This window comes from Paenibacillus sp. DMB20, from assembly GCF_000987955.1.
In the GTDB taxonomy this organism is placed as follows: domain Bacteria; phylum Bacillota; class Bacilli; order Paenibacillales; family Paenibacillaceae; genus Paenibacillus_AQ.
In genome coordinates, this window is record NZ_LAZU01000029.1 from 1 (window position 1) to 57671 (window position 57671).

General features: G+C 45.0%; 46 protein-coding genes, 10 pseudogenes and 1 other annotated feature (1 of these 57 running past the window's edge). Of the genes and pseudogenes, 52 read left to right on the forward strand and 4 right to left on the reverse strand.

Annotated elements, in window-relative coordinates; translation table 11 throughout:
• The 18 genes and pseudogenes from XI25_RS33370 to XI25_RS14345 form a co-directional block, all read left to right on the forward strand.
• Positions 1-537, forward strand: a 537-nt coding sequence (locus XI25_RS33370; RefSeq protein ID WP_046679186.1) for a hypothetical protein, incomplete at its 5' end; no start/stop codon positions are given.
• A 158-nt stretch (positions 538-695) separates the two neighbouring features.
• Positions 696-1220, forward strand: coding sequence for a hypothetical protein (locus XI25_RS14275; RefSeq protein ID WP_046679187.1), 525 nt, complete (start codon positions 696-698; stop codon positions 1218-1220).
• A 27-nt stretch (positions 1221-1247) separates the two neighbouring features.
• Positions 1248-1592, forward strand: a pseudogene (locus XI25_RS34665) (serine hydrolase); the annotation flags it as partial.
• Positions 1593-1926: 334 nt separating this feature from the next.
• Entirely contained in the window at positions 1927-3129 is a 1203-nt protein-coding gene (locus XI25_RS14280) for a pectin acetylesterase-family hydrolase (RefSeq protein WP_046679188.1), read from the forward strand.
• A 147-nt stretch (positions 3130-3276) separates the two neighbouring features.
• Positions 3277-4110, forward strand: a complete 834-nt coding sequence (locus XI25_RS14285) for a hypothetical protein (RefSeq protein ID WP_046679189.1) — start codon at positions 3277-3279, stop codon at positions 4108-4110.
• A gap of 248 nt (positions 4111-4358) precedes the next feature.
• On the forward strand, positions 4359-5411 hold the full coding sequence (locus XI25_RS14290; protein ID WP_046679190.1) for a helix-turn-helix transcriptional regulator: 1053 nt from the start codon (positions 4359-4361) through the stop codon (positions 5409-5411).
• Between the two features lie 187 nt (positions 5412-5598).
• The gene (locus XI25_RS14295; protein WP_046679191.1) at positions 5599-6393 is read left to right on the forward strand and encodes an SDR family NAD(P)-dependent oxidoreductase; all 795 of its coding nucleotides are present in this window, start codon (positions 5599-5601) and stop codon (positions 6391-6393) included.
• 647 nt (positions 6394-7040) lie between these two features.
• Entirely contained in the window at positions 7041-7655 is a 615-nt protein-coding gene (locus tag XI25_RS14300; RefSeq protein ID WP_046679192.1) for a hypothetical protein, read from the forward strand.
• 129 nt (positions 7656-7784) lie between these two features.
• On the forward strand, positions 7785-8372 hold the full coding sequence (locus tag XI25_RS14305; protein ID WP_046679193.1) for a VOC family protein: 588 nt from the start codon (positions 7785-7787) through the stop codon (positions 8370-8372).
• A gap of 282 nt (positions 8373-8654) precedes the next feature.
• Positions 8655-8813 (forward strand): MerR family DNA-binding transcriptional regulator, encoded by a 159-nt coding sequence (locus XI25_RS32175; protein ID WP_082112367.1) that lies wholly within the window; start codon positions 8655-8657, stop codon positions 8811-8813.
• A gap of 98 nt (positions 8814-8911) precedes the next feature.
• Positions 8912-10045, forward strand: coding sequence for a hypothetical protein (locus XI25_RS14310; protein ID WP_046679194.1), 1134 nt, complete (start codon positions 8912-8914; stop codon positions 10043-10045).
• A 161-nt stretch (positions 10046-10206) separates the two neighbouring features.
• Positions 10207-10695, forward strand: coding sequence for an imm68 putative immunity domain-containing protein (locus XI25_RS14315; RefSeq protein ID WP_046679195.1), 489 nt, complete (start codon positions 10207-10209; stop codon positions 10693-10695).
• 266 nt (positions 10696-10961) lie between these two features.
• Positions 10962-11873: an HPr(Ser) kinase/phosphatase gene (hprK, locus tag XI25_RS14320; protein WP_046679196.1), complete on the forward strand. Its 912-nt coding sequence runs from the start codon at positions 10962-10964 to the stop codon at positions 11871-11873.
• A gap of 61 nt (positions 11874-11934) precedes the next feature.
• A complete protein-coding gene (locus XI25_RS14325) occupies positions 11935-13968 on the forward strand; it encodes a discoidin domain-containing protein (protein ID WP_152669135.1) in 2034 nt (677 codons plus the stop codon).
• Between the two features lie 417 nt (positions 13969-14385).
• Positions 14386-14892: a MerR family transcriptional regulator gene (locus tag XI25_RS14330; protein WP_046679198.1), complete on the forward strand. Its 507-nt coding sequence runs from the start codon at positions 14386-14388 to the stop codon at positions 14890-14892.
• Complete coding sequence (locus tag XI25_RS14335) at positions 14889-15338, forward strand: SRPBCC family protein (protein WP_046679199.1); 450 nt, start codon at positions 14889-14891, stop codon at positions 15336-15338. Before XI25_RS14330 ends, XI25_RS14335 begins: the two co-directional genes overlap by 4 nt.
• Positions 15335-15775 carry an SRPBCC family protein gene (locus XI25_RS14340; protein ID WP_046679200.1) on the forward strand — a complete coding sequence of 147 codons (441 nt, stop codon included), beginning with the start codon at positions 15335-15337 and terminating at the stop codon, positions 15773-15775. The genes XI25_RS14335 and XI25_RS14340 overlap by 4 nt, the downstream gene beginning before the upstream one ends.
• Positions 15776-16322: 547 nt before the next feature.
• On the forward strand, positions 16323-16868 hold the full coding sequence (locus XI25_RS14345; protein ID WP_046679201.1) for a 50S ribosomal protein L25: 546 nt from the start codon (positions 16323-16325) through the stop codon (positions 16866-16868).
• A 451-nt stretch (positions 16869-17319) separates the two neighbouring features.
• On the opposite strand, the gene XI25_RS33375 is transcribed toward XI25_RS14345, so the two are convergent.
• On the reverse strand, positions 17320-17490 hold the full coding sequence (locus XI25_RS33375) for a hypothetical protein (RefSeq protein ID WP_160308919.1): 171 nt from the start codon (positions 17488-17490) through the stop codon (positions 17320-17322).
• Positions 17491-17560: 70 nt separating this feature from the next.
• On the reverse strand, positions 17561-18304 hold the full coding sequence (locus XI25_RS14350) for a MerR family transcriptional regulator (protein ID WP_046679202.1): 744 nt from the start codon (positions 18302-18304) through the stop codon (positions 17561-17563).
• A gap of 88 nt (positions 18305-18392) precedes the next feature.
• Between XI25_RS14350 and XI25_RS14355 the strand changes: the two genes are divergently transcribed.
• From XI25_RS14355 to XI25_RS14425, 17 genes and pseudogenes are all read left to right on the forward strand, one after another.
• Positions 18393-19094: a CPBP family intramembrane glutamic endopeptidase gene (locus XI25_RS14355; protein WP_046679203.1), complete on the forward strand. Its 702-nt coding sequence runs from the start codon at positions 18393-18395 to the stop codon at positions 19092-19094.
• Positions 19095-19468: 374 nt separating this feature from the next.
• Positions 19469-19768 (forward strand): antibiotic biosynthesis monooxygenase, encoded by a 300-nt coding sequence (locus XI25_RS14360; RefSeq protein ID WP_235439892.1) that lies wholly within the window; start codon positions 19469-19471, stop codon positions 19766-19768.
• Between the two features lie 766 nt (positions 19769-20534).
• Complete coding sequence (locus tag XI25_RS14365; RefSeq protein ID WP_046679204.1) at positions 20535-21107, forward strand: PadR family transcriptional regulator; 573 nt, start codon at positions 20535-20537, stop codon at positions 21105-21107.
• Positions 21091-22071, forward strand: a complete 981-nt coding sequence (locus tag XI25_RS14370; protein WP_046679205.1) for a BtrH N-terminal domain-containing protein — start codon at positions 21091-21093, stop codon at positions 22069-22071. The genes XI25_RS14365 and XI25_RS14370 overlap by 17 nt, the downstream gene beginning before the upstream one ends.
• A 393-nt stretch (positions 22072-22464) precedes the next feature.
• Positions 22465-22947: a nicotinamide riboside transporter PnuC gene (gene pnuC / locus XI25_RS35810; RefSeq protein WP_268794515.1), complete on the forward strand. Its 483-nt coding sequence runs from the start codon at positions 22465-22467 to the stop codon at positions 22945-22947.
• Complete coding sequence (gene pnuC, locus XI25_RS35815) at positions 22863-23141, forward strand: nicotinamide riboside transporter PnuC (protein WP_268794518.1); 279 nt, start codon at positions 22863-22865, stop codon at positions 23139-23141. The genes pnuC (XI25_RS35810) and pnuC (XI25_RS35815) overlap by 85 nt, the downstream gene beginning before the upstream one ends.
• Positions 23138-24148, forward strand: coding sequence for an AAA family ATPase (locus tag XI25_RS14380; RefSeq protein WP_046679206.1), 1011 nt, complete (start codon positions 23138-23140; stop codon positions 24146-24148). Before pnuC (XI25_RS35815) ends, XI25_RS14380 begins: the two co-directional genes overlap by 4 nt.
• A gap of 55 nt (positions 24149-24203) precedes the next feature.
• Positions 24204-25087 (forward strand): annotated as a pseudogene (locus XI25_RS14385) (NUDIX domain-containing protein).
• Positions 25088-25090: 3 nt separating this feature from the next.
• A complete protein-coding gene (locus tag XI25_RS14390; RefSeq protein ID WP_046679207.1) occupies positions 25091-25642 on the forward strand; it encodes an NADAR family protein in 552 nt (183 codons plus the stop codon).
• A gap of 26 nt (positions 25643-25668) precedes the next feature.
• Positions 25669-26016, forward strand: a pseudogene (locus XI25_RS14395) (carbohydrate ABC transporter permease); the annotation flags it as partial.
• A 277-nt stretch (positions 26017-26293) separates the two neighbouring features.
• Positions 26294-28350: pseudogene (locus XI25_RS14400) on the forward strand (glycoside hydrolase family 95 protein); the annotation flags it as partial.
• Positions 28351-28440: 90 nt separating this feature from the next.
• Entirely contained in the window at positions 28441-28683 is a 243-nt protein-coding gene (locus tag XI25_RS36890; protein ID WP_442950395.1) for a glycoside hydrolase family 95-like protein, read from the forward strand.
• A 372-nt stretch (positions 28684-29055) separates the two neighbouring features.
• A complete protein-coding gene (locus tag XI25_RS14405; RefSeq protein ID WP_046679208.1) occupies positions 29056-29739 on the forward strand; it encodes a response regulator transcription factor in 684 nt (227 codons plus the stop codon).
• Complete coding sequence (locus XI25_RS14410; protein WP_046679209.1) at positions 29740-30741, forward strand: sensor histidine kinase; 1002 nt, start codon at positions 29740-29742, stop codon at positions 30739-30741. It abuts the gene before it with no gap.
• 101 nt (positions 30742-30842) lie between these two features.
• Positions 30843-31781: a VanZ family protein gene (locus XI25_RS14415; protein ID WP_046679210.1), complete on the forward strand. Its 939-nt coding sequence runs from the start codon at positions 30843-30845 to the stop codon at positions 31779-31781.
• A gap of 90 nt (positions 31782-31871) precedes the next feature.
• Positions 31872-32554: pseudogene (locus XI25_RS14420) on the forward strand (ABC transporter ATP-binding protein).
• Positions 32551-35142: an ABC transporter permease gene (locus XI25_RS14425; protein WP_046679211.1), complete on the forward strand. Its 2592-nt coding sequence runs from the start codon at positions 32551-32553 to the stop codon at positions 35140-35142. The pseudogene XI25_RS14420 and the gene XI25_RS14425 overlap by 4 nt, the downstream one beginning before the upstream one ends.
• Before the next feature lie 77 nt (positions 35143-35219).
• On the opposite strand, the gene XI25_RS14430 is transcribed toward XI25_RS14425, so the two are convergent.
• On the reverse strand, positions 35220-35927 hold the full coding sequence (locus XI25_RS14430; RefSeq protein ID WP_235439884.1) for a hypothetical protein: 708 nt from the start codon (positions 35925-35927) through the stop codon (positions 35220-35222).
• Positions 35928-36097: 170 nt separating this feature from the next.
• Between XI25_RS14430 and XI25_RS14435 the strand changes: the two genes are divergently transcribed.
• The 5 genes and pseudogenes from XI25_RS14435 (at position 36098) to XI25_RS14455 (ending at position 40612) form a co-directional block, all read left to right on the forward strand.
• The gene (locus tag XI25_RS14435; protein WP_046679212.1) at positions 36098-36907 is read left to right on the forward strand and encodes a helix-turn-helix domain-containing protein; all 810 of its coding nucleotides are present in this window, start codon (positions 36098-36100) and stop codon (positions 36905-36907) included.
• A gap of 156 nt (positions 36908-37063) precedes the next feature.
• Positions 37064-38077, forward strand: a complete 1014-nt coding sequence (locus tag XI25_RS14440; RefSeq protein ID WP_235439885.1) for a phosphotransferase — start codon at positions 37064-37066, stop codon at positions 38075-38077.
• Between the two features lie 275 nt (positions 38078-38352).
• The gene (locus XI25_RS14445) at positions 38353-39183 is read left to right on the forward strand and encodes an AraC family transcriptional regulator (protein WP_046679214.1); all 831 of its coding nucleotides are present in this window, start codon (positions 38353-38355) and stop codon (positions 39181-39183) included.
• A gap of 86 nt (positions 39184-39269) precedes the next feature.
• Positions 39270-40259 (forward strand): annotated as a pseudogene (locus XI25_RS14450) (ABC transporter substrate-binding protein).
• Positions 40260-40274: 15 nt separating this feature from the next.
• Positions 40275-40612 (forward strand): annotated as a pseudogene (locus XI25_RS14455) (cupin domain-containing protein).
• A gap of 50 nt (positions 40613-40662) precedes the next feature.
• Here the strand turns inward: XI25_RS14455 and XI25_RS14460 are convergent.
• Positions 40663-41700 (reverse strand): helix-turn-helix transcriptional regulator, encoded by a 1038-nt coding sequence (locus XI25_RS14460; RefSeq protein WP_046679216.1) that lies wholly within the window; start codon positions 41698-41700, stop codon positions 40663-40665.
• 272 nt (positions 41701-41972) lie between these two features.
• Here XI25_RS14460 and XI25_RS14465 point away from each other — a divergent pair, with 272 nt between their 5' ends.
• From XI25_RS14465 to XI25_RS14520, 12 genes and pseudogenes are all read left to right on the forward strand, one after another.
• Positions 41973-42557: a sensor domain-containing protein gene (locus XI25_RS14465; protein WP_046679217.1), complete on the forward strand. Its 585-nt coding sequence runs from the start codon at positions 41973-41975 to the stop codon at positions 42555-42557.
• Between the two features lie 102 nt (positions 42558-42659).
• Positions 42660-44119, forward strand: a pseudogene (locus XI25_RS14470) (ATP-binding response regulator); the annotation flags it as partial.
• 720 nt (positions 44120-44839) lie between these two features.
• Entirely contained in the window at positions 44840-45406 is a 567-nt protein-coding gene (locus tag XI25_RS14475) for a hypothetical protein (RefSeq protein WP_046679218.1), read from the forward strand.
• Positions 45407-45477: 71 nt separating this feature from the next.
• Positions 45478-47151, forward strand: a pseudogene (locus XI25_RS14480) (DUF6138 family protein).
• A gap of 131 nt (positions 47152-47282) precedes the next feature.
• Positions 47283-47387, forward strand: a pseudogene (locus XI25_RS34670) (Crp/Fnr family transcriptional regulator); the annotation flags it as partial.
• A gap of 154 nt (positions 47388-47541) precedes the next feature.
• Positions 47542-47727: a hypothetical protein gene (locus XI25_RS36295; RefSeq protein WP_046679295.1), complete on the forward strand. Its 186-nt coding sequence runs from the start codon at positions 47542-47544 to the stop codon at positions 47725-47727.
• Between the two features lie 273 nt (positions 47728-48000).
• A complete protein-coding gene (locus XI25_RS14490; RefSeq protein ID WP_046679296.1) occupies positions 48001-51075 on the forward strand; it encodes a type 2 lanthipeptide synthetase LanM family protein in 3075 nt (1024 codons plus the stop codon).
• A gap of 32 nt (positions 51076-51107) precedes the next feature.
• Entirely contained in the window at positions 51108-53240 is a 2133-nt protein-coding gene (locus XI25_RS14495; RefSeq protein ID WP_046679219.1) for a peptidase domain-containing ABC transporter, read from the forward strand.
• A 61-nt stretch (positions 53241-53301) separates the two neighbouring features.
• Positions 53302-54252 carry an ABC transporter ATP-binding protein gene (locus XI25_RS14500; protein ID WP_046679220.1) on the forward strand — a complete coding sequence of 317 codons (951 nt, stop codon included), beginning with the start codon at positions 53302-53304 and terminating at the stop codon, positions 54250-54252.
• Between the two features lies 1 nt (position 54253).
• Entirely contained in the window at positions 54254-54994 is a 741-nt protein-coding gene (locus XI25_RS14505; protein WP_046679221.1) for an ABC transporter permease, read from the forward strand.
• A gap of 222 nt (positions 54995-55216) precedes the next feature.
• Positions 55217-55482 (forward strand) — a binding site (T-box leader).
• Between the two features lie 78 nt (positions 55483-55560).
• A complete protein-coding gene (leuA, locus tag XI25_RS14515) occupies positions 55561-57237 on the forward strand; it encodes a 2-isopropylmalate synthase (RefSeq protein ID WP_046679223.1) in 1677 nt (558 codons plus the stop codon).
• A gap of 71 nt (positions 57238-57308) precedes the next feature.
• A protein-coding gene (locus tag XI25_RS14520; RefSeq protein WP_046679224.1) for a DUF4304 domain-containing protein crosses the window boundary here: on the forward strand, positions 57309-57671 show its 5' portion. Its footprint extends 249 nt past the window's final position; the window shows 363 of its 612 coding nt (coding positions 1-363); its start codon is at positions 57309-57311; its stop codon lies beyond the right edge, outside the window.

The following is a 57671-nucleotide window of genomic DNA, read 5'->3' on the forward strand; positions in this document are numbered from 1 at the left end:
GCCGGCAACGATCCACTGCTGACGACCGACGGAAATTCGAAAAAGAAAGACCGCTACTTGCCGATTGACGAAATCCATGTTTCGGACGGAAATATCGTCTATCGGATGAGAAAAAAAGATCCCTTTGCGTTATCAGCGGTCAAAAGACAAATTATGTTCATGGACGATGAAGCATGGTACTGCGAACCCAATATGGAATCTTTTTGTGAAAACGTCATGATTACTGCGGCGATCTTTGCCATCAGCCACATGAAGCATTCCGCCAAAGGTCGATTAAAGGGCGAGTTGGTTTCTTCGTTGCAAGCGAGAAAGCTTGCGGAACAACAATTTAGCAGTTCATTCCGGGCATTGGACACGTATTACCATCCGTTTTGCGCTCTTTTCTATAACGAACGGGAACGCAGACTAGGCTGGTTCCGTTCCAACGGCATGATGGCCGATATTTTGATCGGGACGCAAACGGCGAAAGAAATTGAGGATTTTGGGGAAATGCACGGGAATATCAAATTCAAATTTAATGAGGTTTCGCATATCTAATTTTCATCAAGTGAGTTAGATACATATAGATTAATATATATCTGAGGGGCTTTTCTTTGTAGAAAAGCTTCACGTTTTATTTTAAAATCCTTTAATGGGGTTTACCAGCACAGCTGCCGAACAGTGATGACACAAATATTTGAATCAGGGAGGCAAAGATGAGGACGTTGCATTTGGAGCCGCTGAAGGGAATCGACATCACGGGGATTGGTTTCCTCGCATTTGGGCAAAGTACCCACGAGGTCGAGCAATTGCTTGGCGCCCCGCCGCGGACGTATGGGGCGCAATGGTTTTACGACGAACTGGAACTTCGGGTGGATTTCAACGGAGAGGGGAAGGTTGCATTTCTGGAATGTATCTATGGTCCGTTTTGCGAGAAAATAATTCCGATACTCGACGGTTATCGCGTCTTTGAACTACCGGGAGAGGAACTGGTCGCTCTGCTAACGAACAAAAACAACGGTAGTATAGACGATTCCGAGGCGGCGTATGGTTACTCTTTTCTGGACATTAGCGTCGGCATTTACCGTGACGCAACACCGACTGATCTGTCCAAAACCATTGAAGAGATGAAAGCCGCCGGGACCTATGAAGACAACAAAGAATGGCTGGAGGAAGATTGGAAAAAGGCGAACCATTTCTGGACCATTGGGATTGGAGAAAAAGGATATTATGATTTCTAGACGGCAGAATCGTCCCTGAATACCTTCAACTTTTATAAAGAAGGACATACAGAGTATTTAAAAATTGATGGATTCTCCTATATCAATGAAGACGCTATTCCAATCCTTTATGATGGGAAGGATTCATTAAGCATCATCATACCATCGAGTGGTCAGGCGAAATGGTATAAAATTGATGAAAAATTAGCCAATCGAGTCATGAGCGTTAAGACTCCGGCAAGTGGGGGATTTGCCGTTTACGACAAGAATGGAATGGTTGTGAACTTCTCAAAGGTGACTAACAATCATTCGGTAGTACTGCCTGAAGGTGGGATGATCGTCTTTGGTGGGAAGGCGGGTGATGTATTTAAAATTGAATTGAAGAATAAATAGATTTGTAGCATAAAAGTCCGCATAACCAGCGGACTTTTTGATTTAAGGATATAAGTTCTTGTCCAATGCTCGAGAAAAAATATAGCCATGATCAGTAAAAAAAGGCAAGTAGCAAAACAGTAAGCACTTTACGCTCTGATCTGGGGGATATATTATGGTTGGAAGGAGGGCGGAGAGAAAAATAGCTACTTTAGCTCCACGTTTTGACTTATCGCCAGCCTGATATTATTGATTGAGATGACCGAGGACAGTACGTTGCAGACGGTAGTGAATACCGTCTATTTTTATTTGAAAAACTTGTGGACTACTTTATGGTTGAAAGGACGGTCTTTGTGTGGCAAAAAAGAAAACAGTGAAAAGAATCAACAAGATTCTCCTGACTGCGATAGGCGGAATTACACTTATTTTGGGTATTTTGGCGGGTTATGTTTATTTCTTCATACTTGAAAAGCCTGCTGAACCGGATAAATGGGCTGCTGCGGAACGCTATGTCTGGAATAAAATCAAGTTTGACCAGGATGCACAAGTAATTTCTGCCGACGGTTCGGAATACTATTTACTTGCCAATAAGGGAGCAGCTGCTGAGGATAAATTGATCATTTATTTTTCTGGGGGCGGTGTCGCCTGGGATGCGGTGACTGCCGCGCAGCCGATCAGTCTGAGTAATGTAATGAAGAGCGGTGAGATCAAATATTACTTTCCGAACATTCCATTCTTTAAAGTAAGTACGCTTGACGGCCTGTTGAAAAATAATAACCCTGACAATCCGTTCAAGGATTGGAATATTGTATATATCCCTTATTCTACTGGTGATCTGCATATCGGGAATGCATCCAAGGAATATACGGACGCTAAAGGCAAGCGGTTTACAATGCGTTACAACGGTCAAGCCAATACGCGCGCAGCATTGGAATGGATTGCAAACCATTTCGCTGTGCCGGAAAAGATCCTCATTGCGGGAGAAAGCGCCGGAGGATTCGGAGCTGCTTTCTGGGCGCCTGAGATTGCGAAACGCTACCCGGATGCCCGCATTTATCAATATTCGGACGGCTCCTACCTAAATGCCGACCGCTGGCCGGATATTATCGATAACGAATGGAAGGCCGACTTTGCAGCAACCTTTGGTTATGAAGTCCACGGCGATTTGATTTCGTCCGTATTCGCGGCGAACCGCAAGCTGCTCCCGGACAATGCGGTGCTTTTGCAGTCCAATACGCTTTATGATGAGCTGCTGTTCGACTTTGAAAAGGATCTGAATGGTGACGTTTCGGACGATGGCGAATATGTGCATCGCTGGTCGGCCCGCATGCTGCAATCTGCCGGAGAGCTAACTGAAGTATTGCCAGGCTACTATTATTACATCACTGATTACGGTCTTAACGAGAAGACAGGCAGGACACCACATACACTCTCCCCATTAAATCATTTCTATAAAGCCGAACAGGACGGGGTGAAGCTGATGAAGTGGCTGGACGATGCCGTGAATAAGGATGAATATTACTCCGTGGGGCGGCATTTTGTAGAGAAAGAGGGCTGACGCAGTCGGTTGTAAGGTCCGTTAAGCCGAGAAGTATCCTTAAGTGACATTGGAGAGTTAGGATGTTGGGCACTGATTCCAGTGTTTTTTATGTGATACAATAAGTAGAAAAGGGTAGAAATTGGCAATTAGGAACGGAGGGAAAGCTTGCTTAAGTGGAATAGCGACGTATGGGGAAAGCTGACAGGACCGTACAGTTCTGCAGACAACGTACCTGTGTTATTGCAGCAGCTGATGCAGGAATATAGCCAGGAGGTTTTTGACGAACTCTTTCAGGAGTATTTGTTCCATCAAAACACGATATATACGGCTACCTATGCGGCGATGCCGTTTTTGGCACAGCTAGCATGCTCCACTTCGGATGCGGAAGTGCGTAAAGAACTGTTTATCAATTGCGGTATCATCGAGGCAAGCCGCGATGGGCGAGATGAGGCGCCATTCCCAGCATCCTGGGCTGAACTAGCTGAGGATGTAGGCAGCTCCGTTTGTACGGAATTGTATCGTGAATATGTAGAGGCAATCGGCAAGCTCAGGGTGCTTACAAATGAAGTATTCGCCTATACAGCCCAACATTCCATAGATGAGATAGAGAAGCGTTACATTCTTGTTGCGGATGCTGCTTATCGGGGCTCATATATCCCTGCCAACATGTTGATGACGTTTAGTAGCGGTGATGAGTATGTGGCCGTGTGTCCGGCCTGCGGGGAAGATGTGTTCATATGGCCTAATGAAGATCATGCAGGAATCCTTCAAGTCTATGAACATGATCCCGTTTTTCACACTGGCCAGGAATCACATCTAATCGTTCCGGCAGCGTCATTTGCAGATGAAGAAGTACGCGCACTAGCGGAGCGGGCGGCAGCGATCGGAGAGCAAACATTGGCTGGGCATCTGCATTATTTAGCGGGGGAAACCTTATGTCCATCCTGCCGTGAGAAAATTTCCGTATGGCCGTCTTTACTTAGCACATTTACAATGTAGAGCGCAAGTTAAGAGGACGGCGAAAAAAGAATATGGTTTACGTTATTAATTGGATTTCTAGGAGCTGTCACGCCGCGACATGCTCCTTCTTATTTTTCGCCGATAGCCCCGTTAAGGCGAACCGATCACAAATAGCTGTAAGTTTTTTGATGGAGGAGGACAGGCAAGAAAGCTTGTGCCGCATAGAATTCTGTTTAAAGTAGTGATATAGCAGGAATGTTGAGGCAGCTTAAGGAGGAACAAATGTTATGAAATCCCATGCCTCTGACCGTATTAAGATGCCCTTAGGATTTTGGGCAAGCCTACGTCATTTAGGGATTGCGGCCCACGACGTAGCACGTAGGGCAAGACTTCCGCTTGCCATTGTCAATGAATCGGTAGTCACAACCACGCAATATTTCGCGATTTGGCAGGCTTATGCCGATCTTGTTGGTGATACTGCAAAAGCTATCGTCCAGCTTGTGAGTATATTTGAAACAGCGAAGTACCCACCATCTGTCTTAGCAACTTACCATGCTCGTGATTACCAAGATGCTCTACACCGAATGGCTCGGTACAAAATTCTGTGTCCCCCCGAAAGCTTAAGCATCAAGGAAGAGGGAGAACTATGTACCATTGAAATGGAATGGTTGCACGCCGAGCATCCCGGTCCGCCAATACTGGTTGGCATTACACTGGCTTTTCTTGTAGAACTGGGGCGCCGGGGTACAGGTCAACATGTGACGGCACAATCGGTCGAATTTATGCACCCTATAGGTGATGTGCAGGTCCTTGAAGCATACTTCGGCTGCCCGATCCGGCTTGAAGCCCCATATAACCGGTTGACGCTGCATCGAAGAGATCTGGACTGCTCTTTTGCCTCATACAACAAAGAGCTGCTGGAGATCTTGACCCCTGCTTTAGACCAATCGTTGGATGGACATCAGCGGAATCGCTCCGTTACGGAGATGGTGAAATGGATCATGAAACGCAGCCTCACAGGTGGATGCCCCGACATTCATTCTGTTGCGAAAGAGCTGGGGATGAGCGATCGTACCTTGCAGCGCAGGCTTTCTGACGAGAACACTACCTTCAAGAATTTGTTGACACAAGCCAGACATGAGCAGGCACTAGCGTACTTGGCGAACTCCTCGCTTGATATTAAGGAAGTGGCTTTCTTGATTGGATATGAAGATCAGAACTCGTTTTACCGCGCTTTTCGCATTTGGGAAGGCGATACTCCTACCAATTGGCGTAATCAAAATTTAGGTGCAACTTCGCTTTCTGAAGGGCGGTTAAGCATGCCTACGATTGATCAATAAATCCCCTTATTCCCTTACCCACCCATGCCCATTCCATAGTGAGTTAGTATGTTACTTGTTTTTTTGTTTGGCGTGTTATACAAGAATTTTGGCGCAGTGTACTAGTTACTGAACCGTACAGACAAGGTAATATAATCACTACCCGGAGCACAAAAGAATGGGAATGTTTTGAGAGGGGAAATGTCCGATGGATATGGAATTAAAGAATAAAACAGCGTTAGTTACAGGATCAACGAAAGGCATAGGCAAGGCGATTGCAATTGAACTTGCTAGAGAAGGTGTCAACGTACTTATCAATGGCCGGAACTACGAAGAGGTTGACCGAACCGTAAACCAAATCAAATCCGATTTCCCGGCTACCTCCCCTCAGAATGCGGCTGCTGATCTTATGGATATTCAACAAAGAGAAGCGTTGTTTGTAAAATTTCCTGATGTCGATATCCTGGTTAACAATATGGGCAAGTATGAGATTATGCAATATAACGATGTTAGTGACGAAGTATGGGAAACCTATTTCCGTACCAATGTGCTTGCTGCAAATGGATTGTGCAAATTTTATCTACCCAAAATGCTGAAGAATGATTATGGTCGGATTATCTTTATCGCGAGCGAAGAAGCAGTGATGCCTTCGGGACTAATGCCGCAGTACTGCATAACCAAATCCATGCTATTATCCTTATCCAAAAGTTTATCCAAATTAACAAAAGGAACCGAAGTTACAGTCAATACAATCATGCCAGGCCCCACGCTTTCTGAAAATGTGCAGCAAATTATTGAGGGGATATATTCCAACGAAGATATGACGTTTTCAGAAAAAGAGAGGAACTTTATGTTAACGAACCTGCCTCAGTCTGAAATCCAACGATTTATCAAACCGAGTGAAATAGGCAGACTGGCTGCATTTGTATGTAGCCCTTATGCATCCGCATTTAAAGGATCCCCAATTCGAATGGATGGAGGCTTGGTACCAACTATTTTTTAATGTTTAGCTTTTCAAAGAACCCTGAGTGTGGGCCGTCGACTTCCGCAAAGGCGACCAGATGGCCGAGGAGGATCTAAGGGCTCTCGTCCGCGGCGCCGTGCACTGAACACGTCATCGGCCCGAGTCTAGTTGGAAAGTCCCGAATTCGGTAATGATTAAGCCAACGGGCACGATAGTTGAATCAAGTGAAACTAAAGAAGGGCCATCCACAGTGGATGGCCCTAAAACTTGCCGTTACAGACAGCGCGAAGAACCATACCATAAGTAACGGCAATTTTTTTACAAAGTATGGGAAGATTTTCTCGCCCATACCACGCATAACGCAAAAAGCCCCTATTGGTAAGGGGCCTTTGACTTGCCTATTCACATTACCGCATTTTTGGAACCAAACGCGCCTACTTCATCTTCGTAGTATCAGAAGTTTTCTAAAGTCCGCACCGACCACTTTGAAATCGGCAGCTCCTTTCGTATTTTTCGTCGATAGCGCCCCATTAAGCTGAACCGTATCACAAGTATCGGCGGAAAAATTTTGTTGTGGAGAACCCAGGAGAATGTGTTGGACGTGTGGAATAGGTATCAGACTTCTTAGATGTGCTGTTGCTAAACTTTGATAGTGTAGAATGAGTTTATATTTGGCGGTGAGATAGATGGATAGATTGAAACACAGCGGATTCTATAAACTTAAATTCTTCATAACGCCAGAAGAATTTAAAAGTGTTTTGAAACTCTTTGAGCAGAAACAAGCACAATTTAGTTGTACTAATTATGCCCAGACAAAACATGATCAAAATCAGGTGTATGAGGCTTATAAAACATTTTACCAGTATTTTACAGTACAAGAAAAGCCCGATTACCACCCTTTCTTTGTATATTCTATTTCTCTTACTATAGGAAATGGAAACTCTGGTTTTTTTGTAAGAAATGAAAGTATCAGCTTTCCCTATCACCAACAATGGGCAGAAGACGAATTGCCATATGTAATGCTATCATTTCCCAAAGGTTTTCAAATTGATTTGGAGGATGAAAAAGGGAAGTATTATATTTATGAGGATATTCGGGAACATCAGCCGTTAACTTATGCGTTTTTTGATGAAGTAGGGAACGATATCAAGAAAATCACAAAGCCGCTTCGTTTTTTGGCACATGCAGCAGATGTTTTGCAAGAGCAAAAACCACCTGTTCGTATAAGCAAAAATGCGATGAATGACATGATTAACTCTTGGATTTTTAAGAAATATAAGCTTGTTATGAATAACAAGTAGGATGTTTTGTAAGGCAGGTTTGTGTCAGCTACCCTCTTCCGGCGCTTTATTAAAGCATATTTTTTTATTCATTTCCGTATTCACGTTAGTCCTCCGTAAAAATACAATTTAAAAAGGAGAATGTAGCATATGCTGAGCAAAAAAACGAATAATGCGGATGTGAGCGGTTACTGTTGCATGAGATTTCCAGTTACGGATTTGAAAAAGTCGGTAGATTTTTACTGCAATGTGTTGGGCTATGAATTGAATTCGGCAGATTATTCATTTGGAGAAGCACACGTTTCATTGAAAAATGGAAACGGTCCAGGTATATTTTTGATGGAAACCAAGCCGGAAGATATCACTCATTTGAAGTTCGTATTTCCGCATTCATTCTGGATCACAAACAGCGCGAGGCATGTGACTATGGTTGAAATGTTAACGAATGATTTGCTTGCTTTGCATGAACGGATTAAACAAGCAGGCGCCCGTATTGATAATGAACCTGTATTTACTAATGAATTCGGCTATTTCACCTTTTATGATCCTGATGGGCATTATTTTCGGGTGGTGGAAGAAAGAGGCGAATATTTCAACTTAAAGCAACGAATTCGTTCGACGCTCAATCGAGATTTGACCGAGCATGAAAATCAGTTGATATGGGGAATATGTGAAAAAGCGAGCGTTGAACAGCAAAAGTTTCTCAGCTCCATCATCGCGGAAATTCGCGGTTCTTGACCAGGAGCCGCAAATCAATCAGACACACAAATCGGAACCTGACGGAGAACAAAGGAAGAAACGACAGGAATACCGGTGCGAACCGTAAATATAACAAGCATGGAAGGCCGTCCTGCAAAGGATGGCCTTTAAACTTGCAGTTACAGACAGTGCGGAGAACCGTACCACAAGTGACGGCAAGTTATTTGGAGAATTACTAGATACAACTTTTTCAAAAGACATTTGACTTTAACCTTAGGATAAGATTTAAGCTTGATCTATAAACTTTTCTGGGGGAGTATAATGCTAAAAATAGGTGAACTATCGAAAATTAAAGGCATATCAACGAAGACATTAAGACACTATGACAAAATAGGTCTGTTACGACCTATGAGAGTTGATTCACAAACCACATACCTCCTGAAAAAGAAAAAGTCCCTCAAAAAGGGGTCTTGGTACTAGGTCACGAATATGATATGAGTCCCAAAAATTGCTTGAACCGGTTTAAAGCTAAACGGGAGGTATATCGCAATTATCCAGAAGGAATCAGAGGTTAAATAATGATGACAACTGCAAAAACAGGAAAAGAAATCAAGATTGATCCTGCTTACATACAGTCACTATTACAGCGAATTGAACCTTCAGAATGTTTACAGTTATTATCCTGGAATTGCAGCCCACTTGGAAAAAACAAGGAAGAAAGTTCGGTCTACAGGGTATCTTGTACAGTTCTTGACCATAATCGAAAGCAGAATTATGCCCTGATACTCAAAACATTAAAACCCGATTCTATCCGAAATCAAGTCGATCACTACTATTACTGGAAACGCGAAGCTTTGGTTTACCATTCAGGAATACTGAATCAGCTACCGCCGGGTATAAGGGCGCCTATATGCCATGCGGTAGAAGAGTGTCCTGATGGAAGTGTTTGGATCTGGCTCGAGGATATAGCTATTGAATCTATTCAGAGTGACTGGTCCATCACGCACATGCGTAAAATATCCTACTTACTTGGAAAATATAACGGGGCTTACATAACAGGAACTCTACTCCCGTCTGAGGCCTTTTTATGCCAAAATTGGATGCGTTCTTGGGTAGAAGTTTGTACTGCTTATGCCAAACCCATCGAGGAGCAAAAAGTTACTTGGGATTCATATTTGAATGAGTGTAATGGTAAGGGCCCTATGTGGGTCCTCTATCATAACAATAGAACCCGGGTAAATAACTTGCTGGAGACATTAGAATTACTGCCCCGTGTATTTGCCCATCAAGACGTACACTGGGATAACATTTTTTTAGAGCAATTAAATGGCAACGATTCATTAATAGCGATCGATTGGCAGTTTGCAAGCATTTCAGGTGTTGGAGAAGAGCTGGGTCGAATGTTTGGATATGCGTTATTAAAGAAGAAAGTCCCAGTTAACAAGGTAGCAGAATATAAGGAAATGTTATTTCTAAGCTATATGCAAGGACTTAGAGATGTGGGGTGGGACGGAAATTCCAAACTTGCTCGTTTCGGTTTTACTGCAACTGCGTCGCTTAGGTTTATCATGGTTATTGATAAGCTTCTTAGTATCTTACAAGAAGACGAGAGAATGAATCAGAACGACAAATCAAGTCATCTGTTGTCAGTCACTCAGGAACTACTTAAAATGGCAGAAGAGTCCTGGAACCTTAGAAGTGAAATCATTTAGGTGATGTAGTTCTCCTGTCTACTGCGAAGAGCGCTTGCTTTGGGATGACAATGCAGAGGGACATGTCCGTAGATGACTCTTTATATCATATTCTAAAAAGTTTGAAGCCTACATTAACCATTTGGAAAATTACAATTGCTAAAAGAAAGTGGGAGAAGAACATGTACATAAGCAAATGGTGGGGAGATTTAATTGGCGGTTCCGATGATTCGCTGGCGTTAATAGACTATTTGGAACAATTGGACTCAACGGCTGTGACGCTCAATCAGATTTTAAAGGACTTGGGTTTCGATGTTCTGCTTTCCGAGGGAGACTTGAAAAACGGCGGAAGTATTGGATTTGATATAAAAAATGCTAACGGCACGTTTCGAGCAGAACTTGATATTGCCTGCTCAGCTCTAATCGATCTTTCAGCCATTGTGTTGGAGTCTCTTAAATCAGGCTATGTCGATTTGCATGATTTGGATGAGGTTAGGCAGCCGTGCAAACTTTATATTGATGCCTCCGAAGAAAAAAGAAACCTGCTTCGGGATGAATTGTACAAGTTTTCCCGTAATCCGCTGGCTTACGATTTAGCCGAGCTTGTTCCGGCCGATGATATGAAGGAGCTTGCGGAAAAGGCAAAAATGATCGCAGATGAGCTGTTATAAGTTGCTTACGTGTCTCGAATCACTTGCTCCATCCGCTTAATAACTTCCGCATGCTGCTCCTCCGGGATAAACTCAAGGAGACGGCTACTATGGCGTTCTCCCGTGCTGCTTCGCGAAGCTTAATTTCTTCTATTATTGGATCGAAGCAAGGCTGCATGTTGACCCTCTAGCAGGAATGTACCGATCGGTCGTGGAATATATCCGAAAAACCGAAGTGCTGAATATTAGGCGTATTCGGGTACGCCCTGTCGCAGGAGGAGAGCCGCATGAAGACGATCACTGTTAAAAGCCTTACAGAAGCGTTCCCATTGGAAGTGCTTGCGGGAGCCAGCCGAATGGATCGCGTGATTACACGTCCACGAACGCACAGACCGGGGTTGGAGTTTGTTGGATATTTTGATTTTTTTCCCATGGAGCGGGTGCAAATACTCGGACGTAAGGAGATTACCTATTTATTGACGCTTACTGTAGAGGAGCGCAAGCTGCATATCGGAAATATTGTCAAATATCATCCGCCGTGTTTTATTGTGACATCAGGACAGCAGGAGATTCCCTATCTGACCCAGTTCTGCAATCAGGAAGGCATACCGCTGCTGCGGACGCCTGAGACGACAACGGAGTTTATCGCCAAGCTGGACAGCTATCTGGTGAAAGTCTTGGCGCCGGAGGTGTCTATCCATGGAGTATGCGTTAATGTCTCCGGCATAGGCATCCTGCTCAGGGGCAAATCCGGTATTGGCAAAAGCGAGACAGCTCATACGCTCATCAGAAGAGGCCACCGATTTGTGGCGGACGATATTGTGGTGCTTAAGAAGTTGGGCCCATCGACGCTTCTCGGAACACATAATGAGACCACACGCGAGTTCCTCGCCCTGCGCAGCGTCGGACTGATCAATGTCGTACGCCAATATGGGCGCAGGGCATTTCAGGACGAGACGCGAATTGTGCTCGACATTGAGCTGTCACCGTGGCAGGAAAATTCCCTGAACAATGAGCTGGAGGTAGTACCGCAGTTCACGGAATATCTCGGCGTTCAAATACCGCATATGGAAATCCAGCTTCAGCCGGGACGCGACGTAGCCGGTTTGATCGAAGCAGCGGCGAATAATTGGTATCTCAAGCAGCTCGGCTACAGCGCCGTTGAAGAGTTCATGAAGCGGATCGAAAAAGAGATGTAGTCGTTAACTTTCACCGTATGCAAATCAACTGACTCTTACGAAGGAAGGGCGGATCGTGCTCATGAAGAAATGGTTTTACCTGAAATGGCTTGTTATCTCGCTGCTGCTTATCCCTAATTTAGCGTTTCTACAAAGCGAAACCGTTCTTGCAGCACAAGCGAACCTCGCCCTGTACAAGCCTTCGGATGCCTCCTCCATCCGACAGCCAGGATTTGAAGCAAACAAGGCGGCGGATGGCGATGCGGCAACGTATTGGGCTTCTCAAAACAGCCATGAACAATGGTGGAAGATCGATCTTGGTTCCCCGGTTTCGTTCAATACCATCGTCATCAAGTGGATGGAAGCCTACGGAAAAGATTACGACATCAAAGTGAGCAACGATAATATCAGCTGGACAACCGTTTATCAAAAAAGAGAAGGAATCGGCGGGAACGATATATTGCTCTTTTCATCGCAGTCGGCGCGCTATATTTTATTTCAAGGTATAACCAGCGGATCCGCGAACGGGTATTCACTGTCGGAGTTTGAAGTTTATCAGGGGCCCGGCACAGTTCCAATCTATAAGAATCTCGACAACCTCGCGCTTGGCAGACGGGGTGTTGCCTCATCGGGAGATGCCAGTTATGCTTTCGACAGCGATGCGGCCGAAACGTTGTGGACAAGCAGTACAACCGGGCCGGAATGGATTTATGTCGATTTAGGCGCCATCAAAAACTTCAACCGCCTCATTCTTCGCTGGGATGTGCCTTACGCAAAAGTTTACACTATTCAAACGTCGAATGACGGGAAGAATTGGCGTATGATTTACAACACGGCTGCAGGGAAAGGTAATATCGAAGATTTGCTTGTGGCAGGATCAGCGCGATTTATTAAAGTGAACTGCTCGGAAGCCGGCGTCGATTGGGGATATTACGGTTTATACAGTTTTGAGGTTTACAACGCGAAGCCGACAGCGGAACCTTTACCTACGGCTGGGGCTCTGACGATTACGTCACCTAATTCTTATTCGGCCCACTTGTCCTGGGTCCCTCCTGCAAATGCTTTTAAGGTTAGAATAAAGCGAAACGGCGTACTTATCGATGAATTTCCATCTATTGGCGGAACGGAATATACGGATTATTTGCTTTGGAAATCAACTTCCTATCAGTATGTCGTTCAGTTTTTGGATGCTTCCAACCAATATATCGCCAGCTGGACGGCATCGGTCACGACCCCGAACCAGACGGAAATGTTTCCGAGACTTTTTTCTGATACGAGCAGATTCAACCGGCCAATAGGAGAAAATCCGCAAATCGATCCCGATTCTGCGGCTATGATCCAATACGCCATTGTCCCGGAAAAAAGAAAAGCTCATCTGACTTATGACGGTTACGGCATTTCCCTTGCTTATGCGAACCCGGTAAGCGAGGAATATACGATTCCGTACTACTATTACGGAGGAAGCGAAACGATAAAAGCGCGAATTCCCAGATATGCCAGGACAACATCGGGCACGGACCATCATTTGGTCATCCTTAACCCGTCCATTAACAAGGAAGTCGATACCTGGCTGGCGGTTTTCGATTATTCCAATAATACATGGAAAGCAGGAAGCCGCGGTATTGTAGATCTGAACGCGGAACCTAATCATGTTGAGTCAGGTATATCAGGCGTGGCTGCAGGATGGGCTGCCATGGCCGGTATCATCCGGCCGGAAGAAATCGCTCAAGGACGGATCGAGCACGCCATAACATTCACAAGCCCGCGGACCCGAAAAGGCTGGTATTCCGCACCGGCCCTCCAAGGGGACGGCAGAGATTCGAATCCATACTCTATCCCGGAAGGTGCACTGCTTCAGTTGGATCCTTCCATCAACATCGATACGACCTATCCCGATTGGCCCGAATGGAAAAAGACAATAGCAAAAGCGGCTCAAGAGTACGGGATGTATTGCGTGGATACATCCGGTGCGATGACCATTCGCGGAGAATCGAACGACAGCCGCCATTATGATGCTTGGGAGAAGGCAGGGGTTACGGCAGACAGCTCGGGTCTGGGCGATTTCCCGTGGGAATCGCTGCGGGTTTTAAAGATGGAGCTTTATCCGTACAACTAGATTAATCGGGTAGGGGGTTAATGGGCAGCCTCCTACCCGTTTTTCGCCGATAGACCCGTTAAACTGAACCGTATCACAAGTAGGGCGAAATGGTTCCGAAATGCCCATGCCTCTGTCCCCTCAGGTTACATTCAAGCCCTTGATGCGCATGTACTCGGTCATGCCACCGAGAGGGAATATCATCTTTAGCAAGTCGATGTGCTTGCGCGACCAGCCGTCGTGGCGGGTGTTCTCGCTGCGGGCTTGGCAGTAGCGTTTCATGTCGCTGTCATAAGTTTGGACCAATAGCTTGTGTTCAAGATTAGGGCGTAAAAAAATTCTGGCAGAGCGTCACGATTTCGCTTGAACCTTACGTAACGTAATGTTTTACAATAGAGCTACCGGTACATAGCTAGCGCCAAAGAGTGGAGATGGTTCATGAAGAGACATTGGAAGGTCGGGGATCTCGCCAAGCTGACGGGGCTTACCGTACGAACCTTGCGGTTTTATGATCAAATCGGGTTGTTCTCTCCGTCGGGACAAACGGAATCCGGCCATCGGCTGTACAATGAATTGGACTTGTCGCGTTTGCACCAGATATTATCGCTTAAGGAGCTGGGATTATCTCTCGAGGAGATTAAATCGGCCTTAAATGGCGGGCAGATCAGTCCGCTTGAGATCGTGGAACTGCAGATAGACCAAATCAAAGAACAGATTAAACTGCAGCAGAAACTATTGGAGCAGCTAAGATATGTATCCAAGCTTATGCAGGGCAAGGCGGAATTAAGGGTTGAAGATTTCACGAGCCTTCTGCAGGCGATGAAGATAAAATTTGAGAAACCGGTCATTGAGCGGCAAACGAGTTGGGAGCGACATTTGGACCTGTTGGGAGATTTTCTTGCCGAAGAGAACGGAATTCCGAAACATAAGGAGGAAAATGAATGAACGAACGATTCGTCAAGCATGGAACCTTCGTCGTAGAACGGAATTATGCCGCTCCACCGGAGCGGGTTTATCAAGCATGGGCCGACCCGATTGCTAAAGCCAAGTGGTTTTCGAAGCCGGAGATCTTCGATTTCCAGGTTGGCGGGCGCGAGTACAGCAGCGGCGGGCCGCCGGAAGGGCCGATCTTTACCTTCGACGCCAGCTACCAGGAGCTTGTTCCAGAGCAGCGCATTGTCTATACGTACACGCTGGATTCGGGCGGCGTACGCATCTCCGTCTCGATCACAACGGTCGAGCTTATCAAGGTGGAGGGCGGTACGAAGTTGATTTTCACAGAACAAGGTGCATTCTTTGACGGACATGATACGCCAGAAACACGGGAACACGGAACAAACATCATGTTGGACACACTGGGCAAGGTAGTAGAAGGGGAGGTAGGAACATGACCATAGGTGAAAATGAACTTATGGCTTCGCGCGAGTACGATGTCCCGCGGGAGCTTGTGTTTCGGGCATGGACAACCCCTGGTTTATTAGCAAAGTGGTGGGGGCCGAAAGGCTTCAAGAATACGTTTCACGAGTGCGATATGAGGCCGGGAGGTACGTGGAAGTTCACCATGCACGGACCGGATGGTGTGGATTATCCTAACCATAATGTCTTTGTTGAGTTCGTGCCGATGGAGCGGGTCGTGATTGATCATCTAAACGTTCACGAATTTCGGGTGACGGCTACCTTCGAGGGCTTCGATGGCCGCACCAAGGTCACCTTCCGACAACTTTTCAAGAAAAAAGAGGAGTTTGAACAAGCTAAGCCCATCTGCGTAGAAGCTAATGAACAGCAGCTTGATCGACTTGGCAAGGTGCTAGCGGAATTGGCCGACTAGCTTCTTAAAATGATATCTACATTTACCCGAAAAGACTGCTACTTATGTAATGACTCTAAAATTGTCGCCTGTTGGCGGCCATGTTGTGATGCCGTTATCCAATACTCCTTGGTCGGAAATTTAATAGTGACGCAGATAAGTTTCTTGATAGAGTCATTTCTAACAAACAGTAACTAATTCAAGGTCGTGGTCCTTACTGACGAGAATGCCGAAAACTACGGGAATGATTGATAAGTAGAAATTAGATATGACAGTCTTGGCTAACACAATTGTCAGCAAAGGCTGTTTCTGGTATAGACATATTCAATCCAAAACTTTATATCAATATCCACCAATCTATGATATGGTAGATGAAACCCATAGGCATTCCACTCCTCGGAGTGGGGTGCCTTCGTCTGTATTTGCGGGGTTTTTACATTTAATGTATTGCTATCTATCTGAAAGGATGGAGGTCTGGATGCTATGTTTCTCTATTGATCCCCGTTCAGGGAGATTCGACGGCTGCTGTTACAGCGCTAAGATCACTCATGTAAAGGAGAGGTAGAGCATGGCTGCATGCATTCATACAGAAAGACGTCCACGATTAAATTCTTCGGGACTACGCAATTTGCGTCAGAAGGGGCGTTTGCCAGGGGTTGTGTTCGGTAAAAACGCAGATAACGAAATCATTCATATTTCCACCAAACAATTTGAAAAATGGCTAAAACAAGGGGCATCTGGCTTTATTGAGCTAGAGATGGAAGGTGACCGATCAATGACGGTGCTGCTGGAGGATCTTCAGCGGAACCCGGTAACCGGCGCGCTTGTGCATGTTGACTTTCAGCTCGTTCAGACGGGTGAGATCATACGTACGAAGCTCGGGGTGAAATTCGTAGGTACTCCGATCGGAACGAAGTCGGGCGGAGTTGTGCAAATCCAGGACCCGTATGTTGAAGTAGAGGCTTTCCCGAAAGACCTGCCATCTACGGTTGAGCTGGACATCAGCGCGATGGAAATCGGAGATACACGCTTCGTGAAAGACCTAATCCTACCGCCTGAACTGACGGTCATCTCTGGGGATAACGAGCTTTTAGTATCAGTGTCGAAACCTTAATGATATAGAGGCTGCTCCATTTGTGAAGTGACCCTAAATAGCCAGACATCATATGTATTGGGCAGTCATATGAAATGAGTCCGGTAATTATACCGGACTCATTTTCATTTATGTCCACAAGTTAATTATTTTGGTCGATAAAGCTCTTCGATTTCGCATTATAGATGATACGGTGAACCGTATCATAAGTAGGGGCAAGTTTTTTTGCGGAATTCCTTACGGGGCATGGATTTGTATATATGTGTGTGGGTTTCGGGCTATGGTAACGCTGAAAAGGTACATGGGGCTATCGCTTTTTGAGTGAAGCATCCTCGTCACATCCCACGGAGGGAAGAGGGCTTCGTGGACGGAGGAGAGTCTCCGAGGCTGGGAAAGAAAAGTGTCAGAAGTGTCGATGCTGGCAGCGAACGCGCTTCTGACGGTACTTTCGCTTTGCAGAAAGGGAGAGGCTCTAGATCACGATCGTAAAGGGTGAGGGGTACTTGCGTCTGGACAAAGAAAAAGCCCCGTCCACCTTGTCGGTGGAAGGGGCCGCGACGACCAGACATTGTCTGAGCGTCTCGTCGAATTCCAGTTCAATGCCTCGAAGCTTTTGGCCTTGCTGTACGGCTATCTGCTTCACTATGGTCTGTATGATATAACCATCAACGCCCCGGTTGTACTGATGATTTCAATAAAAATTCCTCATTCTCCTATTTCTGTTCCGTCTCTTTTTCTAGAGCGTGAGCAATGCTAATCTCCACAAAGTTCAGCACTTCGTCGGATAGGGGATATAGTCCTGACTCTAACGTAGGGAGCTTCCTCACTTCCCAAAACTTCTCCATCAATTTCTCGTCTCCATTAAAGGTTTCGTGTGATAGCTTCATTAACTCGCAGGCAATGTTATAACCTTCATCAGATTCAGGTGGAACAGATTGCTGTATGCACCACTCAATCCGGCGCAGCAAAGAGACATATTGCTGAGTGGTCTGGTCATTACTGCTGAGCTTGGGTAGTGCATTCTGTAGAAATGCACTTTCGTCATCGTTGAAGTAATCCATCCACTGTTTAGAAATGGGTTGTATGTTATGGACCAGATGAGAAACCCGATCCCAGGAGAGTGTACCTTCTAGATCTATCATGTTGATCAAAGACGTAGTATTTGCAATACTGCCCTGAAGAGAAGTGAGCTGCTTCTGAAGATGATTATGATGTGCGATTAGAATATGACGAAAAGATAGCATGTCCATTACATTTTGAATGTCTTCAAGCGGTAGTGATAGTGATTTAAGCAACGTTATCTTTTCGAGAGTGAATAAATCTTCCTCTGAATAATAGCGGCGACCGTTATCTTCCTTATAACTCGGCGTAAGAAGGCCTATCTGATCATAATAACGCAATGTACGGACTGAAATGTTCCGCTGTTTGGATACTTGTCCTGTTGTCCACCTATTCATGTTAGATCCTCCTGAAAATAATGCTTGAAGGTAACGTAACGTAACCTATTATAGTTGAATTATAACACAGAGAGTTGAGGGATTAAGTATGAATAGGACAGAAATCTGGAAGAAGATGGACACGTGGACATGGCGTGAACTAACTGCTTTACTCGCGCTTGAATTTATATTCGTGATGTTCGTTATCAAATACGCGGTACAGTCAATGTATGAAAAATGGTTGGGTAATACGCTTTATTCAGGGACTCTTACAGGGCTTACGATCGCGATTACACTTTTGCTGGGATTATATTTAGTTGCCTTACGGCCGAAGAAGCTGTCCTGGACAGATGTAGGAGTAAAGAGGTTTCCTGCTAAAGATTGGTGGAAGATTCCACTCTGGACAATGGTTCTCTTCGTACTTAGTGTGATGGCATTTTATCTCACAAGTTTTCTTGGAAATACGGTGGATAATAGCAAAACAGAGAGTCTGCAGCAAAATGTCACTTTATTTACTGTTCTTATAGGTATTGTATCAGCAGGGATCGTGTCGCCTTTCTATGAAGAGATATTTTACCGTGGATTTATATATCGCTGGCTGCGGACACGTGTTGGTATGAGGTGGGCAATTGTGATTAGCTCGCTGATCTTTAGTGCTGCACATTTTCCTACATTGAATGTTATGCCTGTGAGTATTGTTAGTGGAGTTGTGCTTGCATGGACATATGAGCGGACGGGATCGGTAGTGCCTGGGATGATCGTTCACGGGGTGTATAATACGATTGCCGTGTTGCTAACAGCGATGAGTTAGAATGATGATTATATTATGTATACACGATGAGCGCTGATGAGCCTCTGTGTTTCTGCATTAATTGGACGAGAGAGCAGCGTATTTAAGACTTGGGTACTGACCAAAAGCCTGGGTGTAATTCAACTAACGGAACACGATAGTTCAAATAATCAGGGAGCAGACCGCTATGGGCAGCTGCTCCCTTTCGCATTGAAGTAACGAGCAGAATAACTAAAAAGATCAACATTACATTAAATGAAAAACATATTCAATATCATGGTTTCAATGCCTACAACATGATATGATTACTTAGATAATAAGTCTAAACTTATTAAGTTGAAGGATATTTATGAGTAATAATAAAGAAAACGTAATACTCTATAATAAGATTTAAAATTAAAAGTGAAAAAAAGGAAGAATTCAAAGAACTATTATCTGCTAATATGAGAGCGATGGAACATGAACCAGCTTTTGTAAGTGCCGTTCTTTCAGATGATATTGATAATTCAAATGAGGTTACTCTTTTTGAAATCTGGGAAGGAACAAAGGAAAGTTGGCTAAAAGAAGAACTTATTAAACCTTATAGAAAAACATATGAGAATAAACTTGTGAATTTAATCGATGAAAGAATAATTAGTTATCTTACACCAACGAATGAGTGGAGAACTAATTTAACAAACAAAAAGATAGATTAATTAATAATTTAAAGAGTGACTTGTCTAAAAAACTGGTTGCTCTTTCTCATTTTAAAGAAAGGACTGAAACAGAGTCTGTAAACTATTTTTTGTAGTCTCCCATATCCACTCTTTCTATTGCAGCTATTATTGTGATACGTTAGTTCTTACCATGCTATAATTCTGTGGATGTTATTGAACTAACGGGACACGATAGTTGAACAAAGCGAGAAAAAGAAAGGGCCATCCCGCAAAAGGATGGCCCTAAAACTTGCCGTTACAGACAGCGCGGAGAACCGTACCACAAGTGATGGTACACACCATAAGAAAAGAAATTGTGCTTGATTGTAGTTATATCAGCAGATTAAGACGATAGTGATATTAGTCCGGCGAATAAAGGCTATAAAATAAAGCTTCATTCGCCGCTGTTTTGTTGAACTAACGTTCTCCGTTAGCTTAATTGACTTCCTGCATACAGGAGTTTGCTCTCAGTCATTTAACCGCCTGAGGAATTCAAGTACACGTTGCAACAGCAACGCCGTCGCGTCAGCGTCATACGACGGCAAACTGCTTTCCGGTGTTGATCACCTGGGTACAAAAAAATCGGCATGATATCGGTCGATGCCGCGAGCTCAAGTGCCGCCTTAAGACCCGTCCATTCGGAAGTTCGTCAGTTCCTGATTTGAACATTCTCAAGCTGTAGTTTTCTAGCAGATTCGGTTATTGAATTTTTATTACACCAGTGTTATATTACATATATGAAATACTTAAGATAAGGAGTCTCTCTATGCATACATTATCGAATGTCGAATTCATGCTCCTGCAAATGATCGCGGAACATCGTCAAGCTTCCGGATACGATATTATGAAGTTAGTCGAGCAGCGAGGTTATAAAGAATGGGCGAATATCGGTACAACTTCGATATATGCAGGATTGAAGAAACTTAGCGATAAAGGATGGATCTCACCTGAGACACCCGACGAGAAATCCGGCAAGGGACCAACGCCGACCCGGTTTGCCCTCACCGAAGTGGGTATGCGTAAGCTGAAAAATGAAATTCTTGATAGTCTGTCGTCTACACGGGAACGTGACAACCGCTTCGATCTCGGTTTGGCCGCTTTGCCCCATATCGGGAAGGAAGAGGCCGTCATTGCTTTACGGAAACGACTGGATTTTCTTGAACAAGCCTCGATAAAAATAAGACAGAAGTACGAATCACAAGGCGGAGCTAGCTTGCCGCTGAACGTAAGGGCGTTGTTCTTGCATCCATTCAGCTTAATCGAGAGCGAGCAAGCGTTCGTTAGCCGTTTAATACATGAATTATTGGAGGAGGCAAGCAGACATGGTCAAATTTATTGAAGGTTTCATTCCTTATGAAGGCGACCATTGCGAGACAACCGCCATGGGCAATTTAATGCAATATGCGGGAGTCCGCCTGTCTGAGCCGATGTTGTTCGGACTCGGGCAAGGGCTTGGATTCATATACTGGGATTCGAAGGGAATGGACTTCCCCTTCATCGGAGGAAGGGTAAAACCGGATAAACTGACCGCTTATCTCGCCGAACGACTCGGCTTTAACGTCAGATATCAAGAAACCTCGTCCGTCGATAAGGCGTGGCAGAACGTCCGAAGCAGCATCGAACACGGCATACCGGTTGGGCTTAAATTAGATGCCTATTACTTGGATTATTTTAAGAACAAAGTGCACTTCGCCGGTCACTATGCGGTACTTTACGGTATAGATGACGAATACGCCTACATGGCGGACACCAGACAACAGGGTGGACTTGTGAAGACACGTTTGACAAGCTTGGCCGCTGCCAGAAATGCAAAGGGACCCATGAGCTCCCGGAATCGTTCCTTTACGATCGAGCCAAACGACGCATTGCTTCCGCTTGTTTCTGCTATACGCGAATCCTTGACCATGAATGCGCATGACTATCTGAACCCGCCCATTCGGAATGTTGGCAATAAAGGCATTGTTAAAATGAGCAATGAAATCTTGAAGTGGCCTTCTCGCAGCAACAATTTCGAACATGATTTATGTCTTACCGCAATGCTAATGGAGCGGGCGGGAACCGGGGGCGCTTTATTTCGGAATCTGTATAGGGATTATTTGAGAGAATGTGTTGATCGGCTGGAGGACCCGAGGATCGAACAAGCCCACTGTATGTTTACAGAGATCGCTCCAATGTGGGTTAGCGTCTCTGCTTCAATCGACCATGCAGGAAGAACAGGTGAGCACCAAGAGCTCGTACATGCGTCTAAGCTGTTGCTCGAGATTGCGGATAAAGAACGCGCAGCCATGGAGCTATTGTTGTGATAGCCTTACACTTACATTGAACGGAATCATTCCTTTCGGCACGCATGCTTTAACCCAGTGTCAGCTTAAGCACCTCACGAGGGTGCATTTTTCTTAAAAACCTAATCACACTTAAAAAATAAACTTGAATCCACACTTAGAAGGCTTATTCCACTTGTTGAAGATGGAGTGAGCTTTTTTTGCATGCAGAAAAATCTAAGGAGATGAACAGACAATGGCAAAACGTGAACAGGTAGGTGAAAGATCAAGTCTGGGATAATGGGGAGATTTCACTTGCCCTGCGCAGGCTTTTCTGTTATTTTGATAGTAACAAAATGTTATTAACAAATTGATACTAAGTTTAATTATGTGTTTTCGTTCTATAAATAAGTGGAGAAAGCGGAGGGATGCAATGTGAAGAAGGTTGCGAGTGGATGGAACCTGTTCGAAATCGCTTGGTTGGCGCTGTTTATCTCGATCGCTGTCGGGTTTACGGTGATTTCAAAGGACTCTTTATTCGGATTTACCGTTTTTATTACCGGGGTGCTATGCGTGGTGCTTGCTGCGAAGGGCAACCTGATGAGCTATGTTTTCGGCATGTACAATACCGTTGGTTACGCTTATCTCGCCTATATTAACGGGTTGTTTGGAGAGGTCATGCTGAATCTGCTATTCTTCGTTCCGATGAACGTCATTGGCTTCTACATGTGGAAAAATAACCGCCAAGACGGCAAGCTGATCATGCGTCAAATGGAGCTTGGAGGTCTGCTTCTTGTTGGGGCGGTCTGTGTATTAGGCTGTTTGCTGCTGGGATATGGCTTTCGTTCATCCCGGGACAGAACTCGCCTTACATCGATGCGACTACGACGGTGCTGTCTGTTATGGCCACCTTCTTAATGGTCCGCAGATTCAAGGAACAATGGCTGGTCTATATTGTGTTGAATTTGTTTACGGTGCTGCTGTGGGCGATTCGATTGCTGGAGGGCAGCAGCGAAGGCATGCTGATGATCGTCATGTGGAGCGCATATCTGGTCAATGCGGTATACGGCTATTACAATTGGAACAAAGGGGCCAAGGAGGTGGCGGCATGAAAACGCTCGGATTAACGCTGGGGAAGTTTGCCCCGCTGCATAAAGGGCATCAGTTCATGATCGAAACGGCGCTGCAAGAGGTCGATGAATTAATCGTGGTCATTTACGAGACGATGGTCACTCCGATCCCGCTTCATATCCGGGCGAATTGGATTCGACGACTATACCCGGCAGTCCGGGTCATCGAAGCTTGGGACGGACCGGACGGGTATTCGGATGACAGAGAGCATGAGATTCGGGAAGAACAGTATATCCTCCGTTTACTGAACGGCGAGCAAGTAACGCATTTTTACTCGAGCGAGTTTTACGGCAGGCATATGAGTCTCGCTTTGGGCTCGGTCGACCGTCGGGTCGATGAAGCCCGCGAGCGGGTTCCGATCTCTGCAACGATGATCCGTTCCGATCCATATAAGTACAGGGAGTTCATAAGCGATATCGTGTACCGGGACTTAATTACGAAGGTGGTATTTGTTGGGGCGATGTCGACAGGTAAATCGACGATCACCGAAGCGCTGGCACGGCGGTATAACACGACCTACGCGAGCGAATACGGACGCGATTATTGGACCGAGCATCAGGTGGACCGCAGAATCGGCCTGGAAGCGTTCGATGAAATCGCAGTGGGTCATATCGAGCGTGAAGAACAGGCTTTGCTTGCAGCGAACCGATTTCTGTTCGTTGATACCAATGCGATTACGACGTATATGTTCGCCTTGGATTACCACGGCCGGGCCCCGGAGCTATTGACCCGGATTGCTCTGGAGAATGCGCAGCGGTACGATCTGTTCTTCTTGTGCGACGACGATATTCCTTACGACGATACGTGGGATCGGAGCGGGGATCAGAAGCGGCATGTTTTTCATAAACAGATTATCGCGGATTTGAAGGAGCGGCGAATTCCCTACATTACGCTGCGGGGGAGCCTGGAGGAACGTATGCGAAGTGTAGACGAGGTGCTGGCAAAGTTCGAGCCCTATCGAAACTATTTCGGGGAGCTGAACGGTTAGAATGAGATGTAGGCAAGGAGCTAATGTAGGATCAAAAAACAAGGAGGCGCCCCCATTGGATTTGTTGGATCGGAACGGACTTACGGAACGCGAATTTTTGGAGCAGTACCGGGCAGGAGATTACGAGCGGCCTTCGGTGGCAGCTGATATGGTGATCTTCACGGTTACGGATGAGGAAGCTGACAGTTATCGCAAATTACCGGAAAAGGAGCTCCGCATCCTGCTCATCCGCCGGGGAGGTCACCCCTTCCTGGGGAAATGGGCGCTGCCTGGCGGCTTTGTCCAGCAGAGCGAGACGACTGAGCAGGCCGCGGTAAGGGAACTGCGCGAGGAAACCGGCGTGGACGACGTTTATTTGGAGCAGTTGTATACGTTCAGTGATATCGGGCGAGACCCCCGAACCTGGGTGATGAGCTGCAGCTACATGGCTCTGATCAACAGCGACAAGTTGGAGCTTAAGGCGGGAGACGATGCGGCCGACGCCGCCTGGTTCAAGGTCTCCTATCGGCTGCTGCGGGAGCAGAAAGAGCTGATGGAGGACGGATACGTCAAGACGCTGGAGTATGAACTCAAACTAAACAGTGAAGAGGAGCTTTCGGCGGTCGTGGCGAGGACGTTGACCGTGAAGACGACATCGACCAGCACGGAATATAAGATCGTATCAAATAACGGGTTGGCCTTCGACCATGCGAAGATTATAGCATGCGCGATCGAGCGGCTGCGGGGAAAAGTGAATTATACCGATATTGCGCTGCACTTAATGCCAAAGCTTTTTACCTTGACGGAACTGCAGCAGGTTTATGAGGTCATTATGGATAAAGAGCTATTGAAGGCGCCTTCCGGCGCAAGGTGGCTGATCTCGTGGCGGAGACCGATCATTACACCGAAAATGCGGGACATCGACCATCCCGATTGTATCGGAGAAAACTGGAGGAATAACGGATGATTTACAGTCTCGATGAGCTAAGAAAAGCTTATAACGAAGGAAAAACGTTCAAGTTTGTATTCTTTTGGGGCCATACGCCGCCTAAGGACGGGAGCGTCGACAAAAGCTGCTTCAGCCAGTGGTGGATGTGCCCGTTCACGGTAGAGGGGACGGAGTATTCCTGTGCCGAGCAGTTTATGATGGCCGAGAAGGCAAGGCTGTTCGGTGACAACGAAATGCTGGAGTCGATCCTTACGGCTAAGCATCCCAAGGAGATGAAGGCCTATGGGCGCGCGGTCCGAAACTTTGACAAGGATACTTGGGACAAGGAATGCTACGGCATCGTCAAAAGAGCCAGCTTGGCCAAGTTTTCGCAGAATCCGGAGCTTGGCGATTATCTCAAGTCGACGAAGAACCGCATCCTCGTCGAAGCCAGCCCGCGGGACCGCATATGGGGGATCGGCATGGGCCAGTCCAATCCGGATGCGGAGAATCCCGTGAAATGGCTGGGCCAAAACTTGCTGGGGTTCGCGCTGACCGAAGCGCGGGACGAGTTGCTGCAGAGATAGTTTTTTGGCAGTGATTTCTCAGATCGGTACCGAGGGATTATGAAGAAGCGGCTAAAATCGACGGCTGTGGGAATATGGGCGTGCTCGTCAGGATCATTACCCCTCTGGTGAGGCCTGGAATTGTAACAGTATCTATGCTATCCGCTATGGGCTTCTGGAATGAATATCCATTAGCATTAGTATTGATTCAATCTGATAGTAAAAAAACGCTGCCGGTTGGTCTTGCCAATTTGTTTGAGGTTCAACGTTATGCTACCGATTGGAGTGCGTTGTTTGCTGCGCTTATTATAGTACTCATTCCAACGATCATATTATTTGTTATTGGACAGAAACAATTGCTGCAAGGAATAAGTGCTGGCGGAATTAAAGGTTAGAACATAAAATAAGGAAACTAGAGTTTACATTGTCTGGTGAGAAAAGCAGCTGGCTAGAGATGAATTTGTAAGCAAAATAATAGTTATTGTGAATGGATTCCTTCTTGGTATTAAGGAGGAGTCCATTTCTACTTATTGCTCAAGGCCATACGCCGTCACTGGAATTCGTTGCCAGGATAGGCATGAAGGAGGTATGTTCCTGCTATCAGAACTAGAACACTTATTCCAGTGCCAGGTAAACGCAAAGTCTATTAATACTAAACTGAGGTGTTGATCTATGTCGAACGTTCAGAATAAGCTGTATTATACAAAGCCTGCACAGCAATGGACAGAAGCTTTGCCGCTTGGCAATGGAAGAATCGGGGGGATGGTTTTCGGAGGTGTGCGGCGGGAGAGAATTCAATTGAATGAGGATACACTGTGGGCCGGTTATCCAAGATCAGAACATAACCCCAATGCCGCTGCTAATCTGGCAGAAGCACGTCGTTTGCTGGCGGAAGGCAGTTATATAGAAGCACAGAAATTGATTGAAGGCAAAATGCTAGGTATAGGGGGCAGTGGAGTTCAGCCATATCAACCACTCGGCAACTTGTACCTCGATTTCGAAGGTGAATTGGAGGATCAAGGTTACAATCGAGAGTTAGATTTGAATACGGCAATAGTATCAACCCAATTGGGTGAAGGTAACAACCGACAGAAACGCTCTGTGTTCATCTCGGCTATTGATCAAGTGATGGTTGTACGTTTAGAGAGCGCTCACTCTGATGGACTTCATCTGACAGTTACATTGGATTCAGAACTTCGACATTCTATTCAGCGGGTTCAGGATGGCAGTATGCTCATGATGGGGCGCTGTCCCAAACAGGTACAGAATCATAACAACAATTTAGAACCTGAAATTGTATACGATGGGGAAGAATTTGGAAAATCAATGCGTTTTGCTGCGGCAGTTTCTGTGCTTCAGGAAGGTGGCGAAGTGTGTTCAAATGCTGACGGATCGATAAAGGTAAGCAGAGCGCAAACCGTTACACTTTTGTATACTTCAGCAACGAGCTTTAACGGATTTGATCAAATACCAGGTACAAGCGGTTTGGATCCAGTGGTTCATTGTATGAAAGTATTGAAAGCAGCAGAATGCAAAAGCTATGAGGTGTTACTTGAATCTCATCTGCGCGACTATCAAGCTTTATTTCATCGTGTGGAGTTAAAATTGGGTGAATCGCATTTCGCCAATAAGGCTAACATTCCTACAGATGAACGGATTAAAGATATTATGTGTGGAATGGAAGATCCGGGTTTGATGGCCCTTGTGTTCCAATTTGGTCGTTACTTGCTTATTTCCAGCTCACGGCCGGGTACACAGGCGGCGAATCTACAGGGGATATGGAATGATATGATTCAACCTCCATGGAATTGTGACTATCATTTCAATATTAATTTGCAAATGAATTATTGGCTTGCAGAAACTTGTAATTTGTCAGAGTGTCATGAGCCACTATTTTCGCTAATAGAGCAGCAAGTGGTTACGGGTAAAAAAACGGCTCGGATTCACTATGACTGCGATGGTTGGACGGCGCATACGATGTCCGATATTTGGCGGACGAACAATGTTGGGCCGTGCGGCGATGCGGAGTGGGCATACTGGCCGATGGCAGGTGCATGGTTATGCCAGCACTTGTGGGAGCACTACTTGTTCACACAAGATCAGGAGTTTCTGGCGCAACGTGCTTGGCCGATACTCAAGGGAGCAGCACGGTTTGTACTTGACTGGCTCATTGAAGATGATGCAGGACAATTGACTACGAGCCTTCTGTTTCACCGGAGAATAAATTTATTACACCAAATGAAGGATTTCCATGCGCGGTATCTCAAGGAAGTACGATGGATATATCGCTATGCCGTGAGTTACTGACGACGATCGTAGAGGCTAGCGCGATACTTGATATAGATAAGGCGTTCGCTCATAAATGTGAAGAAGCCAGGGAACGATTGAGGCCATTAGAAATAGGTGTAAATGGACAGGTCATGGAATGGGAGCGGGAGCATGTGGAAAACGATCCACTTCATCGTCACGTTTCCCACCTGTATGGCATGTATCCTGGTAGCGAATTCAGCGTAGAACGTACACCAGATTTCAGCCAGGCCATTCGGCGTTCGCTCGAACTTCGAGGTAATGAAGGTACGGGCTGGAGTATGGGGTGGAAATTGGCATTGTGGGCCAGGTTGTATGATGGTGATCAGGCGATGCAGGTACTACGCAATTTCCTAAATATCATTGAAGAAGGCAGCTATGATTATCATCGAGGCGGAATTTACCCCAATCTGTTCTGTGCGCATCCACCGTTTCAAATCGATGGAAATTTTGGTGCAACTGCAGGGATTGCCGAACTTTTGCTGCAAAGTCATCAACAGGAAATTCATTTGTTGCCAGCACTTCCTTCTGCTTGGAGAGAAGGTTATATAAAAGGCCTTAGAGCTCGTGGTGGTTATACAGTGGATATAACGTGGGAAGCAGGGAAACTGATGAGGGCGCGCGTGTTGGCTGAATATGATGGATTATGTAAGATTCGCTATTGCGATAAAGCGCTTCAAGTTTCGTTTACTGCTGGTGTTCCAGTGTTCATTTGTTTTGACCATAACCGGCATAAGCCGTTATATGTTCGATAATTAATTTTAATTTTGAGAACGTAGAAGAGAAGAAGTTCAAGTTTACCCGGCAGAAGTCCAAACGGGCCGGAACCATTCGGGACTGAGAAAAGAAATGGATTGATTAAAGAACAAAAAATAAATTTTCAGAAATCCTAACAATTGCTCGCTAATATTCCTGAAGAGATGTATGAATGGGCTTTGTCGAAGACCCGGATAAATTGCAATTGCTTTTTACTAGGAACATAGGGGTTAAAGGAATACAGCCATGCCGCTTCGTCGTTTAGTGCGGCGGAGCGGCAGTTTTTTTTTCGCCTGTTGCGGAAAAAGTCTGTTATAATGTCGACACTAAGATGAGGAGTGAATTTACTCTAACGTAAGGATGATCTGCATATGAAAATGTTATTAGTCGAAGATGATAAGACGATCGCGTCCGGTCTGGAATATTCGCTGCAGCAAGATGGTTATCGGGCCGTTCTCTGCCATGATGTCGCCTCAGCCAAAAAGGTGCTCGCCGAAGATATCGATCAGTTCGCTTTATGCTTGTTCGATTTACAGCTTCCGGACGGGAGCGGTTATGAATTGTGCAAGATAGTGAAAGAGCGGCGAAACATTCCGGTCATCTTCTTAACGGTGATCGACGATGAGGTCAATGTCGTGATGGGGCTCGACATGGGAGCCGACGATTATATTACCAAACCTTTTCGGGTTCGTGAGCTTCTCTCCCGGATCAAGTCCGTCTTGCGGAGATACCAGAAGCCGTCCCACGCCAGAGCGATCATAGACATCGACAATGTCCGAATCAATACGCTGGAAGGCAAAGTGTATAAAAACGGCACCGAAATTCCGCTGACCGCCTTAGAATATCGCTTATTGCTGATCTTCGGCAACCACGTTGGACAGGTCCTCACAAGGAATCAGCTCTTAGAGCAAATCTGGGACGTGGCCGGAGACTTCGTGAACGACAATACGTTAACGGTGTATATCAAAAGGCTGAGGGAAAAGTTGGAGGATGATCCTGGGCATCCGACTTTGATCAAAACGGTACGCGGTTTAGGCTATAAGGTCGGTGATTAGATGCTGCGCAATCGGGAATTTCAAATGTTATTGCTCGTCATGGGCTCGATCAGCATAACGGGGACCGTGGTTGCTGCTTTCTTTTCGTCCGTCGCGGCAATATTCGTTTTCATTGTATCCATGCTGCTCATTGGCACGAGTATGTTATTCACGAGATGGAGATATCGCGAGCTGGCTAAGCTGTCCGTCTATTTGCGGGAAATAAGCAACGGCAATGATTCCCTCGACGTTCGCGATAACCAAGAAGGCGAGCTAAGCATTTTAAAGAATGATATTTACAAAGTGACGCTCATGCTGTCGGAGCACCGGTCGCTATTGCAACGGGATAAAATTCAACTGACGGATGCCATATCCGATATTTCGCATCAACTCAAAACGCCGCTCACCTCGATGACGGTAATGGCGGATTTGCTAAGCGCCCCTGACCTGCCTCCAGCCAAAAGAACGGAGTTCACCCATCATATTCGCATCCAGCTTGAACGCATCGACTGGCTTGTTTCTTCTTTATTAAAGCTATCAAAAATGGACGCGAAGACCATCCCATTCAAAAAAGATCGAATACCCATGAAAAATCTTATCCAAAAGGCATTAGAGCCGGTTATGATTCCGATGGATATTAAAGGACAGACGTTTTCCATCGCGGGCGATGACAGCGTCTCTTTTGTAGGCGATTTCAATTGGACTGCCGAAGCGGTCATCAATATTTTGAAGAACGGCGTGGAGCATACGCCTGAAGGCGGAGCGATCGCCATCGCATTTTCCGAAAACGCGTTATTTACGGAAATCGTCATTGCTGACAACGGAAAAGGCATTCCGAAAGAAGATTTGCCTTATATTTTCAAACGTTTTTACAAAGGAAAGAACGCTAGCGAAGGGAGCATCGGCATTGGGCTTGCGATGGCTCACAGCATCATTGCCAGCCAGAATGGCGTAATCGATGTGACGAGCGACAGCGAGAAGGGTACGCAGTTTCGGATTAAATTTTATAAGCACGTTATTTAGCAGCACGCCGTAAGTGACTGAATTGTCACCTCCATCGTCACTGGAAAGTCATTTTAGACAGATAAAATGATATTCAACAGATGAACGATGGAGGTAAGACCATGCATTTGAAGCAACAGCGTAAGATTATTTTTGCTATCACGATATTCTACACTCTTTTTATTCTTTATTTTTTGTTTTTCGCTTTCGGCAGAGTAGGTAAAGTAGATCACAACAACGAGTATACCTTTATTTTTTTACCGGACGATTTTTTTAGGGTGCCAGGCCTATCCGATCTTCTACATCCTACGTTGATGGATTTTGTGGGTTTCGGGAACATCGCAGCCTTCATTCCTTTTGGCATATTGATTCCATTGTTATATCGAACCAACTTTGTTCGCTTTATGACATTGTTCATCCTGTCCATTCTCGTGCTGGAGACCATTCAGGCATTAACTTTGCTCGGAAGCTTCGACATGAACGACGTCATACAGAACTCATCGGGCGCAGCCATCGGATTCGGGGCGTACAAACTTGGCTTTCGTACAAAAAACAACCGGAGAAATATCGTTGCTACGGGCATTGCCGGGATTGTCTTGATGCTCGGGGTGTGGGGGATCTTCGGAATGCTTGACCAATCGTTCACCAAAGACATGGGCCCCTTTGTGGCGATCAACGAATTGAAGGATAGTACTGGGAATCCATCAACGGGAACCAAACAGGCCAGTCTTAAGATTGGCGGTCAAGTCGTGGAACCTAAGTATAATGTGTATAGCATCGAAGGTAAAAACAAGGAAACGTTCACGTATACGTTAGGCAATAAGAAGGAGTTGTATCTTTTCTTGAATTATGGAATTCCCGATCATAAGGATTTCCAGGGCAGCATCAGGGTTACCGTCGATGGACAAGAGTTCCTGTACGCATCTGCAGAAGCCGGGCGCCATGAGCCGGATATGAGCCTAATTTTTCTTCCCCAAGCAAATGAGCTTAAGATAACCATTGAGGGGAATGAAACCCTATGGGATGTGGGATTTAAAGAGATGGTATATACCTGGAATTGAGCATATAGGGAGAGCCTATGCTTCCGAAGTGAGTTTTGTACGAAGTCGATTCAGGAAGTAACGCTCACAAAACTTTTAGGAGGCATGGCAATGGAAATTTTAAAAATCGAGCATCTGTCAAAAGAATACGGCACAGGCGAATCGGCGGTGAAGGCGCTTGACGATGTTTCCTTTTCGGTCCAAAAAGGCGAATTCGTGGCGATTATCGGCCCGTCCGGCTCGGGGAAATCGACGCTGCTTCATATGCTGGGCGGCGTGGATCGGCCAACTGGCGGTAGAGTTTATGTACAAGATACGGACATGTATGCCCTGAACGAAACGCAACTGGCCATCTTCAGGCGCAGGCAAATCGGCCTGATCTACCAGTTTTTCAATCTGATTCCCGTCCTGACGGTCGAAGAGAATATTACGCTGCCGATCTTGCTGGATAAACAAAAAGTAGATCAAAAGCAGCTCAATGGCCTTGTGAATACGTTGAATTTGCAGCATCGACTAAACCACCTTCCGAATCAGCTATCCGGCGGGCAGCAGCAACGGGTCTCGATCGGCAGAGCCTCATCGGCAATCCTGCGATCATGCTGGCAGACGAGCCGACCGGGAATCTGGACAGCAAGAATAGCAGCGAGATCGTCGACTTATTAAAAATGCTGAATAAAACCTATCATCAGACGCTGATCGTAATTACGCACGACGAACAAATCGCCTTGCAAGCCGACAGGATCATTTCAATTGAAGACGGGAGGATTGCCAAAGACGAGGTGATAAGGCGATGAATATTGTCAATACATTAACCATCCGGCATCTGAAGCAGAACAAGAGACGAACGCTCGTAACCATCATCGGCGTCATCATTTCGGTTGCCATGGTGACCGCTGTCGCTACGCTTGTTTTTTCCTTTTCGGATTTAATGATCAGGCAAGCCATCGCGGATACAGGGGAGTGGCATGTCCGATATCAAGATATAACTAAAGAGCAGCTTGCGGCGATAAAGGGCGATGACGCAACCAAAACCGTTGCGATCACAAGAGACCTTGGCTATGCCCCATTGGAAGGGGGACAAAATCCCAATAAGCCGTACTTGTTCATTAAGGAATATAATGCGCAGGGTTTCGCGCAATTTCAGGTTGAACTAAGCAAGGGGCGTCTTCCGCATACGGATAAGGAAGTCGTGATTTCCGAGCCCGTTGCAACAAACGCCAAAGTAAAGTATGAGATCGGCGATCGTCTAACCCTTCGCATCGGCGAACGATTCGAACAAGGGAGCGACCAACCCCTGGATCAGACCGAAATGCTGCGTAGGGAAGACGGCAAATTGACCGAAACGTTGCAGCAAATAAAGACAAAGGAATATACGGTGGTAGGCTTCATCAAGCGCCCCGTGTGGGAATCGGCTTGGGCCCCGGGCTATACGATCATCAGCTATGTCGATGATAATATCATCGGGACAAACGATCGAGTCGATGCGTCGGTGGTCTTGCGGAGTGTCAATCCGTCCTTGTTTTCTCATGCGGAGGATTTGGCTACTAAAAACCAAATTGAAACGGTCCAATATAATAACGGATTGTTGCGTTATTACGGCTTGTCCAAAAGCGAAGCCTCGTACAGCATGATGTTCTCCTTATCGGCGATCATTATGGCGGTTATTATGATTGGCTCGGTTTCGCTCATCTATAATGCCTTTGCGATATCCGTCTCGGAACGTTCCCGCCATTTAGGGATGCTTGCGAGCGTGGGGGCTACGAAAAGGCAGAAGCGAAATTCAGTGCTTTTTGAAGGAGTCGTCATTGGCCTCATCAGCATTCCCATTGGCATCCTATGCGGTCTTGCCGGGATCGGGATCACCTTTGGGTTCATGAACACCATGATTGAAGGGGCATTATGGACCACTGAAAAGCTGAGGCTCATTGTCACGCCGTTATCGCTCCTGATCGTCTGTGTTGTGTCTATGTTGACGATTTTCATTTCGACGTACCTCCCGGCGATCAAGGCATCCAAGGTATCCGCGATGGACGCGATTCGCCAGACTACCGACATCAAGCTGACAGCCAAAGCCGTGAAAACGTCCAAGTTCATTCGCAAGCTCTTCGGAATCGAAGCGGAAATCGGGCTGAAAAACTTAAAAAGGAACAAACGGAGATATCATGCTATTCTTTTTTCGCTCGTCATCAGCATCGTTTTGTTTTTATCGGTATCGTTTTTTACGGCCGGCATGAGACAATCCCTGGAACTGTCGCAGGAAGGCGTCAAATACGATATTGAAGTGTCGTACAGCAACGGAAAAAGAATAGATGACCGGTTGATGCAATCGATTGTATCCCTGAATGGCGTTACGGAATACAACGTGATTCAGGAGTTATATAAGAACGCTTGGGTTGATGCAGCGAACATCGCCGATGAATTGCAAGAGAAGGTGAAGAAGGATAAGAGTTTACTGCAAGACGGGAAATACCCTTACGACATTAAGATTCATGCCTTGAACGATTCGAGTTTGCAAGCCTATGCCAAAGCGGTCGGCGCGGATTACGAACAGCTTACGGATCCGGATCATCCCGCCGCGATCGTGATGGATACGATTCATTACAAAGATATGGACACGGGAAAATATATTCATACGAAGGCCATATATACGAATGTCGGTCAAAGTATGGAGCTAACGAACTTCTATAAAGAGAATGGGGAAAAAACGAAGGCAAACAAAGTGATCGTTGCCGTATTGACGGACCAGGTTCCTATGGGGATGAACATGACAGGCCTAGGCGGGTTAAATATGATCGTGTCGGAACGTGTCATGAATCTACTGGCAGACGACGAGGATCTAGCCAACGTTTCGACGTACCTCCATTTGAAAAGTACGGAACCGATGAGGACCCAGCAGGAAATCGAAGAGATGCATGAGACCAATCTGAATGTCAATAACGTATATCAATCCAGAAAAAGCGAAGAACAACAGATTCTATTGATGTCCGTCTTTTCTTACGGTTTTATCGTATTAATCTCGGCGATTTCCATTGCGAACATTTTTAATACGATCTCGACGGGCTTATCCCTTCGAAAACGAGAATTTGCGATGCTGAAATCCGTTGGCATGACGCAAAAAGGCTTTGCGAAAATGATGAACTACGAAAGTATTTTTTATGGGGCCAAGTCGCTGATGTTCGGGCTTCCCGTCAGTTTCGTCCTGATGGTTCTGATCTACAGGGCATTTGCGAACAAATTCAGCTACGGGTTCACCCTCCCTTGGATGAGCATTCTGTCTGTCATTGTCGCCGTATTTGCCATTGTCGGTTCCGCGATTGTTTATTCCGGCGCGAAAGTAAAAAAGGAAAACATTATTGATGCATTAAAGCAAGAGAATATATGATAGGCCATCGCCCTGACTTGGTGAAGTCAGGGCCTGCTTCGTTCTGGTGAGTCTCAACCCCGATATGGACGCGGGTATTATTTTGTGATTGCAGAGGGCGATGATTTTGCACGATACCAGGCTAGGGACTCGGTTATGATGTCGAGCAATGCAATCAAGACGATGGCATTTACGAGCCATTCTTTCACATTGGGCCAGGTCGACATAAGGGTTGTAAAGTCATTTCCATCGGTGGGTAGAAGGTTCAAGGCAGTTAAATCTTGGATGAAATGAGGATTCCACAGTGCATTATCCGCAAGCATGATACACACAAGTATTGTTGTCATAATTGTCATCACAATATGGAAAGTCAGCAACTTGCTCGATCTATAATGTACAACAATTCGGGCAATTTCCCTTATAATGGCTAACGAGGCTGCAATCCATAGAAGCGGCGGCCAATAGTGATGGAATACATCGTTGTTCAGAAACGGGACGATCGTGAACACGCCATCGTGGTTCCTCCAAATTCCGAGCAGATCGGCTGAATTGATGCAGAGCACCATGACCACAATCGTAAAGAATATTCCCAATATCGGCCTTCTCTTTTTGATTTTCATCTTGGCGTCCGGAATTCGCGGCAAATCGGAGGTTCTCCACGCTTTATTCCTGCTGCCGCTGCCAACGCTATTTAACCGCTGCCTATAGTCCATCCAAGCGAATACAACGGTGACCCAAAAGAATCCTTGTGCAGCACGCTCACTTTGTGATACGGTGGAACGAAAATTCATGTAACCAAAGCCCAATTTATCCGTAATTCTCCATTATGCATTAATTGTTCAACCCACAGAATTTGTATGATAAGGAACAAAAATATACTAGGGGCGTGACACAGACTATAGAACCATATAAGCTGCTATCTGTATTACTATCACGAATAGAAGAAAATATTTCAGGTACGAAGGAGACGGAATATTTGGCCGATCTCCCGATTTCCCATGTTCATTTGCGACGACTCTTTAAGTTCGCTTTCGGCGTGCCGCTACAAAGCTATATCCGCTCTCGAAAGCTGGCTGTCAGCTTGGAGAATTTGATGCAAACCGAGAAGCGGATCCTCGATATTGCCATCGAATGCGGTTATGAACATGAGCAAACCTACATCCGCGCGTTTAAGCGTGAGTATGGGCTTACGCCTGGCGAATGCAGAGAATCCGGCAGAAACATTCACGTAACACCGCCGTTTCATCTGTTTCCAAACCACAATGTTTGCGGAAATTTGGTGTACGGGCCGAATATGGTCATGATACCATCCTTTCATTTGATCGGGTGTATGCATCGAATTGAGATCGCTGAAGCACCGACAGAAGCGCCCGAAGCGGCCAAACAGTTTTGGTGGAACAAGCGGCTTAAAGTGCTTAATTCTATAGAACCCAATATCTATTACGGGTTAACGAGGACACCTGATCCATCGCTTAGTTGGACGTACTATCTACCGTCTATGCGTGTAATGGATCTGAACGATATTCCTGACGGCTTTACAGGCGACACCGTCCCTGCTTCTATGTGTGTCGGCTTTCGCTATATTGGGAACCATCATTACGAGGAGATTAGCGAACTACGCGCAGAAGCGCTGTATACGGCCATCGATCGGCTCGCTAAGGAGCGCAACGGGAGATATGAGCTGCTAGATAACGAATACTTCTTCGAAAAAATCGACATCGATGCATACGATGGTCAATATTTCCAAATGGAATGGTTTGCGCCTATCCGAGTGAATTCCACTTGAAATGATCAAAAAAGTCCATTGGGCATGCCGCCATTGTGGTATGTTCTATTTGTATCGTAATCATAAATAGAGGTTTTACGAAAAGGAGAGATAGTTATAAATTATAACGAAGTTGTTACAATCGAAGACACCTATTTACTTACAGCAGTATCTGAGTTGTTCGGATTAGAAGGCTATGAAATCCGGCAGATCCCGCCACATGAAGGAGGGCGGAATGTCGTTTATACCTGTGAGAAAGAAGGCGAAGACGCCAAAATACTCCGAATCTCTTTCTTACCTGACAGGAGCCGGGAAGATTTTCTGGCCGAAGTGGAGTATATCAGGTATTTATTTGAGCATGGCGGAAGTGTCTCAAATGTAATCAGCTCCCGAAAGGGGAATCTGCTGGAAGAGATCACCTACAATAACCACACCTTTTTTGTCTGCCTATTTCATAAGGCTAAGGGCAAAATGCTTGTAGAAAATCATTATCGGTATCGTGAAGGCGTTCCGATTTCAGAATATTATTATAATTGCGGCAAAGTCCTGGGGAAACTGCACCAAATATCGAAAGGATATACACCTGTCCATCGCCGGTATAGCTTTTTTGATAAATATAATGCAGAATATATCGATAAACTGATACCCGACTCTTTGTCCCTGCTTAAGGAAAAGCTGGTAGAGCTCCTTCATACTTTAAGAGGATTGGCCAAGGATCCGGAGACTTTCGGTATGATCCATTTTGATTTCAACGATGGGAATTATTCGATAGATTTTGATACCGGGCAAATAACCGTATATGATTTCGATAATTCATGTTTCGGTTGGTATATGTATGACCTGGCAGATCTCTGGACAAACGCCGTGGGTTGGATACAATTTGAACCAGACGCCGGTAAACGTAAAAAGTTTATGGATGATTATTTTGAGACAGTACTCGCAGGATACAGATCCGAGACCAAGATTGACGATTCGATGTTGGATAAGCTGCCTTTATTTTTTAAATTAACCCTCATGGAAGGTATTGTAGATACATTCGAGGTCATGCGGAACAACGGCGAAGATCCAGCGTGTGACGAGGGACTGTCGTATCGGATTAAATGTCTGGAAGACGATATCCCGTATCGGGGATTTTTCCATGAAATTTACTCGTGTGAAAAACCCTTTGCGTATGAGAAACGAAATATTTAGTTTTTGCCCTTAAAGCCCCTGTGAGTTGTCTCGCAAGGGCTTTTTTTCATGCGATTGAACGTTATTGCTTCTTTCGACATATCTATTGACAATGATAATCGTTATCAATAATGTAGAACTAGATGAGAGTTCTCATACCTCTCAATGCCAATGCCTCCGAGCTGGAACAACAGCTTGTTGAATCGTATGTACTGCTCGTGGTTAATAGCTGCACAGGATGTACAACGATCATCTCAGGATTACCGGCAAACTACGATTGGAATGAGGTATGCAATGTGAAAATCGACGTAAATCAGTTAGCAGAGCATTTTGCACACACTCCTTTTCAAGTAGAAGGAGTATATCGATATGCTAGAAATCCAGGTGTGCCTTACGCTGACTATACAGATTCATTTCCTGGATTTGTGTTTCCACTTACAGGGAAGGTACAATTTCAATTTAATGGCACGCCTTATATCTTTTCGCCAGGAAAAGTTGTGCATGGGGGTGCAAAAATGAAACTAGATCAAAAAATGTTTGGTATAACAAACTGGGAATATATTCTTGTTCAATACCGGATATGTAATTCAGAACTAGAAGAGTCAAGCTTTTCTCATCAGCATTTTGAATTATCAACAGGGCAATCTCCTCGTCTTATCGATTTAATTATGCGTCTTTGGCATGTGTATAATCAGCGTGGGGGTATTTCGAAGTTTCAGACTGAAATGCTATTTCGCGAAGTACTGAATGAGACCTTATTATGTGTTATTAATAGGGAAGATAGCTGTGGAACAACATATACTTTATTCGAACGGGTATCTAATTATATTCATGAATACTATGATCAAAGCCTTACAATAGCATCGCTTGCAGAACAAAATAACGTTAATCGAAATCGACTTTCTTATGTATTTAGAAGACATGCAGGTATGGGGCCAGCAGAATATTTATTAAAATATCGTATAAACATGGCACAAGAAATGCTATTTACAAGTGATGCGCCTGTACAACAAATTGCGCAAACGGTTGGAATTGTTGACCCCTTTTATTTTAGTAGAGTGTTCAAGAAACAATTTGGTATTTCTCCTACGGAATATCGAGAGAAGTTCATTAATAATCCATGCTAATTTCAACAGGCATCCATTCAAATCTAAAAATTACTTTACTATACTAATGGCAAACGAAGGAAAACATGATGGTGGAGGAATTTCGTATGCAAAAGATGAAAGGACTGCTAATCGCAATGCTATTGTTAGCAGGCATACTAGCAGGTTGTAGTGAAACACCTGTTGAAAATAAAGGATCAACGACAGAAGGCGCATCTACATCAGCAGTTAATATGGATGCAACGGATCCGGATTGGCCAAGAACATTTAAGGATGCCTTAGGGAAAGAAAGTGTTATCGAGAAAAAACCAGAAAAAATAGCCGGTCTATGGTATTTTTATCCTGAAATATTAGTTGCATTAGGTGAACCGCCTGCTGCTTCTACTGAAAAAGAGTACCTATCTTCTTTATCTTATTTAAAAGGAAAGCTGGATTCAACTGAAGACCTAGGAGATAAAACGGCTCCTAATGTTGAGAAAATTCTATCTATTGCACCGGATTATATTTTAGCAACAGAGTATCATGAAAAAATGTATGATTCACTAGAAAAAAGTTGCGCCAGTCATTACGTTAAAAACCAAGGATATCTATGAAAATTGGCAATATGGACTCCGTACAGTAGCAAGATTATTGGAAAAGAAGACGAAGCGGAGAAAGTAATTGATAATATGATGAAAGAAATCACAACGGGGCGTGAAGCATTAAAGACGATTCAAGGAGAGTCAGTAGCACTTATATTGTCTTGGGATGGAAAAACTTTTAATGTTCTAGGTGAAGGAAATCCTGTCTATACACTTGCGTTTGATAAAGAAAAGGGACTGGGGCTTACACCCGATGATACATATAAAGGTACTAATAATGAATTTACTACGTTTGAAGGAATATCAACTATTCAAGCAGACCATATTTTCCTTATAGGTGAGATTACAAAAGAGGAACAATTAATGAATGAATTAAAACAAAGTAATGTATGGAATAATCTGAGTGCCGTAAAGAAAGGCAATGTCCACTTAATGGATACTTCCGCGATTACTGGTGGCCCATTAGCCATCGAATACGCGTTACAAAATATAACAAATACCTTGGGTAAGCTCTAAAAAGGAGGAATTAATATGCATTACCAAGCTATTAATCTGAATGAGAAGCTATCTAAAATCAATGATCTTTGGTCTCCGAAAGTCGTTGGTGAATTGAATGACTATCAATTTAAACTCATTAAGATTGCTGGGGATTATGAATGGCACAGTCATCCAGATACCGATAAGGTATTTATGACGCTCGAAGGGGAAATGATCATTGATTTTCGAGATGGTCAGGTTAAAATTTCCAAGGGTGAGATGTTTATTGTCCCAAGGGGAATAGAGATGAAGCCTTCCGCCGAAAAGGAATGCCATATCATGTTGGTGGAGCCTAGAGGCGAGTAAACACTAGCGGTACTGAGTCCTTTTGAGTGTGGAATGAAAAGCCCCTTCCGCCGAACTAGCGGAAGGGGCTAGTCGTTTATTTTTCCAGCAATGTCTTAAAGTGATCTATTTCTCCTTGATGAGAATCAATTGTCCTACCCTCTGTAACGTTCCAGTCACTTTCCAATAGTCGAATGATTTCTTCGAGCTTTTCGATAGCCATATCATATTTTCCTTGAATTTCATATATATGCGAAATGGCTATCAATGAATCCGTATATTTTGGATATGGCTGTAGTTCGTGACCTTTGGAGTAGTATTCAATGGCTTCGTCGTATCTGCATAGTTTCGCCATACAGTCTCCTCTAGAGGACCACGCACGCCAATCATGAGGATACAGTTCGGTCATCTGCTCCCAGAGAACGAGTGCCTGAGAAAGGTTACATTCTTCCTTGCATATCAGACCTCCATATAATTGATATAAATAACCTGGATGGAACTCGTTCAATCTTTCTAGAATTTCTTTAGCTTCAGCACATCTGCCATCTGCAAGTAAGTAGTTCATAAGCCATACATAACCCCGCCAGTAATCTGGATGATTTGGCACAAAATTTTTATAATACTCTATGAGTTTATGGTGGTTGGAGAAGTTCCAGTCAAATAGGACTCCATTCTCTGCATCCCGTAAAGCGTTATGATTCCTTTTATGATTTGGAGCTAATATCAGTGCATCTTTGGCGTAATGGGAAGCTAATTCACGGTGCTCCTCTGAACGATGAATATGCAACTCGGCTAGCAATGTGACACATTGGGCTTTTTTTTCGTTATTATTAAGTTTTTCTTTAAGGAATTGTTCAGCATAGGTAAAATCATCTTTTGATATAAAATGTTCATTACTAATCATATTTTCAATTCGCTCTATATGGGTATCATCGGTTAAGGCAAACAGCTCATCAATGGTAACACCTAAAATCACAGATAACCTAGGAAGCAATTGTATATCAGGCATGGTTACATTGTTTTCCCACTTAGATATTGCTTGGGATGACATATTCAGTTTTGCCGCAAGTTCTTCTTGAGTCATTCCTTTTTGTAAACGTAGTGCTTTGATTTTTTTACCTATCTCAATATTCAATTGATTAACCTCCGATTTCTATTATGTCGACTAGTCAATTGCATTATAACTTTTTGTTTAAAATACCCTCAATGACCGCTTGGTTAAACGAATCAACTTATCCGTTACAAAGGTGAAAAATTTTATTGAGGGAATATCTGAGGATTGAAGGTAGGAACGAATCTCTTGATAGGACGCTTTCGCCATGTGTCATATGACACAATGGCACTGGAAGATATGACATCGAGAACCTTAGACTACTATGACTACTTGTAAAGGATGTGGGCTCTTTGATGACTAGAACCGTCAGCTTCATTCAAAATGGCTATTTCCTGTTATTCACTTTCGCTACAGGGGTGTTCTACTTTAGTTTTTATCTCGTCGCGCTTACGCTAGGATTCAGTCTTTCGTTTACCGTCGCGGGCGTTCCTCTGATAACTTACGTTTTGCGGACGACTTCTACCTTTCTGCAATTTGAACGCATACAGACCAAGATCTATACGGATATTACGACAGCGCCATGCGTTAATCCCTTAAGCACCAATGCTTCCATCTGGCTCCAGGCAAAAAGGGAGATGATGAACAGGCGCAACTGGATGGCTATCGGCTGGTTGATGCTGAAGTTTCCGATAGGAGTTGCAAGTCTTATCATGGCGGTCATGCTATATGTACTTCCACTCGTGGTGATTGTCATTCCGTACTTGTTTCCGTTTATTAATATTTCCATTATGGATGTGCCAATTGACAATTTTGCAAAATCTGTGGTGGTATCGGCCGTAGGCGTTGCACTCATGATGGTGAGCATTAGGCTTGCAAGCCGCTTGACACGAATGTTAGGTCACTACACCCGTCTTATGATGAATAGCGTGAACCGCTAGAAGGCATGCCTCGATTTTGACGAAAAGTATCGTTGGGTGGTGGTGGGTACTCTATAATAGTTACGTAATGTCATACTGATCGTTATGAGGGGTTGATTCGTTATGTTCGATATGGTGAAGCAGTGGTTCTGGTATGACTGGCTCATGTTCATGATCCGATTGATTTGCAGCACTTCGCTCCTGCTCACTACCGTTGAGCGAGCAGCTTATTTCACGTTGCCGCTGTGGATTCTTGTGTTTTGGCAGATTATCGCTTTTTCTGTTCCTTGGCTGTGCTTGCAGCTCAATTATAAATACTACTTGCTTACAGAGATCGTGATCTCGGGCGGATTGTGCTTGTATTTAGCTTCATTCTTTCCGGAAGCCTACCTATCGTTCCTGGTGTATGCATTTTTAATCGCCTCTAACAGCGCTCAAAGAGCCTATCTCTGGTCAGGGCCTATATCCGTTTTATTCATACCCGCTACAATTAAATTGCTTACAGAGCAGAGTGATTTCTGGCTCATGACCATTCACGTTGGATTGGCGTATGTGATCGGGTTCTCTTTTCATTTATTGATGGTTAATCATCGTCAAAGCGAGATATCCGGGAGCAAAATGGGGTGTTGGAACAGTACTTATCGCAAGTCGAGCGTATCACGTTGGCTGAAGAACGAAGCCGGCTCTCCAAAGAGCTCCATGATACCGTCGGCCATGCATACACTTCCCTCATTATGGGATTGGAAACCTTGCGGCCTGAGCTGGCGACCGAGACAGGAATGGAACGGCTAGATTCCATGTTGAACCTAGCTCGTCAAAATATGGAGGAAGTAAGAGGATATGTGCATCAGATTGAATCTCCGCAGGAGGCGCTCCCACTGATTCAGCATTTGCGGAAACTGGCCGAGGAGTTTCAGGAGCACGCGAAGGTATCCGTTCGTTTTCAGACCTTCGGTGAGGAATACCCTGTAACGAAGCAAGCGAAGACAGCGCTGTATCGCTGCTTGCAGGAATCGCTCACGAATGCTGTGCGTCATGGACATGCGACGGAGATTACCGTGTCAATGAAATTTGAGCCTCAGCAGACGAGGCTCGAAATTCAAGATAATGGTCGCGGGATGGAACAAGTGCAGGATGGCTTCGGCTTAAACGCCATGAAAGAGCGAGCGTTGAATTTGCAAGGTCATATCGCCGTCTATACCGAATTGGGCGAAGGCACCCTCGTTACCTGCACCTTGCCGCGGCAAACGGAGCTTAAGGATGAAGTTATCCGCTTGTTAGTCGTCGATGACCAACCTTTCATCCGTGAAAGCTTGCGGATTCTTCTGGAGGAGCAGCAGGATTTGCAAGTAGTAGGGACGGCAGAAGATGGCGAACAAGCCATTGCGCTCTGCAAGCAGGTTCAACCTCAACTTGTCCTTATGGATTTGGACATGCCGAACATGGACGGGATCACCGCATCTCGTACCATGAAGCAACTGTGGCCCCAGATACGCATTCTGATTCTTACCACGTTCGAAGATACTGGGCAAGCTCTGGAGGCGTTGCGAAGCGGAGCTGACGGGTATTTATTAAAATCCATCAGGAAAGGGGCTGGAAATTATGCTGGACGGACAAATCTATCTCTTTACCTTTGCAAAAGCCATTTCCAAAATTCAGGTGAAAAGTAGGTAGACTCAGGACAAACAATCACTATAATGGAAATATCATACATACATAGAACCAATCTATAGGATATGGACATGAATCAGCTTTAGTAAAATCAATGAGGAAATTTTCGAGACTGTATGGGCACGGCTCCTTGCTTTAGACGGAGATGATAAAGAGTGGTGGTGAACCAAGATGGCTAAGGACGTCTGGGACAACAAGAGCAGGTGCCTTTTCTCGGCTTCAACTCCTTTTTGTCTATTCCAGATATCATCGAAACATGGTCCATGATGAATGATTTGTTTGAGGACGAAGAACAGGTGGATTGGATCGACGAAGATCGAATCAAACCTCTGATTTGGAGCAAAAAATGGATTCCGTTTACTGATTTTTGAAGCATCCTCACGTCTGATTCTGGATTTGGATCCGGGGAAAAACGGCATCTCAGGACAAATCTTTAAATATCACCCCGGCATGAGTTATCAAGAGGTGATTGCAAACTCATTTGAAGAGTTCTCGAATGAAATTTTAAAGAGGCTCCAAGCCAATCAATTTTCGTATAATGACGGTGTTATTACGTTTGAGGATTTCTACTTTGTTTGATCGTGAGGCAGGAATCACGTTGGTCCCGCTCGATATTGTTTACGGAGGCATGAATGAAACTAACTTTTTTATTAGATACGTATGGAACATGTGTAGGCCAGTTGAGAGATGAACTGTTGCCGTTAGAAGAATTAGCAGAAACATGGAAATTTCCGTACGATATTCATATGATATTCCGTGTTTTACCTGAAAGTTATGGCCGAAAAACATTTAGACGCTTTGATAGCCGGGATCATGCTCTATATTTAGACATCAGCATTATCTATGAGAAGTATCAACGGATGTCTAAAAATGAGCAACGCGAAGCCTTAGGTATTTACCTCTATCATTATCTGTCGGAATCGGTTGCTAAGTATAAAAAGCATGCAGATCAGGAAACACAAGATCAATTTTTAGCCCAGGTAAAAAATTGGATGTTGGAAAACAATTGGTTGGATGGAAAGATCCATAAAGCAAGGGGACTTCTTGCGCAAAATACGGGACTCTATGAGGTCAGCCAACAATTGCAAATGCCATTGGAAGAAATTGAGTATATCTTTCTCCGCATGAATGACTATGAGCCAACGGAAGTTCATCCTGACAACATTGCAGCAGGAAAAGCCCCGCCATATCATTTGTAGAAGGCAGGCGTGTACAGGATTTCGTCACATGGCGAGATCAGCCGATGAAACACGCGGAAAGGCGGGAGACGATGAACACATTGCAGGAAGAAGCGCTGGAAGAGATGAAAACGGCGATTCATCAATGGTTTGAGGAACAGGAAAATCGAATTGACGTAGAGGGATTGGGCAAACGCACCACGCTGCAAATAGGCATCTTTGACTTTGTCACGTTGAATTATCGGCCGGGCAGGACCAGGGTTGACAGTTCGAAATCTGTGGGGAGTGCCGCAGGCAAAAAGTCGATGAAAGCTTCACCCTTTACGCGGGAGCAGGTATTGCATGAAGTTCAGCCCTTGCTGGCGGAAATCGTAAGGGGGAAGCTGGACAAGCTGGAAACGTCGCCGTTGATCAACTACCGGTTTACCTTTCAGGGAACCTTCGCAACGATGGACGGGCTTGTGGAATTAACGGTGGTGGAAACGGTATATGAAGAGAAAAAGCGGCAGCTTCTGGAGCGAATTCAGTCCTATATCGAGGAAAAACTGAAGAAGGGGGCTTCCCCGACAAACAGGCTGGAAACCTTCTTTTTGGCGCGTCATCTGCTGGATCCGTATTTGTTCCCCGAACCGGAAGCCGCAAAGACGATAGCTTTGTTTGACCGGATTCAGGAGTTGAATAAAGAACGGGTGGAAGCTCTCGCGGAGCATCGAAGAGATATCATTAGGGCTTTGACCCGCTGGGCCGAGAATGTATTTTTGCCGCGTTACTATGACGTTACCCGTTCCGAATACAGGACCAATGAATATGTGATCAAGCTGGATGCTGTTCTTGAGAATAAGGATGAGCCGAATCAGCCTATCGACCTTCTGTTGTACGGAGCGGTGATGATTATTCGTTACGAGCCGAACTTCAACAAATCCATGGGATAGACCTTTCTGGAGCTGGCGAAGCAGCTTGGCAGCGGCAAAGCCGCGCGTATGCTGAAGGAGGGCAGCGACAGCTTCTCGCAAGAAGACGTCCATATGCGCCATGAATTGGTCGGATGCAAGGCTAACGATGTTTTTTCCCTCTTCACAATCGTTATTCGCAAGGAAGAAGCCGGGGCGTACGAGCAGGCGATTTCGTTTATTCTCTTCCTGCTCCGGAAGGGCTTTCCGAGAAGTTACAAAATCAAGCTAAAATCCACCGTGAGAGAGGCATTGCCAGTCAAGGGGCTTGCCAAATCGGATACGCACCGTTTTTTTGCGAATGCGCTGGCTTATTCGGAGCTGCATCCGTTATTGGAGGAATACGCTCGTGAGGCGATGGAAGAGCATGAATGGTACGAGGATACGGAAAGCGAAAAAAGCGTAATGCCGGGCAGTTATGCCGTGTTCGGGCTGGGACTTTCGTCCGAGCGGTATTTTCCGCTTGTTGAAGCTTACATGGACCTTGTGGATGATGAGCATCAATTGGTGCATGACAAGTTTACAGCCGTTTTTGCCGAAACCTATGGCATAACGGAACGCTCCACTTCCACCTTGATCGCCTGCTTGCTGCGCTCCCACGATTCGCTAAAGCTGAAGATTCAGCCGGAACTGGAAAGCGAAGACAAGCTGTCGCTATTAGTGCAGCATATAGAGACTCTGTCGGATGACGAGGCCGAGCGGGTACTGTACCCGATCTGGGGCAGGGCGGAGAAGCTGGCTGCATTGGCCCGCAAGGCGCAGGAACCGCGCAAGGGGCTGCTGCTTCGTCTGCATAAGGCGGCGGGTAAAGCCTGAGGTACGCGAGAAGCAGAGATACGGGGAAACCTTTATAAGGATTATCCTGATCTTGGTTAGTTCTTAGTCAGTGAAAAAATAACGAAAGGAGCTGCTGCGGCATGCTCCTTTTGCATTTTCGCCGATAGACCCACTTTTATAACCAGGTACCCCAGCATCAATTGGCAAGTTATCTGGGGATGAGCCCGGAGTCATTAAGTAGAATCAAGAAGCGAATTTACCGAGCCCCTGTTTAGTCGAACTGTCGAGCCAAGGGCTCGTTCCCCCTCTGAACAGCATCCATAAAACTTTCATATTGTTATATTTTTCCCATTTACTCCAAATTACCCCTTACTTCGACAAATAGCCTATGATAAATTCATATATATGGAAGAAAAGGAGGTGATAACTATAAATTGGAAGAATCAAGTGGAAAATCTCAAGCTAGATACGTGTAATCCCGTGGGCAGTGTACTGTCTGAATTGACAGATACTGAGATGGAGACCGTGGCTGGCGGCGTTCAGGCGCAAGGTTTTACGGATGGCAATTGCCTTAAAACCGTTACATCGGACTGTTGGTGGATTTGTGGTGCATAAAAGAGCTGAAATTAGATATCGGTGCAATCATCAGGAATACGATACTAATTTTAGAGCTAGTTGAGTCACGGTTAGTAACGGAGCGATGAGGCAGTTAGGCTATACATGGACTTTTTGGGGAGGGCGTTGTGCTTGTACTATAGGAGCATTATACATAGTGCTTGCCGAGTGTACAGGTAGAAATGCCCTCCTATCCATGTAGGAATGCTTATCATCTGCTTCCAGATTCGTTTCAGTAAGTCACTTATATTATTGAAAGGTTGTTATTATACGGTGATAAATACTAGTGAAAAGATAAATTATTGGGCTAAATTTTTCTATGATAAAGAAGAGTATTTGAAAAGAAGCCTTAAAGAAGTCTCAAGTCTTGAAGTTGAGGCTATTTTTAATTTACGGAAAAACGACGATGCATGGAAATGCCAGTGGGAAGAGTTGCTGAATCGCTCAACGGAAGACGGCTTTTCCACTAACCCGCCGGTTTTTTCGGGATTCATTAAACGTTTCTACTTACAGGCTATTGAATTATGGGAGAAGCAAGGGGCAATTCATGACTTGGATTTTCATGCAAATGCCGCTGTTTTCAAAAGTATACTGCCGTCTCTATTCCAAAAAATCATGAATTTGAGTTGTAAAACTTTAATTTTGGAAATGAATGTATTAAGAGAGCAGGGACGACTATACGGAGAAACTCCAGAAAAGAGATATCAGTACTTTGAAAGCCTTCTGCATGATAAAGGGTATTTAATCCAGTTAGCCAATGAATACCCTGTGTTAATTCGTTCAATGCTTCGTATTACTGAAAAATGGGCAGTTCATGTTAGTGAAGTGTTAACTAGGTTTGAGGACGACTACTCGAGGATTGTCTCACAGATGCCTGAGGTCGAGCAGTTCGGCAAGCTTGTTCAGCTTCATATTGGCGCAGGGGACACTCATGATGGACGCAGTGTGACGATTTTAGAGTTTGCGACGGGGCACAAATTGGTATACAAACCCCGTTCACTCCAAGTTGATGAAGCTTATTACCGAATTTTGTCGTGGATGCGACCGTTTGGTATTCCATATATGAAAACGACTAAAACTATAGATTGCGGAAGTTACGGCTGGACAGAGTTTGTGGAGTTCTCTGAGTGCATATCTCTGGATGAAGTTAAGCAATTCTATCATAATATGGGAGTGCATCTGGCAATCATGTACATGTTTAATGCCACGGATTTCCATTACGAAAATATAATTGCTCATGGATCCAGTCCCGTTGTAATTGATCTCGAATCCTTGTTTCATCGTTCTATAAGTATGAAGAAATTTGAAAATAATGCGAATGGTCATGCCTGTGAAATACTGTCGAATTCCGTCATGTCTTCTGGAATGTTACCACAGTATATTTTCAAAACAGAGACGTACTCAGGTGTAGACATTAGCGGTATTTTTGGATACGGCGGAAAAGAAGTGCCCAATGTTATGCGTGTCGCCCACAGTAGAACGGACGGAATGAGGTTAGAAAGAGGGACAGGTGAAACGGGAAAAACTAATAATCTTCCACGTTATAATGACGAAGTTGTAGATAGTTATCGATACATTCATGACATTGAACAAGGTTTTGCTCAAGCCTACAGGATCATGATGGGGAACAAGAGCAGGCTGAAAGAAATGATCCGAGAGTTTGATTGCGTTAGAGTTAGAGTGATTGCTCGAAATACCAGAACGTATAATGAATTAATTCGTACGCTATATCATCCTGACTTATTGCGAGATGAATTGGATCGCAAAGTGGTTGTACATCGATTGTGGTTGCAATGCCTAGCCGATCCTAAACAATTAAAATTGGTTCCTCACGAGATGCGCGATATTGAGGACGGGGATGTACCTATCTTTTATACTTGTCCGGCTGAAAAAGACGCTTGGGCATCGAATAATGAGCGAATTCCTTTGTTATTCGAACAAACAGGGATAGACGTTGTAATAAATAAAATCGAAAAAATGGGCGAGAAGGATCTAAGGGAGCAGTTGCAATTATTACATATGTCTGTTTTGGCGTCCAAGCCTGACCTTTATTCCTACCGTATTCCTGAGATACAGTTAAAAGATTCAAGCGATGTGTTAGGAGCTAACTGGAAAACCGAGTGTGTCCGATTAGCTGCTTCCATTGGAGAAAGTCTGGTTCAATCGGCCGTTATATCTTCGAATCCTGCAGCTGATGACATCACTTGGATTGGTTTAGTAGGCAATCATGATGAGGAGAGGAAACTCAGACTAATTCCAGTGGGCTATGACCTGTACAGTGGAAATAGCGGAATCGCTTTGTTCTTCGGTTATCTATCTGAACTGACTGCCAATAACCAATATAAAGACATGGCTCGAAGAGCGTTGCAGCCGTTGCTGGAAATCATGAGGGAGAAGAGCAGTTCAAGTGAAGTATCGTTAAACATTGGAGCATTTAATATTGGCAGCATCGGTGGCGGCGTATTTGCCACCTATCAGTTGTCGCGTTTATGGAATGATGAACCGTTACTGCAAATGGTTAAGGAATACCTTCCTTACTATTGTCAACTCGTTGATAAAGACACCCAATACGATTATATAGGCGGTGCAGCTGGAGCTATTGATATACTCCTGCATATATACCACGGAACAGGCTGGATACATGCGTTGCAAGGTGCAGAGAAATGTGCGGAGCATGTGCTTCAGCATGCTCAAACCATGCCAGATGGCAGCATGGCTTGGTTGACGAAAACGAATCATGCACCCTATGTGGGGTACTCTCACGGGGTATCTGGAATTATTGCTCCATTATCGTCGTTATACAGGGTAACTCAACGTGCAGAGTACCTTGAATATATTGAAAAAGGATTACGGTATGAGCGCGCAAACTACCATGCTGAATTAAAAAATTGGGTTACTCCTGAGGATACGGCAAGTGTATCATGGTGTCACGGTGCGCCGGGCGTATTGTTGTCCCGACTCCGCTTGTTAGAAAACGGATATTGGGACGTTCATATTGATGAAGAAATTAATATTGCTCTGGAGACAACGATCCAATTAGGGTTTGGGACGGAACCTGTTTATTGTCACGGTGATTTTGGACAATTGGAAATATTGCTTTTTGCCGATTTAATTCTTGGGCGTAGTGATATTCGTGATGCTGTCAATGTAGTCAGGGCACATCTACTCAGACTTTTGAACGATCAACCATGGACTATCACGGGTGTCCATCGTGCTTTTGACATCAAAGGACTAATGGCCGGTTTGGCGGGTGCTGGATTTGGCCTATTAAAGCAGGCGTTTCCGGATAAAGTTCCAAATATTTTGAATCTGGAGAATGATGGATTTTTCGCTCCGATTTCTGGGTAAACCGTGTGATTCACTGGAAGGGAGAGTATGTAATGGGTCGGCGGGTACCTTATATTGAGCAGATGCATCAATCTGAGTGCGGACTTTGTTGCGTTGCAATGATATCAGCCTACTATCGGAAGGAAGTTTCATTATCTGGTTTGCGTGAGCGGACGGACGTTGGACGAGATGGTACAACGTTATTGCAATTGAAGAAAATTGCGGAGAGCCTAGGCTTTGCTGTTAAAGCTTACCGCATTGAGAGTATTGATCAATTTAATCAGGTCCCTCTGCCAGCCATTTTACATTGGAACCAAGGACATTTTGTGGTTCTTGAAAAGATAGATAGGAATCATGCTCATATTGTTGACCCGCGCTTCGGGCGGATGAAGCTCTTATTAAAGAGTTTCAGTGAGCAGTTTACTGGATTTGCGATGACCATGGTTTCAACAGAACAAGTCTGCGAAGAGAAGAACCCTAGTATTTGGTTGGACGTTTTAGGTTATCTAAAACCGCATAAAAAACTGTTCGTATATGTTTTGTTGATTACACTGGCTTTGCAAGTCGTCGTTGTAGGCATGCCATTATCCATGCAGTTTATGATTGACCAAGTTATGATTCCGATGAATTCCAGTTTATCTTTTACGGTTTTCATATCTATAATCAGTTTTCTGCTTGTTTACATGGCAATTACATTCGTGCGCAGTCGCGTTTTGGTTCGATTGCACAATGAGTTGAATGGTGAGATGCAGACACGTTTTTTCTCACATTTATTGAAGCTGCCTTATTCGTTCTTCTTACTACGTTCTTATGGGGACTTGCTTTTACGAGCGAATAGTTTGGTCACAATCCGAAATCAGCAGTCAGGTATGATGATTACAGGCATATTGGATGGTCTCATGGTGTTTGCATTATCTGGTTATATGTTATTCGTATCTCCTTTACTTGCGATGGTTGTATTTTTGCTGGTAAGCATAAATATTTTGTTTGTCATATGCACCAAACGCTTTGTGGCAGAGGTCAATCAGCAACAGATGGTGACGATGACAGAGGTGCAAGCTGTACAAACAGAAATGCTGCAAGGTATGATGGGGGTGAAAATATCAGGGGCAGAACAGCAGGTTTACTCGCAATGGTTTGATAAATTCAAGCGTTTACTGCAGGTATACCGCCGCAAGGAAAGTTTGAATAGCAATATTACAACAGCTGGCAGTGGTTTGCAGTTTATGTCGCCGCTCATTGTGCTAGGTACCGGCGTATTGCTAGTAACGAATGGATACAGCTCCATGACGGTTGGCACGGTCGTCTCATTTCAAGCGATCGCGACTCATTTTTTCCTTACATCATCAAGCCTTACGAATACGATAAGCTCATATATTCTTTCGTCTACTATATTGAAACGGATTCATGAAGTGTTGGAAGCGCCTCTTGAGCAGAACGAAGGTAAGTTACGAGTAAAAGTACTGGGCGATATTAGATTATCGCATGTTAGCTTCTCTTATTCGAAGCATAGTCCAAAGGTGATCAATGACGTTTCGTTGCATATTAAACAAGGGCAGAAGATAGCCATTATTGGACAATCGGGTTCTGGGAAAACGACATTAGCTCATTTGATGATTGGGTTATTTGCTCCGACCATGGGGGAAATATACTACGATAATCATGGAACCTCTGATTTGGATATGCAATACGTGCGTAAACAGATGGGGATCGTGCCGCAGGAAATCATATTATTCAATCGCAGCATTTATGATAATATTGCCCTTCACCGGAATGATGTAACTATGGATGAAGTAGTTCGAGCTGCAAAAGCAGCAAATATTCACGATGAAATTATGGCGATGCCGATGCAATATCAGACAATGTTAGCTGAAATGGGCAGGAATATTTCAGGAGGGCAAAGGCAACGAATCGCTTTGGCCAAGGCGCTGCTAAAGAATCCATCTGTACTTGTACTGGATGAAGCCACGAGCGCATTGGATCATATAAGCGAAGAGCGAGTAGACGCATATCTATCAAGCATTCATTGCACTCGGATTGTGATTGCCCACCGCTTATCGACGGTGATGAACAGCGACATGATTATTGTCTTGGAGAACGGGAAGGTCTGCGATGCAGGAAGCCACAATCAGTTGATACGTACTTCAAGCTATTACCAATATTATTATAGAGAAATGAGTTCATAACTGGACTTTTATATACAGGTTAGGGGGAAGGCTGCACGAATACAGTGAGGAGTGGGACATTATGAAAACGGTACTATCGGTACAACACCTTACGAAAGAAATTAAGGGCAAGATGATTGTGCAAGACATATCGTTTAATGTGGCAGAGGGTGAAATTGTTGGATTGCTCGGCCCGAACGGAGCGGGCAAGACAACCACGATGAAAATGATGGTTGGTCTAAGCAAAATAAGTGCCGGGAACGTCCAGATTGCGGGTTATAGCATTAAGACTCAGCTTTCTAAAGCGCTCCCCCATCTGGGAGCAGTGATTGAAGCGCCTGCATTTTACCCTTATTTGAGTGGGTACGAAAATTTGCGTCAATATCAGCGGTTGCACAGGAATGGGCGTAAAGATTGGCTGAGGGAGATCGCGGGTCTGGTCGGGATAGAACACGCGCTTAAGCAGAGAGTAGGCACGTATTCCTTGGGAATGAAGCAGCGTCTGGGGATTGCACAAGCGTTATTGCGGAAGCCAAAGGTGCTAGTGTTGGATGAGCCGATGAACGGTCTCGATCCTGCCGGAGTGCGTGAAACACGGAACTATTTAAATCGAATCGCGGCAGATTTGTCCGTGGCGATTGTGATCTCCAGTCATCAACTGTCTGAAATCGAGCAGATGGCCCGCCGAGTGGTCATTATACAGCATGGCCGCTTGGTGACAGAACAGCGTATTGGCGAAGGGATAAGTGAGGACAACTTCTGTATCACTCTCCATATTAATAACATTGAGCGCACAAGCGAAGTTGTGGCCGACTTGTATGGGCATGATCCTCATATGTTGGAACATAAGCAGACGGAGAAATTATCTAACGGCCTACACAGCATCACAGTAGCTATCGATGAAGATCAAGTTCCGCAGTTGATTCGAGCGTTGTGTGTTGCGGGGGTTGAAGTTCATCGGGTGTTGCCGGCACATACGAGTTTGGAGGATAAGTTTTTAGAATGGACAACTACGCGTGGTGAGGTGAGTTGAGTTGATCCGGAATGAATGTTTGAAGATGGTGAACAAGAGAATCTTTATCCTTGCGTACCTTGGCCTTATTGGAGTAACAATAATATTGTCTTGGTCATACATCAATAGTCTCAAGACTGAGGTTACGTCGGCTCAAATGCTAGAGGCTTTGATTAGCATGATGGGGTTACTTGTTATTACACCTTGGGCGATTGTCTCGTCACCTCTGATTTGGACGGATGAATATCAGTACGGTACACTGAAACAATTGTTTCTCCATACGTCTTCGCGCATACGGTTGTACAGTGCCAAAATTGCTGCAATGATCTTGCAAATCGTTACGAGTGTCGGTTGTATATTCATCGTTGCTTTGTTATCGAATCTTTTGATGGCTCCGCAAAACATGCAGTGGGGCGACATGACGGTCGTTTTATACTCTTCCGGAGCACTCGTATTGCAATGTTGTCTATATGCAAGTCTAGCATCTTTGATTGGCGTGTGGACGAGATCCGCTGCTTTCGGGGTAGGTGGCAGCTTAGCGGTATACTTTATTCAGTTGATGTTTGGCAGCAGTCTCATATCCACATCATGGACGCATATTCTATTCATTCATCATGATGATTTAAGCCTTTATTGGAATACTCCGGAATATAAATCTGAATTGCCTGGCTTACCTATGTCGCTGGCGATAGATATCGCCTATATATTGTTTTTCTTTGCGGTTGGATTAAGGTTATTCGTCAAAGAGAGAGGAGCAGAATAAATATAATACGGAGCTGCGAATGAGCACCAGATCGGACTCACTCGCGAATTCGACCTTCTGCGGATCAAGATTTCCAGTTTTTCTTACCGTCTCCTTGTCCCCCCATTCTTTAATGAAAAAATAGTGTTGCCAATAAATTCGGATGAATACATTTCTTTAATATGTGAAAGATCAGATTTCACTTGACATCAAACGTATTGGTGATATACATTGTTTCTAATATTTAAAACGTTGAAAAGGAATAGTACGGTTTTCCAAGCGAACAGAGAGCTGTTGAATGGTGCGAAACAGCCGTGGAGAGAATCGGAACTCGCCTTGGAGTTGCTCGCTGAACCCGTAAAGTAGGTGGAGCCGGAGCCTGACCGTTATCTTCAGGAGGATACAAGGTTTATCCGTTTTTGGAAACCCTGTATCCGTAGAGTGCATGCCAACGACGGCATGAATTCGGAGTGGTACCGCGTAAGATGTCAAAGTCTTTCGTCTCCTGATCGTGGAGATGAAAGGCTTTTTTTGTTCATCCGATCAATGCCAATAAGCACAGGAAATCGATGAAAGGAAGGATATCCATGAAAAATGTTGAGAAGTACGCCAGAGGATATTTTATGCCGCCGGAGACCAGCTTGAGCTGGACCCAAAAGGAATATATTACAGAGGCGCCGATTTGGTGCAGCGTCGACCTTCGCGACGGGAATCAGGCATTAATCGTTCCGATGAATCTGGAGGAAAAGCTGGAATACTTCAAATTGCTTGTGGAGATCGGGTTCAAGGAGATCGAAGTCGGATTTCCCGCGGCTTCGGAGACCGAATTCACCTTTTTGCGCACATTGATCGAGCAGGATTTGATCCCGGACGACGTCACGATCCAAGTGTTGACCCAATCGAGAGAGCATATTATCCGCAAAACGTTCGAATCGCTCAAGGGCGCGAAAAAAGCCGTGGTCCATTTGTACAACTCGACATCCGTGGCACAGCGGGAACAGGTATTCCGCAAGTCCAAGGAAGAGATTATCGACATCGCCGTGAGCGGCGCCAAGCTGTTGAAGGAATGCGCATCGGTGACGGAAGGGAACTTTCAGTTCCAGTACTCGCCGGAGAGCTTTACCGGTACGGAGATCGATTTTGCGCTGGACATCTGCAACAGCGTGCTGGACGTATGGCAGCCGACGGCGGAGAATCCGGTCATCATCAACCTGCCTGCAACGGTCTCCATGTCGATGCCTCACGTCTACGCCAGCCAGATCGAGTATATGAGCGAGCACCTGAACTTCCGGGAGCACGTGATTTTATCGGTCCATCCGCACAACGACAGGGGAACAGGCGTGGCGGATGCGGAGCTGGGGATGCTGGCCGGAGCCCAGCGCGTCGAAGGCACTTTGTTTGGGAACGGGGAAAGAACGGGGAACGTCGACATTGTGACGCTGGCGCTGAACATGTACTCGCATGGGGTAGACCCGAAGCTGAATTTTGAGAACATCCCTGCGATCATCTCCGTTTATGAGCGACTGACCAAAATGAGAGTAAGCGAGAGACATCCGTACGGAGGCGAGCTGGTATTCACCGCTTTCTCCGGTTCGCATCAGGATGCCATTGCGAAAGGAATGACATGGCGCGAGGAAAAGGAACCCCGGCATTGGTCGGTCCCTTATCTGCTGATTGATCCCAAGGACATCGGCAGGGAGTATGAAGGCGATATTATCCGCATTAACAGCCAATCCGGCAAAGGCGGGATCGGATACGTGCTGCAGCTGAAGTATGGACTCGATCTCCCGGCGAAAATGCGCGAAAACTTCGGATACTTCGTTAAAAACGTATCGGATCAGCAGCAGAAGGAACTGATGCCCGATGAAATATACGATATTTTCTTGAAGGAATATGTGAATATTAAAACACCTGTCGAGTTTGTCAAATACCGTATGACAGACAATGACGATTTTGAAACCATCGTTGTTTTGCGGACGGCGGACGGGGTCAAGGAAATTACAGGTACGGGGAACGGAAGGCTTGATTCAATCAGCAATGCACTGCAAGCCTATCTTGGATTAGAATACAGCGATCTGGTCTATAAGGAGCACGCGTTGGAAATAGGCTCTAAATCGCAAGCGGTCTCTTATATCGGGATCACGGCCTTAGACAACAGCGTATATTGGGGTTGCGGCATTGACGTTGATATTATGACCTCGTCTGTAAAAGCTCTGTTTAGTGCTGTAAATCAAATGAGCCGCAATATTAAAGATAACAATTAATTCCACCGCGTTGCAGAAGGGCGGCTGTTAATGCAAGCCGTATGGAAGCGAGTCCTTATCTAGGAGGGATCATGTTGCAGCAGATCTTTAACGATACGATTAAGCAGGACGTAAAGCCGTTCCTTTCCAAGCGTGGCTTCGCAAAGAAGGGTTTGAATTTCTATAAGACAACAGAAAACCTCATCTACATGTTCAATTTCCAAAAGTCCTCTGGCAATTCAGCGGACAATGTCATGTTTTATGTGAACTGCGGTATTTATGCAGCGGAGTTGGCACGGATACAATCGAGAGAGATTCTGGCAGCACCCCAAGAATCGGAGTGTCACTTCAGAGCAAGAATTGGGGAAATTGCCGAGACTGTTCCAGATCGATTTTCAATCACTCCTGATACGAATATGGATGATTTAAGAAAAACGCTGCTTAGTGGATTGGAA

Bases quoted from the DNA above. Each gene is read 5' to 3' on its own strand.
- XI25_RS14275 (WP_046679187.1), top strand. From the start codon at position 696: ATGAGGACGTTGCATTTGGAGCCGCTGAAGGGAATCGACATCACGGGG.
- XI25_RS14290 (WP_046679190.1), top strand. From the start codon at position 4,359: ATGAAATCCCATGCCTCTGACCGTATTAAGATGCCCTTAGGATTTTGG.
- XI25_RS14295 (WP_046679191.1), top strand. From the start codon at position 5,599: ATGGATATGGAATTAAAGAATAAAACAGCGTTAGTTACAGGATCAACG.
- XI25_RS14300 (WP_046679192.1), top strand. From the start codon at position 7,041: ATGGATAGATTGAAACACAGCGGATTCTATAAACTTAAATTCTTCATA.
- XI25_RS14305 (WP_046679193.1), top strand. From the start codon at position 7,785: ATGCTGAGCAAAAAAACGAATAATGCGGATGTGAGCGGTTACTGTTGC.
- XI25_RS32175 (WP_082112367.1), top strand. From the start codon at position 8,655: ATGCTAAAAATAGGTGAACTATCGAAAATTAAAGGCATATCAACGAAG.
- XI25_RS14310 (WP_046679194.1), top strand. From the start codon at position 8,912: ATGATGACAACTGCAAAAACAGGAAAAGAAATCAAGATTGATCCTGCT.
- XI25_RS14315 (WP_046679195.1), top strand. From the start codon at position 10,207: ATGTACATAAGCAAATGGTGGGGAGATTTAATTGGCGGTTCCGATGAT.
- hprK (WP_046679196.1), top strand. From the start codon at position 10,962: ATGAAGACGATCACTGTTAAAAGCCTTACAGAAGCGTTCCCATTGGAA.
- XI25_RS14325 (WP_152669135.1), top strand. From the start codon at position 11,935: ATGAAGAAATGGTTTTACCTGAAATGGCTTGTTATCTCGCTGCTGCTT.
- XI25_RS14330 (WP_046679198.1), top strand. From the start codon at position 14,386: ATGAAGAGACATTGGAAGGTCGGGGATCTCGCCAAGCTGACGGGGCTT.
- XI25_RS14335 (WP_046679199.1), top strand. From the start codon at position 14,889: ATGAACGAACGATTCGTCAAGCATGGAACCTTCGTCGTAGAACGGAAT.
- XI25_RS14340 (WP_046679200.1), top strand. From the start codon at position 15,335: ATGACCATAGGTGAAAATGAACTTATGGCTTCGCGCGAGTACGATGTC.
- XI25_RS14345 (WP_046679201.1), top strand. From the start codon at position 16,323: ATGGCTGCATGCATTCATACAGAAAGACGTCCACGATTAAATTCTTCG.
- XI25_RS14350 (WP_046679202.1), bottom strand. From the start codon at position 18,304: ATGAATAGGTGGACAACAGGACAAGTATCCAAACAGCGGAACATTTCA.
- XI25_RS14355 (WP_046679203.1), top strand. From the start codon at position 18,393: ATGAATAGGACAGAAATCTGGAAGAAGATGGACACGTGGACATGGCGT.
- XI25_RS14365 (WP_046679204.1), top strand. From the start codon at position 20,535: ATGCATACATTATCGAATGTCGAATTCATGCTCCTGCAAATGATCGCG.
- XI25_RS14370 (WP_046679205.1), top strand. From the start codon at position 21,091: ATGGTCAAATTTATTGAAGGTTTCATTCCTTATGAAGGCGACCATTGC.
- XI25_RS14380 (WP_046679206.1), top strand. From the start codon at position 23,138: ATGAAAACGCTCGGATTAACGCTGGGGAAGTTTGCCCCGCTGCATAAA.
- XI25_RS14390 (WP_046679207.1), top strand. From the start codon at position 25,091: ATGATTTACAGTCTCGATGAGCTAAGAAAAGCTTATAACGAAGGAAAA.
- XI25_RS14405 (WP_046679208.1), top strand. From the start codon at position 29,056: ATGAAAATGTTATTAGTCGAAGATGATAAGACGATCGCGTCCGGTCTG.
- XI25_RS14410 (WP_046679209.1), top strand. From the start codon at position 29,740: ATGCTGCGCAATCGGGAATTTCAAATGTTATTGCTCGTCATGGGCTCG.
- XI25_RS14415 (WP_046679210.1), top strand. From the start codon at position 30,843: ATGCATTTGAAGCAACAGCGTAAGATTATTTTTGCTATCACGATATTC.
- XI25_RS14425 (WP_046679211.1), top strand. From the start codon at position 32,551: ATGAATATTGTCAATACATTAACCATCCGGCATCTGAAGCAGAACAAG.
- XI25_RS14465 (WP_046679217.1), top strand. From the start codon at position 41,973: ATGACTAGAACCGTCAGCTTCATTCAAAATGGCTATTTCCTGTTATTC.
- XI25_RS14475 (WP_046679218.1), top strand. From the start codon at position 44,840: ATGAAACTAACTTTTTTATTAGATACGTATGGAACATGTGTAGGCCAG.
- XI25_RS14495 (WP_046679219.1), top strand. From the start codon at position 51,108: ATGGGTCGGCGGGTACCTTATATTGAGCAGATGCATCAATCTGAGTGC.
- XI25_RS14500 (WP_046679220.1), top strand. From the start codon at position 53,302: ATGAAAACGGTACTATCGGTACAACACCTTACGAAAGAAATTAAGGGC.
- leuA (WP_046679223.1), top strand. From the start codon at position 55,561: ATGAAAAATGTTGAGAAGTACGCCAGAGGATATTTTATGCCGCCGGAG.